Genomic DNA, 56,173 nt, shown 5'->3' on the forward strand with positions numbered 1-56,173 from the left:
CGAATTTTCATCGCTCTGAATATAAAAATGGAGAGGACAACGATTGTCCTCTCCAGATGTTAGCTTTTATTCAACCCACTACAGTTGACAAAGAGCCCTTTTTTCTGTGTTAGCCTTGTCTTTGAATATAGAACATTGATACTAAAGAAAGAAAAATAACTCCAAGACCGATAATTAAAAAGGAACCTAAATGAACACTTGGTAGAAAGGTCATTAACCCCTTCGCAATCGGCATAAAGAGAATGGCCAGTGTAAAAATGGTACTCAATACCCTCCCCAGATAGTCTCCGTCAACCTTGGTCTGTACTTGTGTAAAGAAGTGAATATTAAAAATTGTCATAAAGAGTTCACAAACTAGATTTCCTGAAAAAGTGAGAAAATTAGGTAGTGGCAATCCCATCATGAAAACTCCTACTCCTGTGAGGATTATTAAGAACAAAAGTGTATTCATACTGGATTTAAATTTATTTGCAATCAATGCTCCGATGATTGAGCCAATTGCACCCATGGTTAAGATAGTTGCATAGGCTCCTTCTACACCATAGAGTTTATTTGAAAAAGGGAGCAAAAACTCAAAAGCTGCAAAAAAGAAATTCACACTGGAAGCCACTAACAAGAGAAAGAAAATTTCTTTTTGATGCCAGATATAGTGCAAGCCATCTTTGATGTCCGCAAAAATATCTTTCCCTGTAAAACTCTTCTGCTCTTGAACCTTTGGTTCTTCTTTGGGAAGTAAAGCCACTAGGGCAAAAGCGATGAAAAAGGTCAAAGCATCTAGTAAGAGCGTCAGATGAAGACTTGCAAATTGTAAAACAAGGAAAGAAAGCACCGGAGAACTGACTCCTACAACCTGTAAAACTAACTCCAAGCGAGAGTTATAGGTCACTATCTCGTCCTTTGCTACCACCTCTGTGATAATAGCTTTATTGGCAGGCCGAGAAAAAGCAAAGGCAATGGCCTGGACAATATTAGCAAAGATCAAAGCTCCAATCATCCAGCTATCGTTCCTTATAAAAGAAATGGCCAGACAGAGAATCCCACAAACCAAGTCTGTTGTCATCAAAATCTTACGACGCGAAAAACGGTCTGAAATCACTCCACCAAAGGGATTGACTAGAATGGAGGTAACGAGTTCAGATATCTGATAAATCCCTAGCACGGTTTGCCCAATCGTTCCCATCGATGCCAACCAAACACTATTTCCATAATCATAGAGCATATTTCCTAGTTTGTTAATAGCTCCACGACTAATCAACTGTACTGCATATCGATTCATAAAAACTCCTCTCAAATTTTGAAACTATTGTATCAAAACTTGAAGGAGTTTCTTATTTTTCCCGTATTTGGGAAATTAATCTTTTACAAATTTATCATAATGTTCCTGATAGTAAGCTACTTGCTCCGGAAGACCTAGCACATCAAAAATATGCATGGCTTCCTGCATTTGTTTACAACCTTCTTCTTTTTGACCCTTCTGATAAAGAGCAAATCCTTTAAGAAAGTGGAAAACATTACGCTCATAGAGTTTGATGCTCTTACCTATAATCTTCTCTATATAAGCTTCAAAGTAGCTGGCATTTTCAAAAGCAAGATGTTCTAAACAATGCTGGTAACAATTAAGAGCTAAAATCAAGACCAGTTTTCGATGGCGACCAATTTCTTTGTAGAAATCTTCACGCTCCATCACTTCTCTACCAAGGCGAGCAACATAGTCCACATCATAAAAGCTATAGAGATTGCCAAAGAGAATCAACTCATACATGGTCCATTCGTCTGTTTGAAAAAGATAATCCGCCACCTTATCCAGATCTGCTTGCTTCATAGTGAAGCTAGCATCTCTTTGACAAATCAGACCTTGTAACAAAATCCAGTTCAGCTCAAAATAGAGGGGATTTGTTGAACTCTTAGCTTTTTCAAGTTGTTCTTCTTGAAGTTTTTGAAAACCTGCAATATCATTTGAGTAGTAAAGCGGAATAATCTGAGCCATCAAGCCGACATGCTCATGATGTTGAAAATTTCTAGTCTTATCCATAAAATTCTCAATCGTCACGTGAATATTATCTAATATTTCAAAGAAACGAGATGCAGCCAGATCCGACTCCCCCAATTCAAAGCGGGATAATTGGGAGGTCGAACAGGCCTCTCCTGCAGCTTCTTTTAGAGAGTAATTTTTACTGATTCGAAATTCACGAAAAACTTTTCCAAGATTTTCCATCTTACACCTGCTCCGATAATTCTTCCCACTCAAGCATAGCTTCTTCCTGGCACTGACTAATCTTATCTAGTTCTGCTTGTAATTGCATGAGTTCATCTGCATCATTGGTGGTATGCATTTGTTCAGAGATAACTTGGGCTTGAGTTTCCAGCTCTTCGATTTCTGTCTCAAGACTTTCGATTTGTCTCATCAATTTACGAAGTTCTTTTTGACTTTCCTTTTGAGCTTGGTAGTCATTAACTGGAGAAGCCTCTTTTTCTTGGCTAACAGCTGCAGCTTCTTCCTCTTGACTAGCTACTAGCTCTGATTTTTTATCAACATAATAGTCATAATCACCTAGATAAAGGGTTGATCCATTCTCAGATAATTCCAACACATGAGTGGCTACACGGTTGATGAAATAACGGTCGTGGCTGACAAAGAGAAGAGTTCCATCAAAGTCAATCAATGCATTTTCCAGAACTTCCTTGCTATCAATGTCCAAGTGGTTGGTCGGCTCATCCAGAATCAAAAAGTTGTTGTTTTCCATAGACAATTTTGCTAAAAGCAAACGAGCTTTCTCGCCACCTGAGAGCATTCCAACTGATTTTTTAACATCGTCACCAGAAAAAAGGAAGGCACCTAGGCGATTACGGATTTCAACTTCTGGCGTCAATTTAAAATCATTCCAGAGTTCGTCTAAGACTGTACTGCTCGGTGTTAACTTACTTTGAGTTTGGTCATAATAACCAACCTCAACATTAGCACCAAAGCGCTTTTCACCCTTGATAAAGGGAATCTGGTCCACAATAGACTTAATAAAGGTTGACTTACCAATGCCATTTGGACCAACAATGGCAATAGCGTTCATCTTACGAAGATCAAGGTTGATGGGTTCTGATAAAATTTCACCATCATAGCCAATGGCAGCATTCTCCACCGTCAAAACGACATTACCAGATACTCTATCAGAATGGAAGGTCATATTAGCTGACTTTTTACCAGCATCTGGCTTGCCCAAGCGCTCCATTTTCTCCAGTTGCTTGCGTCGAGATTGAGCACGTTTGGTTGTCGATGCTCGAACAAGATTTCGGTTAACAAAGTCTTCTAAGGCAGCAATTTCTTTCTGTTGTTTTTCGTAGTTTTTTGCCTCAGTTGCGAGCTTCTGCTCCTTCTGCTCCACAAAGCTCGAGTAGTTTCCTACATATCTGTCCAAAGAATGTTTTGTTAAGTCGAGTGTTATGGTCGCAACCTTATCGAGGAAATAACGGTCATGGCTGACGATAATCAAGGCACCACTGTAGTTGACCAAATAGTTTTCTAACCAGGCAATCGTTTCAATATCTAAGTGGTTAGTCGGCTCGTCCAAGACCAAGAGATTAGGCTTTTCAAGGAGCATTTTGGCTAGTGCTAGACGAGTATTTTGACCACCAGATAACTCTGCAATTTTCATCTGCCACATAGACTCGTCAAACTTGAAGCCATTTAAGATAGCACGAATATCGGCTTCATAGGTAAATCCTCCAGCCTGACGAAAATTTTCTGATAGGCGATCATAGTCAGACATGAGTTTATCTAGTTCTGCTCCAGTCTTTTCCCCCATCTCCAACTCCATCTGGCGAAGTTGTCTTTCAGTACGACGCAAGTCATCAAATACATGTAGCATTTCATCGTAAATGGTGTTCTCAGACTCAAAACGGCTATCCTGTGCTAGATATGAGAGAGAAATATCTTTTTTCTTATTGATTTCACCCGTGGTTGGCTCCTCTTCTCCAACCAATATCTTGAGCAAAGTAGACTTCCCAGCACCATTTTTTCCAACGAGGGCAATACGGTCTCTTTCATCTACTTGTAGGTTTATATTATCAAAAAGAACCTCTCCTGCAAAAGAACGTTCAATTTTATTAGCTTGTAAAATAATCATACAGTTAGTATAGCATGTTTCGGTAAGCCGTTCAAGACTTGTGGTTTAGGTACATTTCATAACTTTTTCAGAAACTCATGCTAACGTTTTACTAAAACTTCAAATCGTGATATAATGTAAGCGATTAGATTATATATTAAAGGAGATTTCCTATGGCTTACCAAGAAAACTACCAAAAATGGCTTGATTTCGCAGAACTTCCAGATTACCTTCGTCAAGATTTGGAAAACATGGACGAGAAAACTAAAGAAGACGCATTCTATACCAATCTTGAGTTTGGTACTGCAGGTATGCGTGGACTGATCGGTGCTGGTACTAACCGCATTAACATCTACGTTGTTCGTCAAGCAACTGAAGGTTTGGCTCGTTTGATTGAGTCAAAAGGTGGAAACGAAAAAGAACGTGGTGTAGCCATCGCTTATGATAGCCGTCACTTCTCTCCAGAATTTGCCTTTGAATCTGCAGCAGTTCTTGCTAAACACGGTATTAAATCTTATGTTTTTGAAAGTCTCCGTCCAACACCAGAACTTTCATTTGCCGTTCGTCACCTCAACTGCTTCGCAGGTATCATGATTACTGCTAGCCACAATCCTGCTCCATTCAATGGTTACAAGGTTTACGGAGAAGACGGTGGTCAAATGCCTCCACACGATGCTGATGCTTTGACAACTTACATCCGTGCTATCGAAAATCCATTTGCTGTTGAAGTTGCTGATGTAGAAGCTGAAAAAGCTTCTGGCTTGATTGAAGTTATCGGAGAAGCTGTCGACACTGAATACCTCAAAGAAGTTAAAGATGTGAACATCAACCCAGCTTTGATTGAAGAGTTTGGTAAAGACATGAAGATTGTCTACACTCCTCTTCACGGTACTGGTGAAATGTTGGCTCGTCGTGCTCTTGCTCAAGCAGGATTTGACTCTGTTCAAGTCGTTGAAGCTCAAGCAACTCCAGACCCAGACTTCTCAACTGTTAAATCTCCAAACCCAGAAAGTCAAGCAGCCTTTGCTCTTGCAGAAGAACTTGGTCGCCAAGTAGGAGCTGATGTTCTTGTTGCAACTGACCCTGACGCTGACCGTGTCGGTGTTGAAGTCCTTCAAAAAGACGGTAGCTACCTCAACCTTTCAGGAAACCAAATCGGTGCCATCATGGCTAAGTACATCTTGGAAGCTCACAAAAATGCTGGGACACTTCCAGAGAATGCAGCTCTTTGCAAATCTATCGTATCAACTGACTTGGTAACTAAGATTGCTGAAAGCTACGGCGCAACTATGTTCAACGTCTTGACTGGTTTCAAATTTATCGCTGAAAAAATCCAAGAATTCGAAGAAAAACACAATCACACTTACATGATGGGATTTGAAGAAAGCTTCGGTTACTTAATTAAACCATTCGTGCGTGATAAAGACGCTATCCAAGCTGTTCTTGTTGTTGCTGAACTTGCAGCTTACTATCGTTCACGTGGTTTGACTCTTGCCGATGGTATCGAAGAAATCTACAAAGAGTACGGCTACTATGCTGAAAAGACAATCTCTGTTACCCTCTCTGGTGTTGACGGTGCTGAACAAATCAAAGCAATTATGGCTAAATTCCGCAACAATGCACCAAAAGAATGGAATGCAACAACTATCACTGTCGTTGAAGACTTTAAAGCACAAACATCTACTGCCGCTGATGGAACAGTTACAGCTTTAACTACTCCTCCAAGTGATGTGTTGAAATACACACTTGCAGATGGATCATGGATTGCAGTTCGCCCTTCAGGTACTGAACCAAAAATCAAGTTCTACATTGCAGTTGTTGGTGAAAGTAACGAAGATTCACAAGCTAAGATTGCTAACATCGAAGCTGAAATCAATGCCTTTGTAAAATAAAAAACTATTTAAAGGTCGGGAAAAATCCTGACCTTTATTTTTGATGTTAAAGTAAAAGCTGAATGTAATTTATGTCTTCTTCTATCTCTTTTAACCTGAACTATAGTTTCTATATCTTTAAGGATACAAGAATATAGGACTAGAGAATCAGACTTAATCTACTGATTTCTGCACCACCATCTATTCGCGTATCAAAACTGAGCAATTTTAGAAACTTTATGGCATACTAGACATATCAATGAAAGCGAGGTAATCTCATGGAACAATTTTTAGAAAACATCAAAGATCTTGAAGTTACAACTGTTGCTCGTGCTCAAGAAGCGCTCGACAAGCAAGAAACAGCAACTTTCTTTATCGGACGCAAAACTTGTCCATATTGCCGTAAATTTGCTGGCACATTGGCTGGTGTTGTAGCTGAAACTAAAGCTCACATCTATTTCATTAATAGTGAAGAACCAAGCCAACTTGAAGCTTTGCAAGACTTCCGTTCACGCTACGAAATCCCTACTGTACCAGGCTTCGTTCATATTTCAAATGGTCAAATCAAGGTTCGTTGTGACTCTTCAATGTCTGCTCAAGAAATCAAGGATTTCGCTGGATTGTAAAAAACCACTCTTCGAGTGGTTTTTGTATGGCCAAAACTATTTTTTTCAAGTAAATCTTGTATCATCCTGTGCAGTTCTTCTATCTTTTCTGATTGTTTCTCTACTAATATTCTTTGAGTTATTAATTCGTCTTGGAGTTTATCAAGTTTTTTCTGCTCATCTGGATTATCCTTTACGAAAAAGTTTGTCAAGGCACTTGTTAACATTCCTATTGTTCCAATTCCAACTAGCATCAATAATACAGCTAGCCATTTCCCAAATAGGCTACTTGGAACAATATCCCCATATCCAACCGTTGTAACAGTAACAAGTGACCACCATACACTATCAGAAAATGTCTTCTCTTCAACAACTGATAAGATTGAACTACCAACTAGAACAATAAAAAAATTGACATACAGAATGTAAATTAATCCATTTGTTCTTAGAAAAATTTTTAGCTTTTTCTCTAATTTGCCAGTAAGACCTATAATTCTTAATAACCGACTTAGTTTTACTAACTTTGTTAAGCGTGCAAGACGGAAGATCCTCCCCAAACGAAAAACTGTAAAAATAGCATTCAAAGGCAGAATTGCAAGCAAGTCAAAAATGTTGTTTATAATAAATGACCATTTACTTTTGGAAATACTAAATCTCCAAATATAATCAACAAGAAATACAAGCCATAGGACTAAGTCTATAATACTGTATGGAGGATTCTCAAGATCAATTAAATCCGTAAAGCTAAATATTACTAAAACAACGGATATTAAAGCTAATATTATAATGCTAGTATCATAATACTCCTTCAACTTCCACTTATTCTGCAATTTGAAAACTCCTTATACTACCAAATAGTTCAATAGAAACTTTAATAAACATCTCTACGATGACCTACTTCCAGAGTAGAGACTATCAGTTCATCATCTACAATTTGCACAATAACTCGATAATTACCAATCCGGTACCTCCATTGACCACCTCGATTCCCCACCAAAGCTTTCCCATGCCGTCTTGGATCCTCTAAAACGTTATTTTCTAGATACTTTGTAATTAATATTTGGGTATAACGATCTAATTTCTTTAGTTGTTTAATAAATCGTCTTGTTGGAACTAGCTTATACAAGTTAATCTTCCTCCAGACCTAGATCATGCATCATTTCTTCCCAAGTAATGGGTTTAAGCCCTTTTTCCAAATCTTCTAGATACTCTTGATAAGCTAAATCTGCTACACGCGCATCATATTCATCCTCTAAAGCATCTAAAGTTTTTGTCCGTATCAACTCTGATAGAGAAACTCCTTCAAACTTAGCCATTGCTTTCATAAATGTTTTATCTGCTTCGGAAACTTTTAATGTAATAGTCGTCATGCTTCTTCTCCTATAACTATTGGTAATACCATTGTATTACTTTTTAAGAGCTCAGTCAAGATAAAAAGAACACCTCTCGGCGTTCCTTGCTATATCTCCGTCAATGGTGTTGCTGTGTCTGGTGAAGTATCGTAAACTTGAAAGTCTACTCCAACTCCAAGATCTGCTTGAGCTAACTGATTGACCATGGTCATGTGGGCCAGTTCCTTGATATTATTCTCCTTAGACAAATGGCCTAGGTAAATCTTCTTGGTACGATTACCTAGTGTGCGAATCATGGCGTCTGCTCCATCTTCATTTGAGAGGTGACCAAGGTCAGACAAGATACGCTGTTTAAGTCGCCAAGCATAAGATCCAGCTCGCAGGATTTCAACATCATGATTTGACTCAATCAGGTAGCCATCTGCATTCTCGACAATGCCAGCCATCCGGTCACTAACATAGCCTGTATCCGTCAGCATAACAAAGCTCTTGTCATCCTTCATAAAACGATAAAACTGTGGCGCGACTGCATCATGACTCACACCGAAACTCTCGATATCGATGTCACCAAAGGTTTTGGTTTTTCCCATCTCGAAAATATGCTTTTGAGATGAGTCAACCTTACCGAGATACTTACTATTTTCCATAGCCTGCCAAGTTTTCTCATTGGCATAAAGATCCATGCCGTACTTACGAGCCAGAACGCCCACACCGTGGATATGATCTGAATGCTCATGGGTTATCAAGATAGCGTCCAAATCCTCTGGTTTGCGATTGATTTCACTCAAGAGGCTTGTAATTTTTTTGCCTGATAGTCCTGCATCCACTAAAATTTTCTTTTTTGGTGTTTCCAAGTAAAATGAATTTCCACTGGAACCCGATGCTAAAATACTGTATTTAAAACCGATATCACTCATTCTAGTCTTCTAGTTCATCCTCCCAAATCTCTTCTTTCACGGCATCCTTATCGTATGGAAGTACGATAGTGAAGGTAGATCCCTTGCCATATTCACTCTTAGCCCAGATAAATCCATTATGTTGTTTGACGATTTCTTTAGCAATAGCAAGTCCTAGACCAGTACCACCTTGAGCACGACTTCTTGCCTTGTCAACACGATAAAAACGGTCAAAAATCTTTGGTAAATCTTCTTTAGGAATCCCAAGCCCTTGGTCCGAAATTGATAAAATCATCTGATCATCTGTAGTCTTCATGCTTACAGTGATTTTTCCACCATCTGGTGAATACTTGATAGCGTTATTCAGGATATTGTCAATCACCTGGGTCATCTTATCTGTATCAATCTCAATCCAAACAGAGTTAATCGGATAATCTCTCACCAACTCGTACTTCTTCTCCTCATCTTGACTTTTCATTTTATCAAAACGATTGAGAATAAAGGTGATAAATGCCGTAAAGTTAATCAACTCGACATCCAAGTGACTGGTCTCATTGTCAATCCGTGAGAGGTGCAAGAGGTCCGTCACCATCCGCATCATACGATTGGTTTCATCCAGAGAAACCTTGATAAAATCTGGAGCAACTGGTTCTGTTAGGGCTCCTTCGTCCAAGGCCTCAAGATAGGATTTTACACTGGTCAAAGGTGTACGCAACTCATGACTAACGTTCGAAACAAAAAGCCTTCTCTCTCGTTCTTCCTTCTCTTGTTCAGTCGTATCATGTAGAACTGCTACTAAACCAGAGATAAAGCCAGACTCTCTACGAATCAAGGCAAAACGCACGCGCAAGCTGATGTACTCCCCATTCACATTTTGCGAATAAATCATCAATTCAGGACTTTGGGTAATGAGATCTCTCAGCTCATACTCTTCTTCAATCTTGAGTAACTCTAAGATATTTTGATTAAGAGCATCATCCCTTTCAACTCCAAGTTGTCTCTTAGCCATATCATTAATCATGATAATCTGACCACGACGATTGGTCGCAAGTACTCCGTCTGTCATGTAGGACAAGATACTATGCAACCTTTTACTCTCTTGTTCCAGATTTTCTTGAGTCAAACGGATTACTTCTGACAAATCATTGAGATTGTTTGTGATATTGGTAATCTCTGAACTTCCCTGCATATCCAAAACCTGAGAATAATCACCAGCAATCAAATCCTTAACCTTCTGGTTTAATTGTCTAAGGCGAATATTATCGCGACGGCTCTCAAGCAGAAGAAAAGTCACCAGCAGAATAAAGCCAATTAGGATGAGGATATAGATAAAGTCACTCGTCAAAATTGTTTGTCTAATTACTTCAATCATTATTTCTCATATAATATCCTACTCCACGACGAGTTAGGATGTATTCAGGTCTACTTGGTGTGTCTTCAATCTTCTCGCGCAAACGTCTAATTGTTACATCAACTGTACGGACATCTCCAAAATAGTCATATCCCCAAACAGTTTCAAGAAGATGTTCTCGGGTAATAACTTGACCAAGATGAGAAGCTAAATGATGTAAGAGTTCGAATTCACGGTGGGTTAGGTCTAACTCTTCACCATATTTCTTAGCCACGTAGGCATCTGGTAAAATCTCCAAATCGCCAATCTGCAAACTTTGTAATTTCGTTTCAGGTTCTTGGTTATCAACTGAGACAATATCTGTACGACGGAGAAGAGCTTTAACACGGGCCTGTAGTTCACGATTTGAAAATGGCTTGGTTACATAGTCATCCGCTCCAAGTTCAAGCCCAATAACCTTATCAAACTCGCTGTCCTTTGCTGAAAGCATGATAATAGGAACACTACTTGTCTTACGAATAGTTTTTGCAACCTCAAGTCCATCAATCTCTGGAAGCATCAAATCCAAGATAATAATATCTGGTTGCTCAGCTTCAAATTGTTCAAGAGCTTCACGACCATTAAAAGCAGTTACAACTTCATAACCTTCCTTGGTCATATTAAATTTTATAATATCTGAAATGGGTTTTTCATCATCTACAATTAGTATTTTTTTCATTTAGTCACCTTTTTCCTTATCTCATTATACCAAAAAAATGTAAAGAAGACACGAAAGACCGATACTAGCAGCTTCTTTTCAAGTAGGCTTGCCAAATCTTTTGCTGAGGTTTAGCTAGGGGATAATTGATAAATTCTTCCGGACTTAACCAAAGGACTTCTCTATCTGCATATTCCTGTGTTTCAGTAACTCGGCCTGCAATTATCTGGATATGCCATTTACGATGGCTAAAAATGTGCTTGACCTCTTCAAATCGTAGATCTTGCCAATCAACTTCAAGATCATAGTCCTGTTCAAAACTCTCCTGTGGAGATGGTCCCAGTTCTAGAATTGGCTCCGCTACTTGACTAAAAAGGTCCAAGTCCTGAGTCTGGTCTGAGAATTCATCAACTTCAATCAAGGGAAAATGCCAAAATCCAGCCAAGAGTTTTTCACTCTCATTCTTCTCTAATAGAAACTGCCCCTGATTATTTTGCACTACAAGAGCCTTTAGATAAATAGGGATTGGCTTTTTCTTGGGAGCCTTAATGGGATAGCGATCCATGGTCCCATGTTGGTAAGCAGCACTGAACTCCTTAACAGGACTCTCCTCCGGTCTTGGATTAACAGGAGCCTCAATATCTGAACCTAAATCCATCAAAGCCTGATTGAAATCACCTGGACGATCAGGATCTATCAGAACTTCCATCATCGCTTGAAATATTTTTCGATTGCTAGGATTTCCAATATCATGATTGACTTCAAACAAACGTGCCAAAACACGCATGACATTGCCGTCTACTGCAGGTTGTGAAAGGTTAAAGGCAATACTAGAGATTGCACCAGCTGTATAAGGACCAATCCCTTTTAAGCTTGAAATGCCTTCATAAGTTGACGGAAATTCTCCTTGAAAGTCGGACATGATTTGTCGCGCAGCTGTTTGCATATTGCGAACACGAGAATAATAGCCAAGTCCTTCCCAGGCTTTTAATAAGCGCTCCTCAGGAGCATTTGATAAGCTTTCTACAGTCGGAAACCAGTCTAAAAAACGTTCATAATAGGGAATGACGGTATCAACTCGAGTCTGCTGCAACATAATTTCAGATACCCAGATATGATAAGGATCCTTACTCCGTCTCCAAGGTAAATCCCGCTTATTTTCGTCATACCAGGCTAATAGTTTTTGACGGAAAGAGAGAATCTTGTCCTCTTCCCACATGGTCACACCATATTTCTCCAAATCTAACATATTTCTAGTATAGCATAACCTTTTAGGATACTCAAAAAATCAAGACAGGGCTTGTTAAAACACTCTCTTAAACTCTATTAGAAAACTAGCAATTTAGTCTTTACAAACCAGCTGCTTCTATCATTTTCCCTACTTTTTTGATATAATAAATTTAATGATTCTTCAAAGGAGGCATCTATGCGTTTTAATCAATTCAGTTACTATCCTGTAAGCCAGCAAGAAGCTTTACAGGAATTATCCAGCCTTGGATTCAAGTTTGACCAATCAAATTCTACGAAAGAACTGTTTGAAGCTTTTGTTAGAACTTGTTTTTTCAATTACAAAAATACAGATTATCCCCTCTCAACTTTAGCGGTTGATAAAGAAACTGATCTGCTCACTTTCTTCAATTCTGATCGTGAATTAACTGCAGAAATTTTCTATACTGTTGCCTTTCAGTTGCTTGGTTTCAGTTACTTGACAGACTTTGAAAATGGTCTTGTTTTTCACAAAGAAGCGGCATTCCCTATTGTATACGGAGATTTGATTGACAATCTCTATCAACTCCTTAACACGCGCACTAAAAAGGGAAATACCTTGATCGATCAATTGGTTAGCGACGGTCTTATCCCTGAGAACAATGATTACCACTACTTCAATGGTAAGAGCTTGGCAACCTTCTCTGCAAACAATGCTATTCGGGAAGTTGTTTATGTAGAGAGTCGTATTGATTCTGATAATGATGGACTGCCAGATCTTATCAAGATAAATATTATCCGTCCATCTTATCATGGCAAAATTCCAGCTGTTATGACGGCAAGTCCTTACCATCAAGGAACCAATGATAAGGCAAGCGATAAAGCTCTTTACAAAATGGAAGCTAAGCTAGAAGTCAAGGAACCGCATGAAATTTCTCTAGAAAAACCAACATTAGACTTGGTTGAACCTGTTGGAGAAGCTGAATTCGTTCCAGAAGCTGAAGAAAAACTCACTCATATCAATAGCAGCTACACACTTAACGACTACTTCCTTCCAAGAGGATTTGCCAATATCTACGTATCTGGTCTTGGAACCAAGGATTCTCAAGGTCAAATGACCAACGGAGATTACCGACAAGTTGAAGCCTATAAAAATGTTATTGATTGGCTCAATGGTCGTTGTCGTGCCTTCACAGACCATAGTCGTAAACGTCAGGTCAAGGCTGACTGGTCAAATGGAAAAGTTGCCACTACTGGTCTTTCTTATCTAGGAACAATGTCTAATGGTCTTGCAACTACAGGAGTTGATGGTTTAGAAGTCATTATTGCTGAAGCCGGTATTTCTTCTTGGTACAACTATTACCGTGAAAATGGTCTTGTGACAAGCCCAGGTGGCTATCCAGGGGAGGACTTCGATTCATTAGATGAATTAACTTATTCTCGTAATCTCTTAGCTGGTGACTATATCCGTGGAAACGAGGCTCATAAAGATTCTATAGAAGAACTCAAGAAAAATCTAGACCGTAAAACTGGGGATTATAACCAATTTTGGCATGACAGAAACTACCTACTCAATGCTGAAAAAATTAAGGCTGAAGTTGTCTTTACCCACGGTTCACAAGACTGGAATGTAAAACCACTTCATGTCTATCAAATGTTCAATGCTCTTCCAAGCAATATTAAGAAACATCTCTTTTATCATAACGGTGCCCATGTTTATATGAACAACTGGCAGTCAATTGATTTCCGTGAATCCATGAATGCCCTTTTGACACAGAAATTATTGGGTCAAAACACTGACTACCAACTACCAAGAGTCGTTTGGCAAGACAATACTGCTCCTCAAACATGGCATAAACTTGATGACTTTGGAAATCAAACCAACCACAAAACTTTCACATTAGGTACTGAAGAAGCTGTCATTCAAAACCACTACCAAGATTCTGACTTCGAACGTTTTGGAAAAACCTACCAAACCTTTAATAATGAACTCTATCAAGGAAAAGTCAATCAGGTTACCATAGACCTGCAAGTGACAGAAGACCTTCATCTTAATGGGCGTGTTAAACTGAACCTTCGTCTCAAGTCAAGTACAAACAAAGGCTTACTTTCTGCTCAACTTCTCGAACTTGGTCAAAAGAAATACTTACAACCATATCCAGGAGTTTTGGCTGCTCGTACTATTGATAATGGTCGTTACCATATGCTGGAAAACCTTTGTGAACTACCATATTGTCCAAATGCCCAGCGTGTTATTACCAAAGGCTACCTCAATCTCCAAAATCGTCATGATTTATTGAAAATTGAAGAAGTTAAGCCAGATGAATGGATGGAATTCCAATTTGAACTCCAACCAACTATTTACAAACTAAAAGAAGGCGATACAGTACGTCTCGTTCTTTACACAACAGACTTTGAGATTACTGTACGTGACAATACAGACTATCACTTGACTGTCGACCTTGCACAGTCTAGTCTTGAGATTCCTTTTCAAAGGGAGGTAACTGTAGATGAACAAAGCCGAACAAAGACACCAGCTCATCCGAGCCCTAATCACTAAACAAAAAATTCATACCCAAACTGAATTACAAGAACTACTGATTGAAAACGGAGTACAGGTCACACAAGCAACACTTTCAAGAGACATTAACCTGATGAATCTTTCTAAGATTCGTGAAGGTGAACACTCCTATTATTCAATCAACACTGGCTCTACATCCAAGTGGGAAAAACGGCTAGAAGTTTATATGGAGGAAGCCCTCTACATGATGCAACCCGTCCAACACCAAGTTGTTATCAAAACCTATCCAGGTTTGGCACAATCCTTCGGATCTATCTTGGATGCCCTAAACTTCCCTGAAATAGTCGCTACTATCTGTGGAAATGATGTCTGTTTGGTTATCTGCGAGGATAAGGAGCAAGCTCAATCTTGCTTTGAACGCCTCAAACAATTTGCACCACCTCTATTTTTTGATCGGTAACAAAAACCCGTGATGGCTTTCATCACGGGTTAATTTTATGATTTGCTATTTTCAGCTTGCTTTTTAGTTCTTGCAAGTCTCAAAGCTCTATTTGGATTGAGACGATTAAACAGTTCTTCTAACTTCTTCTCATTCCAGACATCTGCTGCAGAAACAAAATTTCCATCAGCATCACGGAAAGATATCGGTTTATCTCCCATAGCTATCTCCTAGTCCACAAATTCAAACTCAAACTTACCGATACGAACCAAATCTCCATCCTTGGCGCCACGGGCACGGAGAGCTTCATCAACTCCCATACCTCGCAACTGACGAGCAAATTTCATGACAGACTCATCACGATCAAAGTTAGTCATGTTAAAGAGTTTAATGAGTTTTTCACCTGAAAGTACCCAAGTTGCATCATCATCACGACTAATTTCAAATGGTTTTTCTTCTTCGTCAAAGCCATAATAAACTTCTTCTTCCATTTCTGACTCGTCATAAAGAAGGAATTCTGGCGTCTTATCAAGCAGCTCTGCTGTTGCATCCAATAAAGGTGCCAAACCTTGTTTGGTCAAACCTGAAATTGGGAAGATGGCTGGAAGATCCTCAAATTCATCAAAGTTAGTTGCCAATTTTTTCTTGAATTCTTCAAGGTTTTCCTGACTCTCTGGCATATCCATCTTATTAGCAACAATAATTTGTGGACGCTCCATCAGACGAAGGTTGTAAGATTCCAACTCTTTGTTAATAGCTAGATAATCTTCGTAAGGATCGCGACCTTCACTGGCTGACATATCGATGATGTGAAGGATAACGCGAGTACGCTCAATATGGCGAAGGAACTGAGTTCCCAAGCCCACGCCTTGACTAGCACCTTCAATCAATCCAGGTAGGTCTGCCACTGCAAAGGACTCACCTGATTGAGTACGTACCATACCAAGATTAGGAACGATTGTTGTAAAGTGGTAGGCACCAATTTTAGGTTTTGCAGAGGTAATCACACTGAGTAGAGTTGATTTACCAACTGAAGGGAAGCCAACCAAACCAACATCCGCAAGGATTTTAAGTTCTAACTGTAACTCACGTTCCTGACCTGGTTCTCCATTTTCTGAGATTTCTGGCGCAGGATTTTTTGGTGTTGCAAAACGGATATTTCCACGGCCACCTCGACCACCGTGAGCAACGATAAACTCTTGGCCGTGCTCAATCAAGTCAGTGATAACTTTTCCAGTTTCTGCATCACGTACAGTTGTACCTTGAGGCACTCGAACAATCAAGTCTTCTGCTCCCCTACCATGCATTCCTTTGGTCATCCCTTTTTCACCCGATTGGGCTTTGAAATGACGATTGTAACGGAAGTCCATTAGGGTACGTAAACCTTCATCCACAACAAAGACAACGTTACCACCACGGCCTCCATCACCTCCCCATGGACCGCCATTAGGGACGTATTTTTCACGGCGAAAGGCAACCATCCCATCGCCACCATTTCCAGCCTTAACCTTGATCTTGGCTGTATCTAAAAACATACTCATATTCTTTTCTCACTCTAAAAAGGGCTGGGAAATCCCAGTCACCAACTATTACTACTTGCTAGAAAATCTAGCATTTTAAAATCTGCTAAATACACCGATAGCTGTAGCAAAGATACCTGCTAGGGTTACAAATAACATAATCAAAACGACAAACATTGTTAGTTTTTCAAAGAAAGTTTTTTTACGTTTCCCATTATCACCAAATGCCATTTTTTCTCCTTTACTATAATACTCTAATCTTAAAATTCATCTGATACAGGAGCGATTGCCCACAAAATCAAGTAAGCAATAAGTCCAGCACCATAACAGAAAGCTAGAACACCCCAAACCACACGTACAATTGTAGGGTCAATATCAAAATAATTAGCTAAACCAGCGCATACACCACCGATTTTTTGATCTCTACCACTTCTCATAAATTTCTTTTTCATATTTTTATTTCCTTTCTTTGATTCGATTAATCGTTCAAATATTTTCTTAAATGACTCAACTGTTTTCTAGAAGCTTTCAACATACGTCTTGAACCCTTGACCGGCATAGACACTGCTTGTTGCGGTATATAGAATACTGTCTTTAAAATGCGTTTCGTAACAGGTTCATCAGCAGTCAATTCTTTTTCAAAATTATTTGAAATAATAACATCTAGATAGAATTCATGCACTCTCTTAGCAAAATTCTCAGCTGAAATTTCATACAATTTATCAGCCAAAAGGTTTTCATCCATGTCAGGTGTAGCAATAAGAGCCTCTAAAATAGCACCTGATAGGTCACGCTCTTCATAATAAAGAGTACCAAACATCTTATCGCTAATCAAATTATCTAGATAAGGATTTCCATGAGCTATTACCGGAGTCTTACTTGCAAGACTTTCAAGATAGGTCAAGCCCTGAGTCTCACTTGTAGAAGCTGAAATAAAGAAATCAGCCGCCTTATAGTAAAGTGCTGTCTCACTTGGAGCGATCATACCTGTAAAGATAACAGAATCCTGAATCTGCAAATCTTCTGCTTGCTCCTTGAGATTTTCCAGATAAGGTCCAGCTCCAGCAACGACTAATTTAACATTTTGCTCTTCTTTTAGAACATCTGGAAATGCTGCCAAAACGGCCTGAATGTTCTTCTCGTAAGAAACACGCGAAAGGCTAAGAAGCATCTTTTCATCTTCCTTAATACCTAGTTTAACCCGTAAGTCTGCGATATGTTCTGGTCCAATCTCTGGTCGTTCAAACTTGGCTAGCTCAATCCCAGTGGGAATAACTCGTTTTTCAACTTTGACCTTATAGTCAGATAAAAGGTCTCGCACGATCTCACTTGGACAAATCACACCATCAACATCATGAAGGAAGCCTCTCACAAGGTACTTTACCATACCTGGACGAATCAACATCCCTTTAGCGATATAGTGGACATAATCTTCGTACTGGGTATGATAGGTATGAATAACAGGGATTTTCAACTCACGCGCTATCCAAATCCCTAATAAACCAAGAGAAAACTCAGTCTGCGTATGAATAATATCCAGCTTGTATTGTTTTGCTATCTCAAGAGCTTTCGTAAATCCACGATAGGCGAAACGACGATCTTTAAAGGCAAAGAAAGGAACACTAGGGATACGAATAATCTGCCAGTCTTCATAACGATTAACATCCTTGTCTGTTGTTGTAAAGATAAAGACGGCATGGCCTTGCTTTTCAAGTTCTGTTTTTAAGGTTCGAATACTGGTCGCAACACCCGAGACCTGCGGGAAATAAGTATCTGTAAATAATCCAATTCGCATATACTACCTCATTTTTTTCCTAAAGCTGCTTGCTCCCGATAGAATTTTAGCCAGATTTCAAGAAGATGCTCTTCTGAATATTCTCTTGAAATGGCCTTAGCCTTTTCTTTTAATTCTTTTAGTGCTTCTGGATGCTCACGATATTCCAAAATAGCTGATTTCATCTCTTCCACATCAGTGGTTGGTCTGTAATTTCCTTCTAGAATGACCTTGTAAAGATCTAGATCACGAAGCATAATGGGTGCTTCACAACTCGCAGCTTCTAGAATAGTCATTGGAAAGAGCTCGTTATAACTTGGAAGCAAGAAAAGATCAGCCATGGCATAGAGTTCTCTCATCCGTTCTGGATCAACAATCCCTGGGAAAATTAGATTTTCAGGAGGATTATCCATAATCTTTTTATAGCGCTCATAACCATCGGTTATTCCCCCAAAAGAGAATCCACCAGCCCAAATAAAAGTGATATCAGGTAATTCCTCAGCTAGAGTGATAAAGTCATCTATCCCTTTACGCTTCTGAACCTGACCTGCACCAACGACTACAAACTGATTCTCATCAATTCCCATATCTTTACGAAGTTGTTCAACTTGCTCTATAGGAAGTGGATGCCATTTTTCTTTGTTGACAAAGTTAGGGATATAGGTCACTTTTTCTCGTGGAATTCCAGCAGCAACCAAATCCTCAATGAAGGTAGGATTGACCACAACCAGATGCTCCATACGGTCATAAAAAGAAAATACATAGCGTTTGACAATCCCCTTTAAGAAGAATGGAATCTTCAAACTACCTTCCAAAGTATCTGGTAAGAAGTGAACATAGCCAATCTTACGTCCAGAACGTTTCTTCTGAAAGGTCGAGAGATAATAAGGGAAATCAATCGTATGAAAATGAGTAACGTCCGCTTCAATTGGAAGATTTTCGGTTACGATCAGTTGGTCTTTCGCATCTCGTTTTAAAAGCTGCACCAGTTCACGGTATGCACCAGACACACCTTGGCCCGCCACTTTTTCACTTGAACTTAGCATGTTGATGCGTAATTTGTCTTTTTCCATAGTAACCATTATACCATTTTCTTCAAATAAAATCAGCAAATAAAAAGAGAGATAGCATAAAAGCTGGGAATTCCTGGCGTCTACACTATTTCTCTTTTCATAATATACTTACTTGATACCTAAAGCGATACGAGCGTAACGGCTCATTTTTTCAACTGTCCAAGCTGGATACCATACTAATTTGACTTCAACGTTAGTAACTTCTGGAACATCTGTCATAGCATCATAGATTTGGTCAGTTAAAAGATCTGCCAAGGGACACCCCATGGTTGTCAAGGTCATATCAATTTCAGTCTCACCTGTATCGCCATCAAAACGAATCTCGTAGATCAAGCCTAGATTGACAATATCAATCCCCAATTCTGGGTCAATCACTTCTTCTAGTGCTGTCAAAATACGTGTTTTGATATTTTCGATTTGTTCTTCTGTATAAGCCATCTTCACTCTCCCTCAACTTAATCTTCAATGAAATCACGAAGTGGTTTGCTTCGACTTGGCTGGCGAAGTTTTCTCAAAGCTTTTGCCTCAATCTGACGGATACGCTCACGAGTCACGTTGAAGACTTTACCAACATCCTCCAAGGTACGCATTTTCCCATCATCAAGACCAAAACGAAGTCGAAGAACATTTTCTTCACGATCTGTAAGAGTATCCAAAACTTCATCCAATTGTTCGCGCAAAACGATACGAGTTGTATAGTCCACTGGATTTTCAATCACTTCATCCTCGATAAAGTCACCAAGATGGCTATCATCCTCTTCACCGATTGGTGTTTCAAGAGAAACCGGCTCTTGGGCAATCTTGAGGATTTCACGGACCTTGTCTGGTGTCATATCCATGCGTTCGGCGATTTGTTCAGGAGTTGGATCTTGTCCTAGCTCTTGAAGAAGATTACGTTGTTCACGAACAAGCTTGTTAATGGTTTCCACCATGTGAACTGGGATACGGATGGTACGAGCTTGATCAGCAATGGCACGAGTAATGGCTTGACGAATCCACCAAGTCGCATAAGTTGAGAATTTGAACCCTTTAGAGTAGTCAAATTTATCTACGGCCTTCATCAAGCCCATGTTTCCTTCTTGGATCAAGTCAAGGAACTGCATTCCACGTCCAACATAACGTTTAGCGATAGATACTACCAAACGAAGATTAGCTTCTGCAAGGCGTTGTTTAGCTTCGATATCACCCGCTTCAACAGCAAGAGCTAATTCTTTTTCCTCTTCATTTGTAAGAAGAGGTACAACCCCGATTTCTTTCAAATACATACGGACTGGGTCATTGACCTTAGCTGAGGTTGAACCAATCAAATCTTCATCAGTCAACTCTGGTTCTTCCTCAGTGCTCAAAACACGCGCACTTGGATTTCCTTCGTTGTCCGTAATTGAGATACCAGCATCTTGAATGCGTTGCAAAAGATTCTCAATACCTTCCACATCTAAAGTGAAGGGAATTACGAGGGCGTTATTGATTTCATCATCTGTAGCCGTACCAGTTTTTTTATGATTGCGAATAAATTCCGCTACTTGGACGTCAAAGGTTGTTACTTCTTTTTGTTTTGTTGCCATTCTTACTCCATTCTTCTTTTTTGGGCAATTAAGCGTTCTAGCTCTTCTAATGCGGTGTCTGTATCACCGACATGGCTAGCTTCCTGAACTTTCTTTTTAATTTGCAGATTTTCCTGATTCAAGAGAGCTCTTTTTCGAGACTCTTCCACTTCAGCTAACTCGTGAGGGGACATCTCAGGTGGCAAATCTAAGGCTAGGACTTGATACCAAGCACTCTCCACTTCTCTAGTCTGATGAGCCAAATCCTCAGACGAGATACTTCCATTATCAATCAAGAGTCCATACAAGGTCTGAAACTCTGGAGTTTCAAAGATAAAGTCATCTCTTAAGCGGTAGTCATTGAGCACCAAGGGATGTTCCATCATTCGGTAGAGAATATGGGCCTCCGCTCTCATCACTGCTGTCAGTTGCTTGGTGACAGACATAGTGATAGGACTAGGACTATAGGTCTCCTTGACCTTCTCCTTTCTCTGTCTAACACGACTTTCATTGACAATATGTTCGACTTGCTGATAGTCAAAAGATGGCAAGTGATCCGTCAAAATGTGAATGTAGGAATTCTGAGCTGTGATAGAGGGTTCCTTGGCGATTAAGGGAGCAATTTTCTCTATGAATTCAATTTGAGCTTGTAGATTTTCACTGTTTTCCGGTCTGAAATGATGGATGTAAAACTCAACAGGACTAATGCGTGTATTGGTTAAGAGATAAGCCAAGTCTTGAGGAGAGTTTTTCTGCAAATATTCATCCGGATCCATCGCGTCAGGAATCTGGACTACTTGGACAGGTATATCTTTAAGCTCGTCCAAGGCTTTAGCCGTCGCAGCTTGCCCAGCCTTATCTCCGTCATAGGTGACGATCACTTTTTTGGTAAAGCGTTTCAGATGCTCCACATGTTCACTCGTCAGTGCGGTACCCATAGAAGCGACTGCATTTTCAATACCAGCACGATAAGCCGCAATGACATCCATAAATCCTTCCATTAGATAGATTTCAGGTGCCTTACCCGATCCTTTTTTTACCCTCTCCAAATGATATAATTCGTAACTTTTGTTAAAAATTGCCGTCGCTCGACTATTTTTATACTTTCCAGTTTGAGAATCAGTCTCTTGCCATACACGACCAGAAAAGGCAATCACCTTTCCTTGATCATTTGAAAGAGGAAACATAATGCGATTATGAAAGGTATCAAAGAATTGGTTACTCTCAGATAGATAAAACAAACCCGAATCCAGCAAGTCCTTCTCACTATAATCATCTGCTAAACGCTGATATAGATAAGAGCGTTCTGCTGGAGCTAAACCAATCATAAAATGCTTGAGAACATCATCTGTTAAGCCACGTTTATAGAGATAGTTTCTCGCCTCTTCACCCATCTTAGTCGTCATGAGAATAGCATGATAAAAACGAGCGGCTTTCTCATGCATATCGTAGAGATTTTGATGGGGCGACCTAGGCTGTACAGAACCTTGAACAGGCGCTGCCATCTGAATCCCAAGTCTCTCAGCTAATATCCCCACTGCATCCGCAAAGGTTACCTGCTGATACTCCTCAATAAACTTAAAAACATCTCCAGAACGACCACATCCAAAGCAGTGGTAAAACTGCTTATCTTCGACCACGTTAAAGGAAGGGGTCTTTTCACCATGAAAAGGACAGAGCCCTAAAAAGTTCCGTCCAGATTTTTGTAAAGAAATCACTTCTCCTATGATTTCGACAATATTGGTATTGTTTTTGATCTCTTCGATGAGTCTCTTGTCAACCATAGACAATACCTCCATTTTATCACAGTTTACTCTAACTAGTATAGCTTATTTCTGAAAAAAAGTAAACCATTTCATACACTTTACATGAGACTATTTCATAAGTTTCCAGCTATCATGAAAAACTTAATCTTCTGAGCAAATCATTCTAATATTTGAAAGAAAAACAAAAGAAATAAAATCCTATTTCACTTGATCTTCGAGATTATTTTTCAATATTCTGCTAATATACTGACCATCTTTTCTACTGATACAAGCTGTTGCATAAGTCAATGGTGCTTTGTATACCACTCCTCTATAGGATGGATCAGTCAATACAGGCATAGAATAATAGGCGTTCTTTTTATTTTTAAGGTCAATAAACCATTTTCCTCCTAGGTGTTTGCGAAAGGTTTCACCGATATAAACGGTCAAATAATCCAACATCTTGCGGTCTGCTATCAAAGCATGGTGGTCTTCGTAGTGAGCCAAGATCCAAGCCTCCAAATCATCCAAAGACTGCATGCTATAGTCTAAATTTAGCCCTTCTTTCTCCGCAAACTCCCTTGTAAAATAATCCATCTTAAATCCAATCTGAAAAATCCATTCCTGAAAATCTTCTTGTGTGTATGCCATGTTTTTATCTCCTTACTATTATCAAAGTTTAAGATTCTTAGATTGATTCTATTATAAAGGAAAACAGACGAAAATAGAAATATAAATAATATTTAAAAACAACTAAAAAACTTAGAAGCAAAAGCCTACTTCTAAGTTTTTTATCTCAATTATTTAAAATCATCTACTCAAAAAGTTGATAGTAATCGGAAATTTTCATCTTGGCTTTTTCATCCTTATTCAAATCTTGGATGATTCGCCCTTCTTTCATGACAATGAGGCGATTTCCATACTTGAGAGCATCTTCCATATGGTGGGTAATCATCAGAGCAGTCAGATGGTCCTTGCTGACAAAGTCATCAGTTAACTCCATTAAGGCGACACTTGTTTTAGGGTCAAGAGCAGCTGTGTGTTCATCCAGTAAAAGGAGCTCTGGACGTTTCAAGGTTGCCATCAAGAGGCTCAAGGCCTGTCTTTGTCCACCTGACAAGAATTCAATCGGTGTATCCAAGTGTTTCTCGAGCCCATTGCCAACCTTCTCAATGGTTGCTTGAAATTCTTTCTTGTAAGCTGAGAGTCTTCTTGGAAAAAGACCACGTTTTTCTCCACGGAACTTAGCAATCAAAAGATTTTCTGCAACTGTCATACGAGGGGCAGTTCCCATCTTAGGATCTTGGAAAACACGAGAGAGATACTTAGCACGTTTTTCAGGGCTGAAATGAGTCACATCCTCGCCCATGATGCGAATGCTACCACTGGTTAAAGGTAAAGTTCCCGCAATGCTATTAAAGAGGGTTGATTTCCCTGCACCATTTCCACCCAAAATTGTGATAAAGTCGTGTTCATAAATATCAAGCGAAACATCATTTAGGATAATCTTTTCTTCGTCAAAGCCATTTGTCACAATTTTTGTGGCATTTCTTAATTCTACAATTGCTGTCATTTGCTTAACTTGACTCCTTTCAAGTATTTATCCTTAAGAGTTGGAATGACTAGACAAGTTGCTAGGATAAGGGCACTGTATAGACGGAGGTAGCTAGTATTAAAGCCGAGAGCAATGACTCCCCATACCAAGAATTGATAGCTGATGGAACCAACTACAATAGTAACCAAGCGTTCTGCTAAGGTAAGACTCTTAAAGAGAACCTCACCGATAATCAAGCTGGCAAGACCAACAACGATAACACCGATACCACGAGAGACATCCGCATAACCTTCTTGTTGAGCGATAAGTGCGCCAGCAAGTGCGATTACACCATTTGACAAGACCAAGCCCATAAGCTCCATACGTCCTGTATTGATACCAAAACTACGAGCCATATCTGGATTATCCCCTGTAGCGATATAGGCCTGTCCAAGTTTGGTATCTAGGAAGAAAAGCATGAGAAGAATAACCAAAGTCACAAAAATTAAACCTGTCAGTAATTGATTAACCTCTGATGAAAATGGAAGAACATCTTGGATTTGCTTGGTATTTAAAAGCCCAAGGTTTGCTCGTCCCATAATCATGAGCATGATAGAATGACAAGAAGTCATGACTAAAATTCCTGATAAAAGAGTTGGAATTTTCCCTTTGGTATATAATAACCCCGCTGCTAAACCAGCAAGACAACCTACTCCTACAGCCGCTAAAGTCGCAAGAAAAGGATTAACTCCTTGCGTAATCAGAGTCACTGCTACAGCTCCTCCCAAGGGGAAAGAGCCCTCAGTTGTCATATCTGGAAAGTTCAGGATACGAAAGGTCATAAAGATTCCTAAACCTAGGATAGCCCAGACCAATCCCTGTGAAATAATAGATATTAGCATGTTTGATTCATTTCCTTTATTTTAAAAATTGGAGGAGATGTCTCCAACTCCTCCTTCATTCTTATTCGATTACTTGACCTGCTTCTTTGAGAACTGATTCAGGAATAGTGATTCCAAGTTCTTGAGCAACTTTTTTGTTGATCACTGATTTACCAGTTGAGAAGACATTAACTGGTGTATCTGCAGGTTTTTCACCCTTCAAGACTTTAGCAATCATTTTACCAGTAGCAACACCAAGATCGTGTTGGTCCACAACGACTGATGCCAAACCTCCAGCTTCTACCATGGCAGTCGCACTTGGGTAGATTGGTTTTTTAGCTGTTTGGTTACTTGATACTACAGTTGAGAATGCAGATGCGATTGTGTTATCGATTGGAACCCAGATTGCATCTACTTTACCAGTCATAACGTTCACTGTTGAAGCAATTTCGTTCGTTGAAGGAACTGCGAATGTTTCGACTTTCAAACCAGCTTTTTCAGCGTAAGTTTTAAATTCTTCAACTTGTGATTTTGAGTTATCTTCACTACTTGAGTAAAGAGCTCCAACCGTCTTGACATCAGGTGTCAAAGTTTTGATCAATTCAACCTGTTGTTCAGCAGGGTTGTGGTCAGATACCCCTGTGATGTTCCCACCTGGTTTTTCCAAGTTTTGTACAAGGTTAGCACCAATTGGGTCTGTGATAGCTGCCATGATAACAGGAAGGTCTTTTGTTGCACTTGCAAGACCTTGAGCTGCTGGTGTTGCAATACCGACAACGACATCATTTCCATTTGCCACCAATTGCTTACTCATTGTGGCAACCTTACTTTGGTCACCTTCTGAGTTCATAAAGTCGATTTTGACTTGGTCACCTTTATAACCTTCTTCAGCAAGTCCATCTTGGATACCTTGGTAAATCAAGTCGAGTGATGGGTGGCTTACAAACTGAAGAACACCAACCTTAGCTGTTTTATTAGCTGTCTCAGTTTTAGTTTCTTGTTTCGTTAAGCTAGAATATACCAAGCTTCCTCCAACTACAAGTGCTAATGCTACGATAATACCGAGTAGACGTTTGTTTTTCATAATTTTCTCCTTATTTCTTCTTAACTTATTATTTTTTATTCAATCACTTATTCAAGCGACGCCATCGTTTGATTTCCATAATTTTTTCCTTCCCATAGAAAAAGTCCTCACACAAAAAACTTGTGTGAGGACGTCGATGCGCGGTGCCACCTCAATTATAGGAACTAGTCCTATCGCTCTTACTCGCTAAAACGAGTTGCACTGTAAGGTGTGCTCACCGAATTCTTATGATTTCAAATTCTTAATAACATTCAGCCCAATTTTCATCACTTCCACCTATCTGTTTCCACCAACCACAGACTCTCTAAAAAATTTCAATGATTACTTTCTGAATGCTTAAATTATATCATTTTACTAAAACTTGTCAAGGGTTTTCATAAAATATTTTAAATATTAACAAAAATTCCTACGTTTTTTTATAAAATCTAACTTGTATCAGCCTGAATTACGTAATCCTGTAGCAATTCCGTTGATAGTTGTATGGATCAATCGTTCTTCATCTGAAGATAGCTCACCTCGACGTTGACGCTTAATTAATTCCAACTGAATATAGTTAAGGATATTGAAATAAGGCATGCGGTAGTTGAGACTGTCTTTCAAATAAGTATTTTCTGCCAAGAGCTCCTCATGGCCTTCAATAGCCAAGATAACGTCCTTAGTTAACTGCCATTCATCCAAGATAGTATAGTAGATTGCTTGTACTTCTTCACTTTCACACAGTTTAGCGTACTCAAAGGCGATATTCATATTTGATTTAGATAATACCATGTCTACGTTAGATAGGAGTGACTGGAAGAATGGCCAATTTTGATACATATCACGAAGATATTCGATATTTTTTGGATCTTGATCGATGAATTCTTTGAAGCTTGAACCCACTCCATACCAACCTGGGAACATAACACGACTTTGTGACCATGAGAATACCCAAGGAATCGCACGTAGACCACCAATTTCAGTGATTGTTTTACGAGCCGCTGGACGAGAACCAATATTGAAACTTGAGATCGCCTTAATTGGACTAGATTCAAAGAAATAATCATAGAAATGGTCATTTCCAAATACAAGTTCACGGTAGATATCGTAACTACGTTCTACTACTTGGTCCATGATGGCTTCATAGCGATTTGACGTATTGGTATCACTCTTCTTCTTGGTAATCATACGGTTGATAGCTGCTGAAACCAACATTTCAAGGTTATAGTAAGCTGCATCCTTGTTTCCATATTTGTTTCCGATAACTTCCCCTTGCTCTGTCAATCGAATACGATCCTTGATGGACTTGAGTGGTTGAGAAGCAATGGCATCATAAGTAGGGCCACCACCACGGCCAACGGTACCACCACGACCATGGAAGAAGGTTACTTTGACTCCAAATTCATCACCAATAGCAGTCAATTGTTGTTGGGCCTTATAAAGTGTCCAACAAGATGATAGATAACCGCCATCCTTATTACTATCAGAGTAGCCAAGCATGATTTCTTGGTAATTGTTTTTAGAAGCAATCCATTTCTTAGCAAGTGGTAGAGAGAAATACTTTCTCATTGTTTCTTCTGAATGATCCAAGTCTTCAATCGTCTCAAAGAGTGGTACAATCTGAACACGCGCTTTTTCGGCATCAACTAGTCCTACTTCTTTTAGCATGATAGCCAATTCCAGCATATCTGACACGCTGGTTGCATGAGAGATAATCGTTTGACGAATGACATCTTCTCCTAAACGGTCTTTTAATTCACGTGCTGTTTGGAAAATAGCTAATTCTTTTTCGAGAAGTTCAGACTTCTCAGCATGAGTTGCAGACAAGATTCGAGGATCTTCTAGTAATTCATGCAATAGCAAGTCACATTTTTCATCTTCTGATAAATCACTATAGTGGTCATTGATTCCAGCAGATGCCAACAATTCTGCTACACAGGCTTCGTGGACGCTTGAATCTTGCCGCATGTCGATGGAAGCCAAGAAGAAACCAAAGACTTCTACAGCTTCTAAGAGTTCTGCAAATTCACCTGTAAGCAAGGACTCTGCCCTGTTTTCAAGTAATGAATCCTTAATAGTATATAGATCTTTTTTGAACTCTTCGACTGTTTCGTAAAATGGTGGACGATCTTCAGCCAGTTCTTGAATAGCTCCTGAAAGTCGATTGCTAATATAGTCTGTAATCACTCCTTGTTGATGTCCTTGAGTACCTAGAAGACGTTCAACAGGATGACGTTCATCAGCTGACGAGCCAACAACAGACCATTCTTTTAAATTCAAGAGTGTTTGAATCAATTTGGATTGAATCAAATGAAAGGCGCGACGATAGGGTTCTTTCTCACGAAAGACTGATGTATCTCCAGATTGAGCAGCCATTTCTTCAACAGCTTTACTAGTTTTTGATAAATTAGTCGAGAGAGAGAAGGTACGATAGAGACTAGAAATCTTGCTAATATAGTAGTTCAAGATCACTTCACTTTGGATAGTAGCAGAACGCAGAAGCGTCTCAGCAGTTACAAATGGATTTCCATCACGGTCTCCACCAATCCACATTCCCATAGTAATTGGTTTGGCTTGTTTAAGATCAATTCCTTGCTCTTTTGCTAGACGTTTGTACTCTAGCATCAAGTTAGGGACAGCCTGTAGGAAGGAACTATTGTAGTACTCCATCACATTGGTGATTTCGTTGGTTACTTTTAGTTTCTTCTCACGAATCATATCTGTCTGCATGATGATTTCAATATAGCGACGAAGATCATTATGCCATTTTTCCTTGTTAATGAGCCCCATTCTCACGTCACGGTATTTACGCAAAAGGGTATGGATATGAGTGGTCAAATCCAACATACTCTTACGTTGAACCTGAGTTGGGTGGGCGGTCAAAACTGGTACCACGTTCAAGTGTTCAAGAATCTCAGCAGCGTTTTCTTTTTCAGCCACCATTTTGATCGTTGTTGACAATTTACCCAGATAGTCTTGATCGACATTATTTAGATGGTTAATCTCATAAGCCAAGTCAACATCTTCTGAGATGTTAATTAAAAGAGGCAAAATAGAGAAGTATCTAGAAATGTAGACCATCTCATCATTTGAAAGACCTGTTACTACTTTATCTAGCCCTTGATAGTCTGCTGCAGTCGAAAGTTCTTTTAACTGCATGATTTTATCAAAGGTCTCTGGTGCAAGCAGGTTTCTTGTAATATCTTCGAGCATTTCTGTCAAGATTTGCACTTCTTCTTGTACGACAGCTTTGTTACTAAAATTTTCTAACTTTTGAAGAGACATTTTTTTCTCCTTGTCATATTATGTCTTAGAGTTGCGCTTCTAATTCGCGATAGAGTTTGGCACGTTTTTCGCTGGCATCAATATTCAACACAAAGGCGATGGCTACTGATAGGACCAAAAGACTGTTTCCTCCTTGCGATAGGAAGGGGAAGGTTACCCCTGTTGAAGGGATCAAGCCTGATATACCGCCAATATTAACGAATACCTGTATCAGAATCATTCCACCAATACCGATTGCCACCATTGAGTTAAAAGGATCTCTCGCTCTAATACCGACTAAAATAATACGAAGAATCAAGAAAAATAGAAGAGCCAAAATAAGACTAGCTCCTACAAATCCAAACTCCTCTATCACAATCGAAAAGACAAAGTCTGTATGAGCTTCTGGTAGATAACCTCGTTTTTCAATGGAATTTCCTAATCCAAGACCAAACCAGCCACCGTTAACCATTGCATAGTAAGAATTAGCCAACTGATGCCCAGATCCTGCTAGGTCATTAAAGGGGTTGAAAAAAGCACTGAACCGCTTGGCAACATAACCAAATACAGGAATTTTTGAGAATTTTTCAACACCGATAAACCGAATGGCAGTCAAGGAAAAAATGGATGTTCCAGCCAGCAGTCCCAGAATAGTTGTGAACCACCGATAAGCTATTCCACTGATGGTATACATGAGCAAGGATACTAAAATCAAGATGGTTGCATTTCCAAGGTCAGGGAAAATTGCCAAACTTCCAATCATGACCAAGAGGACAAAACGCCAATCATTAAAGGCTCTTGGCAACCACTGATTAAGGGTTAAAACTTGGAAGTCATAAACCGCAATCTCATCTTGTTGTTTTGAAAAACGTTGAGCCAAGTACCAAATGATAATAATCTTTAGATACTCTGCTGGTTGAATTGTGACCGGGCCAACCTTGATCCAGCCATAGGCTCCATTGATGGGAGTACCGATTAAACGTGCTAGAGCTAGAAGAATCAGCTCGACAAACATAACAATAAAGAGCAAGCGCTCATTACGGAGAAATCCTAATTTTAATTTATAAATTAAGGCTATTAAGAATAAACTGGCTATCCAGAAAATTCCCTGATTTCGCACTAGTTGTAATGCACTCTTTCCTTCCTGGATGAGGGACGCACTAGTTGTCGAATAAACTACAATCAATCCTAAAACGGATAAAAGTAGATAAGGAATCAAAATTGAATAATTCAGCAGGTGCCTTTTACTTATTTTCATATGTCACCTATCTTTCGGAAAAATATTTTTATTTTCCCTTATTATTTCTAGTTTTACATGCTATTATACCATTTTTTAGGCTAGAAAAAAACTCTTACAGTGAAAACATTCGAATTTTACTCAAATATAGCATAAAAAGGGCAGTAACGCCCTTTCTATTTTATCTATATTTTCGTTTTCCTGCTAAAGCAAGTAGTCCAAGACTTGCTCCGAGAAATGCTAGGAGACTCGATTCTTTCGTTCCAGTATTTGGAAGTTGTTTCTTAGGTTCTGATTTTTCATTTATAGCTTGTGCAGGAGCTTGATATGTTTTATCGTCTTTAGTTCCTACAGTCACTTTCTCTGCTTTGTAATCAACCACATTCCCTTTACCGTCTACAACTGGTACTGGTTGGTAGCCTGCTTTTTCAAGCTCTTTACGTTTAGCATCTGCAAGTTCAGCCAAGCGTTTTGCTTCGGATTCTTCAAACTTCGCTTTGCCAGTTTCATAAGCAATCTTAGCTTGGTCTGCTGCAAGGCTCTTAGCTTCGTAATCTAGTTTAGCTTCGTTTTGTACTTTGTAAGCATCTTTAAGCTCAGTTTCCGCTTTTTCAAGCTCTGCTTTCACTTCTTTCAAACGAGTATGTGCACTTTTAAGGTCTGCAAGTTCTTTTTCAGCTTGTTTAACTTCGTTTTCAGCATCTTGAAGTGCTTTCTTAGCAAGAGATACCACTTGGGCTTTGCTTGTAGCAACTGCTTCAAGCTCTTTCATCTTATCTTCTTCTGCTTTAAGAGCTTCTTGTGCAGTTTTAAGAACTTGTTCAGCGTCTTTCAATTTCGCTTGTGCATCTTTAAGAGCTTCTTCTTTAACAGACTGTGTAGTAGTCAAAGTGTTGACAAGAGCGTTAGCATTAGAAAGAGTAACTACTGCCTTATCATGACGGTCTTTTGCTTCATCAAAAGCTTTTTGAGCGTTAGCAAGTGGACTTTCACCGTTCTTCAAGGCAGTCAGATTAGCTTCTGCGTTTGTAAGTGCAAGTTTAGCATCTGATTCTGCTTTTGTTATTGCTTCAAGTTTGGCTTGTGCATTGTCGCGAGCAGTCATAGCATCAGCAAGTGATTGACGAGCTTCGCTCAATTTACGCTCAATAACTTCATCACTTAGTGGGTTAGCAATAGGCGTTTTATCCCATTTAGAACCATTTACATACTCACTACGAATAGCAGTCAAGAAGTGAGTAGTATAGAAATCATCTGTCTTACTTTGTGCCACACCACCGAAGTAGATAGTTTCATCTGCGTGAGCAAACTGAAGGATACCCTCAGTGTGAGCATAGTCACCTTTAGTTGACACAAGCATCACAAGGTCATCATACAACTTAGCTTTCATTTCACCAAGAGTTTTACGGTAAACCCCATCAGCATCATCAAAGTTATGGAAGCTATAAGTTGTTACAGTATTTTCATAATACTGTTCACCCTTGCTTTCTTCCTCTTTGTCTGTCGTAGGCAAACCATATTCTTTAGCAACCTTGTTAATACCGATAGCGTAGTGTCCGACACCTCCTTTAGCACGGTAGTCATCTTTCATAGCTTTAGAGAAGTTTGCTTTCAAGTATTCTTTAGCAACCTTATCCGCAAATTCAAGAGAAGTTTTTGAAAGAACAACATCTGAAAGTCCAAGTTGGCGACGCATTTGGTTGATAAGGTCAACCACATAGTAGTTCAACTCGTCTTTAATCTCTTGTGGGAGATTGTTAATGTCGTAGCGAGTTTTATCAGCTTGATCGGCTTTGGTTGGAACGTATTTGTTAAGAATTTTGTGTTCTACTTGTGAACCAACGATACGGTCATAAATATCATCGCTCTTAGCGTTACGTTCTTCCTCAGTCATTTCGACACCTTCATCAATCTGACGAAGGAACGCAATTTTATCTTTCACGGCTTGAATGAAAGCTGGAGAAAGAGTGATGGTTTGTTTCTTAGAGCTATCTTGAAGAGCATCAAGAGTAGATACCGCTTGGTTGTAAGTAGCAAGAGCGTTATCACGATTAGTTTTTGCAGTTTTAGCTTCTGCTTCTTTCGCTTCTACATCTTGTGTAGCAGTTTTAACAGTTGCTTCTGCTTGGTTTAGTTGTTCAGCAAGCTCACCATCCAACTTCTTAGCAGCATCAAGAGCTTCTTGTGCATCAGCTTGAGCTTGTTTGCTTGTAGCTTCTTCTTTAATCGCTGCGTCTTGTTTCTCTTTAGCGTCAGCAAGACCAACACCATTCAAAGCGTCCTCTGCAGTTTTCACTTCTGCTTTAGCATCAGTAACTCCGTTTTGCGCTTGAGTCACTTCTGCTTGCTTAGTACCAACAGTTTTACCTTGAATAGCGACATTGCGGTCTGCATCTTCTTTTTCAGCTTTGGCAGTTGATACCCCTTGTTCAGCAGTTGGAACTTTTGCTTTAGCAGTTTCCACTTTCTTTTCTGCGTTTTGAATCGCTTCTGGTGTTGCTTTGTCAGCAATCTTTTGAGCATCGTCTTTAACTTGTTTCAAGTCAGCGACTTTCTTTTCTGCCTTATCAGAAGCTTCATTCGCTTGATCCAAGACTTCTTTTGCTTTATCTGCATCTTCTTGAGTTTGTTTAGCAGTAGCACCAAGTTCAGCAACGTCTTCCTTAGTAGGAGTTTTCACTTCTACTGGTTTTGGCGCTTCTTTCTCAACCAAAGCTGGTTCAGTTTGAGCAGTTGTAGGCAATGGAAGCTCTACCGTATCTGCGTGAGCCGTTCCGATTGTGCCGACAAGACCAGTGGCTGCGATGGCAGTCAAAGTAATCAATTCTTTTTTCATAGGTTTCCCCTTTTTATTTTTTTATACCTCCATTATACCACAATGTACAACTTTTTAAAGTTATTTTATTAAAATGTAACTATTTAAAGTCTAAAAAATGCAGTCGTTTGACTGTATCATGTAAGTAGTGAGGTACTACATGGTCAAAAATAAAAGTAATTTGCAAGACTACATTTCTAAACGCATCCGTTTACTCAGAATAGAAAGAGGATATACCCAAGAACAATTAGAGGAAATGGCTGACTTAGGAACAAATTATGTTTACAAATTAGAAAATCTATCAACAAACTTAAAGATTCAAACTCTAGAAAAAGTCATGGAAGCATTAGAAGTAGATTTAGACACTTTCTTTGATATCCAACTGAAAGAAGAAGACCCCAAAATATCACGTCTGATTGACGAATTGAAACTTCTTCCTACAGAACAAAGATCTCGTGTACTAGATGCACTACTGCTAATTCTGAAAGAAGTCCAATAAAAAAACTATCTACTTTCTAAAAAAGAAAGATAGATAGTTTTTTTATTAGTTTGAGGCGCTACTGCTGCTATCAGAAGTTGTTTCGCCTTTAATGTATTGTGTAAAGATATTTTGGAAGGCCTGATCTTTAACTTTAATGTTGGCATCTTGCAATTCTTTACTAATAACACCTTGAACAAAGGTTGCATCATTTTGTTTTTGAGTCAAAATGATTGTTTTAAGTTTTTCTTTATAATCATCCAAGTTAGAAGATTTTTCTGATTTCTTGGTCAACTTAACAATGTAGAAACTACTTGTATAAGCTTGAGTTCCTGGAGCAGTGATAACATCAGAAATTCCGTTGACATCAAGCGCAAAAGCTGCTTTCTTAACTACGTCTGGCAATTCTGTTGATGCAGAGTCAAAAGTAATTTCTCCACCATTTTCTTTTGTCTTTTCGTCTGTAGAATTGTCTTTTGCAAGTTGTGCAAAGTCAGCTCCAGACTCTTTTGCTTTGGCAAGAACTTCCTTAGCCTTATCTTCACTGTCAAGTTTAATAATTTGAGCCGTTACTTCTGGAGTATACTCTTCAAATGCTTTTTTATAGTTTTCGTCTGTTAATTCAGCTTCAGCGGCTTTCTTAACAGCATACTCAACTAATTTACTTGTACGAATTTGAGCTTTACGGCTTTCTGCAGTCATACCTGAACGGGCGAGAATCGTTTGATAGCTATCACCGTATTTCTTTTGTTCTTCTGCAACTGCATCATCTACTTCTTTATCACTTACTTCTGAACCATATTGTTTTTCAAAAACTTTTTGAATGGTCATATTCAGCAAGACTTGTTGAGCAGTCGCGTTATTTTTGACTTCTTCAAAGAATTGATGCTCAGTGATAACATCGCCTTTCATGCTAATCAAGTCAGTTCCTTCAGAACTGTTTGAACAAGCAGCCAAAGTAGCTACTGACAACAATGTGATGGCTCCCGCCATTAGTTTTTTCTTCATGTTTACTCCTTTTGTATACTAAATAAAGGTTTACCTTATCTATTTTACCAAATTGTCTTAAAAATATCTGAAATCAATCAATATCAGGCAGTTCTACTTCTGCTTGATTTTTTCTTAGCATGAGAATCCCATCTCCAAGTGGAACCAAGCTAGCGGTTAAGCCAGTATTGTCTAAGGTTGCATCAAATAGTCTTTGCAAGCCACGATAAATCGTCCGTTGTCCACGTCGGACTTCCATAATATCCCTCGCAATATCTCCTCCTTGGAAAATATCATCCAAGACAACGACTCCACCTACTTCGAGGTGTTTGAGGATTTCTGGTAGAAAGACGATATATTTGGACTTAGCAGAATCCATAAATACAAAATCATAGGTCTCAGTCAACGTTGACAGGACATCTACCGCATCACCTTCTAAGAGAGTGATTTGTTTGCGGCTATCAAATTTTGCAAAATTTTCTTTGGCAAAACCAATCATCTCAGGATTTCGGTCAATAGTTGTAATTTTTGACTTAGGTGAATGCTCTGCCATTAAAAGTGCTGAAAATCCAATAGCCGTCCCGATTTCCAAAATGTTTTTTGGTTGAATGGTTTCCATAAGGAAACGAAAATAAGCGACGGTTTCATGAGGAATGATGGGAATATTTTCCTTGCGAGCGAACTTCTCTAATTCCTTGAGTGAGCCAGTCACTTGTTTTTGTCTATGGCGCATGAACTCAACAATCTCATGCTTGACAACAGGACGTCTCATGTTATGATTGGCATTTTTACTATAAGACTTTACCATATGCCTTATGCCAATCCTAATTTTTCAACAAGGGCTTCAAACTCATCCAAACGGCGTTCAAAGACTGCAAAGGCATCGTTGAGGTAATCTTCTTTTTCCATATCAACACCAGCTTTTCGCATGATATTGAGTGGATAGTCTGACTTCCCTGCTTTGAGGTAGTCGATATAGCGATCACGATCATCTTGGCTACCATGAACAATCTTTTCAGCCAAAGCTGAAGCTGCTGCAAAGCCTGTTGAATATTGATAGACATAGTAGTTATAGTAGAAATGCGGGATTCGGGCCCACTCATACTGGATTTGAGGATTGTCTTCCTTGCTCAAACCATAATATTCTTGGTTCAAGTCAGCATAGAGATTGTTTAGGAACTCGCTTGTCAAAACTTCACCATTTTGATCAGCTTGGTGAATAGCATGTTCAAATTCAGCAAATTGAGTTTGGCGGAATACTGTTCCACGGAAACCATCCAGGAAGTTGTTTAGAATGGCAAAGCGTGTTGCATCGTCTTGAACTTCTTGCAATAATTTTTCTGTTAGGATGTTTTCATTAGTAGTTGAAGCAATTTCTGCCAAGAAGATTGAGTAATCTCCGTATACATAAGGTTGTGTTTCACGCGTATAGCTTGAATGCATACTGTGACCTGTCTCATGTACGAGAGTGAAGAGATTATCTAAGTTATCCTGCCAGTTAAGGAGCATGAAGGCATTTGTATCGTATGATCCACCTGAATATGCACCTGAACGCTTGCCTTGATTTTCATAAACATCAATCCAACGTTCGCTGAAGGCACGTTTAACTCGGCTTAAGTAATCCTCACCAAGAACTGACAAAGCTTCTTCTGCTTTCTTCAAGGCTTCCTCATAAGTAAAGCTGTATTCCACTGAAGACAATGGTGTATAGACATCGTACATCTTGAGGTCAGGAATACCCAAGATTTTTGAGCGAAGAGCCAGATAACGATGCAAGAGTGGCAGGTGCTTACGAACAGCAGATACTAGATTGTCATAAACACTTTCTGGCACAAAGTTTGCTGCAAGAGCTGCTTCACGCGCACTCTTATAGTTTCGAACTTTTGCACGGTAGTTTTGCACTTTAACATTGGTCTGCAAGGTTTTAGCATAAGTGTGCTGGTATTGTTCATAGGTAGAGTAAAGGGCTTCATAAGCTCCACGACGAACCTCACGGTTCTTAGATTCTACCAAGCGCATATAAACGCCGTGTGACAATTGTACTTCATTTCCATCTTCATCTTTAACAAATGGAAAGACGATATCTGCATTATCTAAAATAGCAAAGGTTTCACTAGCAGCACCGAAGATTTCACCAGCACCTGCAAGCAACTCTTCTTCACGTTGTGAAAGGACATGGTCCTTATTTTGCAATAGTTTATCAAAGAAGTGTTTATAAGGCTGGAGTTTTGGTTCTTCTTCCAAAAAGTTTTTGTACTGCTCTTCGGTGATAGCCATAAATTCTGGTTCATAGAAAGAGAAGAATTGATCAAGTTGACTATAAAGAGTCATGGCTTTTGCATAGTATTCTTGATACTTAGCCACTCGTGTGTCTTGGTCGTTTTTCATATGTGCATAAACATAAAGTTTTTCAAGACGACGACTCAAGTCCAGATAACGCTCTGTAATGTCAAGAAGATTCTCTGCACTATCCAAGAGATGTCCCTCAAGACTAGCTGCTTGCTTTGTATCTTCCGTTAAAAGGGCAAGTTCTTCTTCCCATTTTTGGTCTGTTTCAAAGATCGTTGATAGATCCCATGTATCTTTTTCATTGATTTCATTTCGTTGTAATACCATAAGTTTCCTCCATCCTTTCTATTTTACCATATTTTTTAAGAAATATTGCTGATAAAAGGCAGGTGGATAGAGCTTTTGTAACTCTGTTTGAGGATTTTTTTGATAATAAATTCGAAAGTTGCGATAATAATCACTAATATCCTGTTTTATTTGACAAAAAGAATCATTTTCTATCGGCCTTACTTGAGGATACCAGTCCTGATTCTTCAGATTCAAAAGGTTCTCCCCTCTCAAGTAGGCCTGGGCTTGTTGCTTCATCCAATAGGGATTTTGATAGTAGAGTTGTTTTTGAATGTAACGACAAATGTTCTTATCTTGTTCGACCGAAAAAGTGATAATATTTTGTTGCTGATAAGGAGTCCGTAATATTTCTAGAAGATTTCCTTTATCATAAGAAAATTCCTTGACTTGATAATGGAGTTTCCCTTTCATATCTTGATGAAGGAGGTACTTGAGTCTCAAAACCTGTTTTTTATGGTCTAACTCCCAAATATGAAAGCCCATGTTATTACTAAAGTAAAGAAAATCTCTCTGAAGTTGAGTTAGTCGCTCTTTTATCCAGAGCTTTTCCCCTAGTAGCCAAAGAACTTGAATTCCCAACCTTCGATAACCATTACTTCTCTCCCTTAAAAGTTCACAAGAAATGGGACTACACTGAATTTCTAGAGCTAGTTGCTTGTTGATAAAGATATCAGCAATCTGCTTCAGTTCAGGTATGGGATATTCCATTTCAACCTCATCATTCTCCTTAGCCCAATAAAACAGTCTTTTCTTATTTTCCAGATGCTCTGGTCCTTCATTTTTATGGAAAAAATCACATTTTTTGAGACTTTCATGAGCAAAATGCCTTCTCACATTTTTTCCTTTTCTCATGCGGACACTTGTTCCACAAGCTGGACAATAATAAGCTTGTTTGACTAGTTCATCCTCCAAGGCATTGACTAGGATCCCTTTTTCATCTCTAGCTAAAAACATAAAACCTCCTTTTCTACTTTATTCGAAAAGGATAAGAAAAAGGCTGAGAAAACCAGCCTTTCTATTATATTTTTAGGATAATCCTTTAATCCAGCTCATATTTTATGCTTCTTGATCTGTTTTTGTAACATGGGAATCAAATTTGAAATTTGATCTTGTTTAATCACCAACACACCGTACTCTTGACAACGATGGTTATATACGGGATTGATTTTTCCAGAGCAAACAATTAATTTCAAACAAGTTTCACCAGCAAAATGATTAGCATATACCTCCAGTTCATTAATAGCTTCTACAGACAAGTCTGTCATTTTACAAGATATAAAAATAATGGATTGACCTTTACGGAGGACAACATCAATTTCATTTTGTACATTATCAACTTCAGGGAAAATACCGTTCCAGTCAATTTCTGCCCCTATCATACATTCATCAAAGTACTCTGACTCTATCGCTAAAAGATAGAGATATAATTCTAAAATGTGACCTTTTGTGCGACAGAGTAATTGTGCCTCGGGGCTAGAAAAAGTGTAACTAATATGATCGGAACTTTCCTCATCAATATGAATCAAGTTTGCTTCTGTTAGTAGTGGAATCATAGATTCTGGATAAGGGTACCTTTTCCCGTTACTTTCCAAAACTTTTGCTGTTTCAGCGTGAAAATCAGCTGTTTTTGCTAATGCAAAGAATTGAGTGATCTGATACCATTCTTCTGGGTTTAAAATTGCATAGTTTGCTAGTTTTTTGATGGTAGTAATTTGTTTCGGACTGTATTTAGGTTGTTTCGATTTGATGAGTTTACCACCCCGTAAGGCCATCAACTGTTCAATGGTCAGACTAGGAATCACTAACTCTTCCTTCTCCACTTTACCCATTTTCCATTTGAATTGTTTTCCTTGATCAATATCTATTGCAACAATCGGTAATTGCTTTTCCAAACCATACTGATAAAGGAAAATAGCTAATAACGAATCTCCTCCAAAAACATCTAAGGTCACTGAATCATAGTTAGTCAAGAAAAGATTCAAATCATCCGTAATCTTATCTAGACTTATTTGCCGAAAATGCACTTGCTTTACATGGGAAACTTGATCCAGCAAAAAATGTTTCAAGGCCAATCTTTCATCTTCTTCAATTTTTTTCAGGGAGAGAAATAAAACCTCATCACAATCACAAATAAAAGTCTGATAAACATTTTTCTCGATAGTGTGATGATCAAAAAGTTCGACTAAAAGACTAGGCATATCGCTACCTCCCTATTAAAAATTTGCTAGATGTATGGAAAATTTAAAATTACTTAGAATAAACTTCATAGAAATATGAGTTAAGAGATTGTCTTTAGCATTTTCTACACATCTAGTATAGCATAATTCAGTTGATTGGCCCTCAAGTCTTTATATAAAAAAACGAATAGAAATGGATAGCTATTCGTTTTAAGATTTTTATTTTACTTTTTTAGCCAACATTGTTGCAAAGCGTAGTTGGATACGATTGCCATTTTCATCACGACGGTGGAGATGACCAGGATTTTCATTGTACTTCACTAACTCCCAATCCTTGTAGTAATTGGCCAATTCTCTCTCTTTAAAGGTGAATGGGAAGTTCACTGAGCAAGGATAATCCTCCGTATCCATAGCACAAACGATCAAATTATAGCCACCGATAGAGGTTTGTTCTTGCATATTTTGAATGATAGCAGGAATACGTTCTGCTTGTAAAAACATGAGCACAACCGTTGATACGATAAAATCGTAAGTTTGGCCTATGCTAGCTGAATTAATGTCGTAGAGACCAACAGGCATTTCTAAATCTTCTTGCTCTACGATACTTTGCAACATTTCAAGGGATAGCTCATTTTGGTCCACTGCTGTGACATCAAATCCATGTTGAGCGAGAAACAGGGCGTTTCTTCCTTGACCACATCCTAGGTCCAGTGCCTTACATGGTTTGACCGTCTGCATAGCTTCTAAGACTTCCGAATGAACTGGATTGGTATTGTATTTCTTAGGGAAATAATCTTCTGGTTTACAATAAAATTCTAAGTACCATTCCACATCATCTGTGGCAGCTTCCACTCTGTGCCAAGCTTGCGGTTGCGCCATCGGATTATCAGCACCCACTTCAAAGAGGTACTCAGCTATAACTTCTCCCTCCTCAGTCAATTCAATAAACTTAAGAGCCCCTTTTAATACGGTAATCTTGCCCCAGGTTCCGACCTTGGTATTGTGTTTTCTTTGAACAGCTTCAGGCATGGTGTCTTTATTCCATACTGGCATTCGTTTATAGGCAACTAGTTTTTCCATTTCCTTCACTCTTTCTATCGATGGTTAACTGCTTTCATAACACGCGCAATGTCTCGGTCTTGCTCACGACGTTTAATCGACTCACGTTTATCGTAGTCATGTTTTCCTTTAGCAAGTCCTAAAAGAAGCTTGGCATAGCCGTCTTTGATGTAGACTTTAAGTGGAACCAGAGTCATCCCTGTCCCTTTTGTTTCCTGCTCCAGTTTCTGGATTTGTTTTTTATGAAGGAGAAGTTTACGACGACGTTCTGGTTCCTGATTCCAGATATTCCCTTCTTCATAAGGAGCGATATGAACATTGCTCAACCAAACTTCTCCATTTTTCACTTGGGCAAATCCGTCTTTTAAATTGATACGAGCTGCTCGAACGCTCTTGATTTCTGTACCAGTTAGAACCATTCCTGCTTCTAGCGTATCTACAATAGTATAGTCGTGGTGGGCTTTTTTATTTTGCGCGACGACCTTTCCCTCGCCCTTTGCCATGCTTAGCTCCTTTCTTTGCTACTTCTTTATAAAAAGGTTTCTTACTTTTTTTCTTCTTGTCCTTTGAAGAATGCTTACGCTTATCATTTGAGCGACTAGCTTTTCTCTTGTCTTCTTTCTTATCCGAACGACGACCTCTATCCTTACGGCCAGACGGTTTCAACCCCTTCTCAATGACATCAAATTCACTTGGAATAAAGGAGAAATCAATCTCACCAGTCATCTTATCGGCTCTTTCGACGCGGATGCGAATCTGTTGACCAACACGGAAGGTTATACCTGATTTCTCTCCACGAAGAGTCAAATCACGTTCATTGAAATGGTAAAACTCAGGTAGATTTGTAATGTGAATCAAGCCTTCAACTGTATTTGGCAATTCAACAAAAAGACCAAATTTGACGATACTTGAAACGACCGCATCATACTCTTCGCCCACAAATGCTTCCATATACTCAGCTTTTTTCATAGCTTCAACTTCACGCTCTGCCTCGATAGCTCTGCGCTCACGATTTGAAGACTGGGTCGCAATCTCTGGAATGACCTGTTCAAAATGCTCTGCAACTTCTTTAGAACGTCCATAGTCACGAATCATACGGTGAACCAAGAGGTCCGGATAACGGCGGATTGGACTAGTAAAGTGAGTGTAATAGTCCGCTGCCAGACCATAGTGCCCATGGTTATGCTCAGAATAACGAGCCTGTTGCATAGAACGCAGAAGCATCATAGAGAGAACATCCGCGTAAGGTTCTCCCTCAACAGCACGCATGATGTCTTGGAGGGCTTCTTGACTAATTTCACTGGCAGTCCCATAGATTCGCAAGCCAAAACTAGAGGCGTAATCAATAAACTTCTGAACTTTTTCAGCTTTAGGTTCCTCATGGATACGATAGATGAAAGGTAAATCAAGCTTGCTAAAATGCTCTGCAACTGTTTCGTTTGCCATCAACATAAAGGACTCAATCATACGTTCTGCAGTACCGCGATGACGAAGAACAATATCTACTGGTTTCCCTTGCTTGTCAACCAAGATTTTAGCTTCATTGGTATCAAAATTGAGAGCTCCACGCTTAATCCGCATACCTTCAAGAATTTCATGGAGCTTAGCCATGAGTTCAATGCTAGGAACAATTTTCTTATACTCTTGTCTCTTCTCCTCATCACCTGCTAGGATATCATTCACATCACTATAAGTCATACGGAAACTTGTCTTGATAACTGTCTGCGTAATGGTGTAATTACGAACCCGACCATATTTATCAATTTCCATGATAGCTGATTGGGTCAAACGATCTACTTGAGGATTGAGGGAACAAATACCATTTGAAAGGCGTTCTGGTAGCATTGGAACTACACGGTCTGTCACATAGACAGAGGTCGCACGATTGAGGGCTTCTTTATCAAGAGCAGACCCCTCTGTCACATAGTAAGAGACATCAGCGATATGAACTCCAAGTTCAAAATTTCCATTCTTCAAAGGCTTGATGTGAACTGCGTCGTCCAAGTCCTTAGCATCTGCTCCATCTATGGTAAATGTAATTTCATCTCTCAGGTCCAGACGTCCTTCTATATCCTTCTCTGATGGAGCATCAGGTACACTTTCAGCTTCGTTGAGAACTGCCTCTGGAAACTCTGAGACAATATCCATAGACTCTAGGACTTCAAGAACGTCAATTCCTGCATCTGTTGAATGTCCAACCACATCTAGGACACTCGCCACAAAGAAGTCGTGTTTCTTACTTGGGTACTTGTCAATAAAAACCTTGAGAACTTCTGTCCCTTCTAGCTTGAGAGATGGCTTTTTTACATAAATCGGTTGACTAATCTTTTGATTTTTAGAACGAATATAACCCGCATACTTTGGTTTCTCTTCATCAAGAATAATTTGCCCGACAACTGTCGTGAGACTGTGTTCTAAAATATCGATAATCTTTGCTTCTGCTGCGGTTCCTTTGTTACGGTCAGCAACTTTCTTGATGACAACTTCAACAGTATCACCATCAATGGCATAGTTAACATCACTTTTTCCAACAAAAAGATCGTCTTCTTCGCCTTCAAGACTTACAAAACCGAACCCATTTTTATGGGCATGGAAAATTCCTTTTAGGGTAATCTCATGTTTTTTCTTCTGTTCTAGGGTTAAACTACCATCTTCTTCAAAGCGAATCTGATGCTTACGTTCCATCAAGGAAAGAGTTTTGATTAACTCACGGAAGTCCTTTGAACCATCCTTCCCGAGAGCACTGGCCAAGTGATTGACTGTGACTCGTCCCTTTTCTTGTATATATTCTTTTATTCTATCTTTCATGTTTACTTTCTAGATTTATAATATTTTCTTTTTGGTGTAAAACCTTATTTCTTTTAAAAATAAAAATAGGCAAAGACCTAGTCCCGCCCATTATTTTCTTATCTACTTGATAATACCGTCAATGCTAAGGCAATGGCTAGCCAGAAAAAGACTAAAATTCCTGTCAAACGTTGCATCACAGCTTCAAAACCGCGCGCTTTGCTACGTTCAAACAAATCACCTGCACTGGCATCAAATACATTGCTAGATTGATTTTTAGTTGGTTGCATGAAAATTGCAATCACAATCACAACAGATAATACTAATAAAATGGTTAATAATAGGTTATACATATCAAACTCCTTAAAATCCCTATTATTCTACCATAATTTCTACTTAGATTCAAGATGTAGAGTCACTTTTCTTTCTTTAGGGCAATACTTTAAGACCTCAATCTTGTCTGGATGGGTTTTGGAGTTCTTACTGGTTAGATAATTGATGCTGCCACAAGAGGAGCATTTGAGATTGATTTTTACTCGCACTAGATTTCCTTCACTTTTAATAATGTTCTAAACTGGATAAGGTTAAATAAACAACTGAGAGCTACACAAAGAGCTGTTGCATAAAAGACTGCATGGTAGCCAAATTGTCCCGCTACTGCTGATCCTGCTAAGGGACCTATCACTCCTCCTAGATAAAAGAATACTTGATTAAAGGCAAATACCCTTGAAATGCCTGATTTGGGGGTCATCTTGCTAAGGAGTGCATTTACACCGGGGATCAGAGCTCCTGTTCCCAGACCAAAGAGAAAGCGATAAATCCCTAATTCTAGAGGTGTGGATGCATTGGCACACAAAAGATAAATGAGAGCTGAATAAGCTTGCGCTACAATTAATAAACGATGATTACCAACTTTATCTCCCAAACGCCCCATCACACCTGAACTCATCATACTTGATAAGCCCATACTGGAAACTATTAAGCCTGATACAAAGAGGAGATTTTCCTTCTGACCTAAGTCACGGATATAGAGAGCAAGAATGGGACCGACTGATTGTGCAGCAACTTGAATGACAAAACTTGTTGCAAATAAATTAAACAAGAGATATGGATACTTAACAGAAGTAAAGAGCTCTTTTGTAGGGAGTTCTTTTTCTTTTGACACTGGTTGAAAGTTTTCTTTTATAAAAAGAATGGTTAAGATAGCTGCCAAGAACAGGAAACTACCGACCAATAAAAAGACATTTCGAATTCCAAAAATTTCGGCAATGAAACCACCTACAAATGGACCGGTCAAAGTTCCAGCGACAACACCAGTTGATAAAGTCCCTAGAGCGTATCCCGACCTATCTTTGGGGACTTGACTAGCAATTAAAGCTGTCGCATTAGGTACAAATCCTGTAAAAACTCCATTAAGAAAGCGTAAGAACAAGAGCCAGAAAACATTTGGAACGAATGCCAGACCACCCATAGTAATAGTCATGGCTAGCCCTGCACGAATCATCATGGGTTTTCGACCATACTTGTCTGCTAATATTCCCCAAATTGGTGATACAACGGCTGCAGAAATGGCAGAAACAGATATAGCTAACCCTGAATAAAAGGCAACTTGATCCCCTTCAATTCCTAACTGTTCGACAAAAATAGGCATGAAAGGAACAACGAGAGAAATGCTGGCTCCTGTTAAAAAGCAACCAAACCAAGCAATACGAAGATTATCCTTCCAACTAATCTTTTGCATGGGCATCGCCTCCTTCAAGTAAGGTCACTACTTGACTCAAAAGCTGCTCTCGACTGCCATTATTGTCTAATATATAAGTAGCAAATTTCTTCTTTTCTTCTAAAGGACACTGTGAAGCTAAACGAGTTTCAGCTGACTCTTGGGATAACTGATCACGGTTCATTAAGCGATCCAGCTGGGTATCTCGGCTTACATAAACTAGCCAAGTTTCATCGAACCATGAAGCATAGTCTTGTTCAAAAAGCAATGGAATATCCATGAAAAATACATCCTCAGTTTGAGCTAACTTGTCTCTCAAAGCCCTCAATTCGTCACGGATGATTTTTCCTTGAGTTTCTTTAGACCATTCTCTTTCCTCAGAGTTAGAAAAGATCAGACTGGCAAGTAATGGTCGATTCAGTTCCCCATTTTCAAGAAGAATTTTCTCACCGAAGTGCTCTACTAAAATCTGATAAAGGCGACCACCAGGTTTTTGAAGTTGGTGAACAAGCGCATCCGCATCTACCACTTCAAACCCTTTTTGTCTTAAAAAATTTGTGACGGTGGACTTCCCGGATGCAATACCACCAGTGATTCCAATAATTTTTCCCATCACTTTCTCCTTTGACATTTTGGGCAAAAATGGGTTCCACGACCACCGAGTTGAATTTTTTCGATGATGGATCCACAACGTGAACAAGCTTGTCCAGCTTTATCATAGACTTGGTGAAACTCTTGCATGGTCCCATCTTCGCCAAATGCATTGGTATAGGTGCGAATGGTTGAACCGCCTTTCTCAACAGCCTGCCCCAAAACTTCAATGGTTTGATCATGGACTTTTCTAGCCTCTTGGGCGCTTAAACTTTTAGAAGTTCTAGAAGGATGAACTTTCGCTCTCCAGAGAACTTCATCCACATAGATATTTCCCAATCCAGCAACCAAAGTCTGATCGAGAAGATGCGATTTGATCGTGTTTTTAGATTTCTTCAAGGCACCTATAAAAATCTCTAAGTCAAAATCCTGTTCAGTAGGTTCTGGTCCAAGATTTTTAGAAATAAAGTAGGCTTCCAAAAGGTCAAGAGCAAGCAATTCCATAGTCCCAAACTTACGGACATCCTCATAAACAAGAGTTCCACCATCTTCAAAATGAATCAAAACATGGGCATGCTTACGTTCAGGAACCTGGTCTGGATAGTAAAAATACTTGCCTTCCATCCTTAGATGAGAAATCAAGACCTTGTCTGTCAGGTAGAAAAGTAAATACTTGCCACGGCGCCCCATCGATTGAATTTCTTGACCAGGCACTTCCTTTTGAAATTGATCCAAATCTGTCTTAATCATCTTAGGATAACGAATATCAAGACTAGCAATCTTCTTCCCTAGAATCAGTTTTTCAAGACCTCGTCGAACCGTTTCGACTTCAGGTAATTCAGGCATAACTCCTCCTTCTCTAAAAACAAGAAGCAGGCTACTGCCCACCTCTTCTTAATATTCTTTTTCGTTATAGCCAAAGTCAGCCAAATCTAGCTTCTTATCTCGCCAGTTTTTCTTAACCTTGACCCAAGTTTCTAGGAAGACCTTGTCTCCTAGCATGAGCTCGATATCACGACGGGCCATAGTCCCAATTTTCTTGAGCATGGCACCACCTTTACCGATGACAATCCCTTTTTGGCTGTCACGTTCAACCATAATGGTTGCTCGGATATGAACCTTGTCTGTATCCTCGTCTCGTTTCATAGAGTCCACGACTACTGCAACTGAGTGTGGAATTTCTTCACGAGTTAAGTGTAAAACCTTTTCACGAATCATCTCAGAAACCAAGAAACGTTCTGGGTGATCGGTAATTTGATCCGCAGGGAAATATTGGAAACCTTCTTCAAGGTTTTCACTGAGAATGTCGATTAGACGAGAAACGTTATTTCCTTGAAGAGCTGAAATTGGCACAATTTCTTTAAAGTCCATCTGATCACGGAAATCATCGATTTGAGCTAAGAGTTGGTCTGGGTGTACCTTGTCAATTTTGTTGACCACAAGAATAACCGGAACCTTAGCAGCCTTGAGTCGTTCGATAATCATGTCATCACCCTTACCACGTGGCTCGTCTGCAGGAACCATGAAAAGTACGGTGTCCACTTCACGAAGGGTGCTATAGGCAGACTCTACCATAAAATCTCCGAGCGCTGTCTTAGGCTTGTGAATACCTGGTGTATCGATAAAGACAATTTGCTCCTTATCAGTGGTGTAAATCCCCATGATTTTATTGCGCGTTGTCTGCGCCTTATCACTCATGATGGCGATTTTTTGCCCCATGACATGATTCAAAAAAGTTGACTTCCCTACATTTGGACGTCCTAAAATGGCTACAAAGCCTGATTTAAATGTCATAATTTCCTCTTACTGTTTAAAATAATAAATCCCAAATCCGTGGGAGAAAGATAAGTGCACCTGTCAAAGCGGCAAAAAGAGAGACCACAAGCACGGCACCAGCTGCCATGTCTTTAGCTTTTTTTGCCAACATAGAAAAGTGATAGTGACTAGCCAAATCTACTACATTTTCAATAGCTGAATTAATAATCTCAAAAGCTACTACCATGAAAATGCTCAAAAGCAGAAATAACCATTCGATTCGTGACACCTGAAAAACAAAACCTGCAAGTACCACTACAAGAGCCGTCACTGCATGCTTTCTCATGTTACGTTCTTCCTTAATCGCAGTAAAAATCCCTGTAATTGCAAATTCTAAACTGGAGATTAGGTCACGATTTTTCCATTTTCGTTTATTGTCTTGTGAGTCCATAGGCTGTCAAAATTTCTTCTTGTAAACCGAACATCTCCGCTTCTTCCTCGGGAGTGTAGTGATCATAGCCGTTAATGTGTAAAAAGCCGTGCACTGCCAAGAAGCCCATCTCACGCTCAAAACTATGACCGTACTCCTCAGCTTGCTCATGAGCCTTATCAATGGAAATGAAAAGTTCACCGATATAAGCATCAAATTCTGACATCATATCTGCCAAGTCGGGATCATTTTCCAGATCTTCCTCATCAAAGGCAATCTCTAACTCCGGCTTATATTCAAGACTGATGACATCTGTTGGACGATCGGTATCACGAAACTCTAGATTAAGTTCATGGCTTCGTTCGTTGGTCACAAAAGTGACTGCCATCTCCTTGTCTTCTTTTCCTAACTTTTTAGCAGCAAACTCTAAAATTTCTTGAGTTTGTTGTAGAATTTCCTTTGAAACTTGACCCGTTTCATCTACCATTTCAATATACATGTATTTCTCGATTCTCTTTACTTGGCTTTATTATATCACATTTCTATGATTTTATTCTACCTTTTTGATATAATACTATGGAATACATTCACGAGGAGAGAACCATGTCATTTGATGGATTTTTTTTACACCACATGGTTGAGGAATTGCGAACTGAGTTACTAAATGGGCGCATTCAAAAAATTAATCAACCCTTTGAACAAGAGTTAGTCTTGCAAATCCGTAGCAATCGTAAAAGTCATCGTTTGCTCCTGTCTGCCCATCCAGTTTTTGGACGCATCCAGTTAACAGAGTCCACCTTTGAAAACCCTGCTCAACCATCTACTTTTATTATGGTATTGAGAAAGTACCTTCAAGGAGCAGTTATTGAGTCAATCGAGCAGATCGAAAATGATCGTATCGTGGAAATAACGGTTTCCAATAAAAACGAGATTGGGGACCATATCCAGGCCACACTCATCATCGAGATTATGGGGAAACACAGTAATATTCTACTTGTAGATAAGTCTAGTCACAAAATCCTTGAAGTTATCAAGCATATCGGTTTCTCTCAAAATAGCTACCGTACCTTATTACCTGGTGCTGCTTATATTGCTCCTCCAAATACAGAGGCTCTCAATCCTTTTACCATCAAGGATGAAAAATTGTTTGAAATCCTACAAACTCAAGAATTGACAGCTAAAAACCTTCAAAACCTCTTTCAAGGTTTGGGAAGAGATACAGCAACCGAGTTAGAAAAACAACTGCTTAATGATAAACTAGCCACTTTCTGGAACTTCTTTAGACAAGAAACCAAACCTTGCCTAACAGATAAATCCTTTTCTTGTGTGCCTTTGTCAACTAAAATTGAAGGACATTTTTCAAGCTTATCTCAACTTCTTGATGTCTATTACAAAGATAAGGCTGAACGCGACCGTGTCAAACAACAGGCTAGCGAACTCATTCGACGTGTTGAAAACGAACTACAAAAAAATCGGCAAAAACTAAAGAAACAAGAAAAAGAACTTCTGGCTACTGAAAACGCAGAAGAATTTCGGCAAAAAGGAGAGTTACTAACCACTTTCCTTCATCAAGTTCCCAATGACCAAGATCAGGTCATTTTGGAAAACTACTACACCAACCAGCCTATCACGATTGCACTTGATAAGGCACTAACGCCAAACCAAAATGCTCAACGCTACTTCAAACGCTATCAGAAATTAAAAGAAGCTGTTAAATACTTGACTGACCTGATTGAAGAAACTAAGGCAACCATTCTCTATCTGGAAAGTGTAGAGACAGTTCTCAATCAAGCCGGACTCGATGAAATTGCTGAAATTCGTGAAGAATTGATTCAAACAGGATTTATCCGCAGAAGACAAAGGGAAAAAATCCAGAAACGACAGAAACCTGAGCAGTATCTAGCTAGTGATGGAAAAACAATCATCTATGTGGGGCGCAATAACTTACAAAACGAGGAATTGACCTTTAAAATGGCCCGTAAAGAAGAACTCTGGTTTCACGCTAAGGATATTCCTGGAAGTCACGTTGTTATTTCAGGCAATCTCAATCCTACTGATGAGGTTAAAACAGACGCTGCAGAACTTGCAGCCTACTTCTCTAAGGGACGTCTCTCCAACCTCGTTCAGGTGGATATGATTGAAGTTAAAAAACTCAACAAACCAACTGGTGGAAAACCTGGTTTTGTCACCTATACTGGGCAAAAGACCCTCCGTGTTACACCCGACCCTGAAAAAATTCAGTCCATGAAAATCAAATAAGTCTTGTATACTGGTGGACTGTTACTGCTATAGACTCAATTAAAAATGGGAGGTGCGTTCAATGCTACGGCATATCAAATCTATTTTAACCATTATATTCGGAGCTGCCATTTATGCCTTCGGACTCACGTATTTTGTTGTGCCCCACCACTTATTCGAGGGTGGAGCAACGGGAATCACCTTGATTACCTATTATCTCTTTAACATCCCTATCTCCGTGATGAACCTCATCATCAATATCCCATTATTCATTTTAGCCTGGAAAATATTTGGTGCAAAGACCCTATACAGCAGCCTGCTTGGTACTATTTCCTTATCCATTTGGCTAGCAATCTTTGAAAAGATTCCTCTCAGCTTTAATCTTGAGGGAGATCTAGTTATCGTTGCCTTGGTTGCGGGTGTTCTTTTGGGACTTGGTCTAGGCGTTATCTTCAATGCTGGTGGTACGACTGGTGGAACAGATATCGTGGCTCGAATCCTAAACAAGTACACCAATATCTCCGTTGGAAAATTACTCTTTGCACTAGACTTTCTTATCCTAATGCTTATTTTAATTATCTTCCAAGACCTTCGTCTCGTAACCTATACACTTTTATTTGACTTCATTGTCTCTAGAGTTATTGACTTGATTGGTGAAGGCGGATATGCTGGCAAAGGTTTTATGATTATCACTCAAAAGCCTATGGAAGTGGCAGATAAAATCAATGAAGAGTTAGGTCGAGGTGTCACCTTCATATCAGGGCAAGGTTACTACAGTCAAAAAGATTTAAAAATTATCTACTGTATCGTAGCAAGAAATGAAATGATTAAGATGAAAGAACTGATTCATACGATCGATCCTAGAGCCTTTATTACCATCACTGAAGCTCACGAAATTCTAGGAGAAGGCTTCACCTTTGTAAAAGAAGAAAATTCCTAACACATAGACAACAAAAATAGTAACTTCGAATTTGAAGTTACTATTTTTTGATGATAAAAACGGAAGAAGCAAATCTTCCGTTTTACAAATCATTATTTTTCAGCTGTAAGTGCAGCCATTGTGATGTAATTGTATGGTTTGTTGAAGTGTGGCAAGAAGAATAGGTCTGTCAAAGCCAATTTTTCAATTGTAACATGTTCTTGGATAGCCAATGAGAACATGTGAATTCCCATGCTGATTGCTGAATCACGAGATACCATTTGAGCACCAAGGATTTCACGGCTGTCTTTATCAAAGACAATCTTGATTGCTACTTCATAGTTGTCATGTTTCATAAATTCTGGTTTTTGAAGATCGTTGAAGCCTGTTTCAACAGCATTGTATCCTGCTGCTTTAGCTTTTTCAAGAGTCAAACCAGTTGAAACCATGTGAAGACCATAGATAGAGATACCGTTTGATCCTTGAACACCGATTCCTTCAAGTTCATGTCCACAAGCATTGTAAGCACCTACGATACCAGTACGTACAGCATTTGATGCAAGAGCGATGTAGCTAGTGTCTTTACGAGCGTTGTCATAAACAGTCGCACAGTCACCCACAGCGAATACTCCTGGAAGTGATGTTTCTTGTTTCTTGTCTACAAGGAAGGCACCGTTGCGGAAAAGTTCAATCTTGCCATCAGCAAGAGCTGTGTTAGGACGGAAACCAACTGCAAGAACAACCATGTCAACATCGAATGTTTCTTTGTCAGTGATCAAGCGTTCAACTTTACCGTCACCTTCGATAGCTTTAACAGTTTGTCCAAGTGCCAAACGGATGTTGTGGTCTTCCAAGTTCTTAGCCATCAATTGAGTGAAGTCTTTATCATAGTAACCGTTCAAGACTGTGTCTACGATGTCAACAAGGACAACTTCTTTTCCAAGACGTTCGAATGCTTCAGCAAGCTCAACACCGATGTATCCACCACCGACAACAGCGATACGCTCAAGGTGTTTGCTCTTGTCAGCAAGTTTGTTGATAACTTCTTCTGCGTTTTGGTACAATTTAACGAATTGTACATTTTCAAGAGTTGCTTTGAATTCGCGGTTACCTTTAACAATTTCAACACCTTCGATTGGTGGTAAAATTGGAGTTGAACCAGTCGCAAAGATCAATTTTTCGTATGATTCTTTGTGTTCTTTTCCATCAACTTCAGCAGTAACAACTTTATTATCATAGTCAATTGAAAGAACTGGTGAGTTCATATAAACTTTAGCACCTTTTGCTTCCAATTTTTCTTTATCTGAGTAGAAGAGACCTTCTGGACCATCGATTTGCTCACCAATCCAAAGAGCCATTCCACATCCTAGGAATGAAATGTTTGAGTTTTGGTCAAAGACAACGATTTCATTTTCACTTCCAAAATTGTCCAACATAGTGTTGATACAAGCAGTTCCAGCGTGGTTAGCACCCACGACTACAATTTTACTCATAAGATAATTCCTACCTTTAATTTTTTATTTACCTTTCTAGTATATCATTATCTGTGAGCGTTTACAAGTTTTTTGACTAGTTTACTGTTTTTTTGAAATTTTTTTGAAATATATATCAATTTATTTTCAATCTTTTCAAAGTTTTTTGCACATTTTTTATTTATTCAAGCATATTTCTTGACTTTTTGTAAAAAATAATTTGTGAAAACGCTGACTTTATGATATTCTATTTATATGGAAATGAAATATAAATCTTCAGATTGCTTTCATATCTGGATTTACAATATTTCCAATTGATTTGAAGGGAGTTGATTTTTTGCCTCTCAGTTCATTATCTGAACGGTTAATGGGAACTACGATTACTATTTCCTTGGTACATGAACAAGCGGATAATCTTCTCCGTCAAGCTTTTGATTTGCTCAAGGAACTTGAATTTCGATTTAATGCGAATAGCACCGAATCGGAATTGATGGAAATTAACTATCAGGCGGGAATTGCCCCAGTTAAGGTCCATCCTGATTTGTTTGAACTGATTTCTTTAGGATTAGAACACAGTCTAGCTCCTGGAAGTCATCTCAACATTAGTATTGGTCCCTTGGTACAAACCTGGCGTATTGGTTTTTCCGATGCAAAGGTTGCAAGCCCTGAAGAAATCGCTTCAGTCTTACCACTAATAGACCCTCATTTTATTAAACTCGATTCAGTAAATTCTACGGTTTTCCTAGAAAAAATGGGAATGAAAATTGACTTAGGGTGTTTAGCAAAGGGGTACAGTGCAGATAAGGTTGCAGCTTTCTTAAAAGAAAACGGCGTCACTTCTGCTCTTATCAATCTTGGAGGAAACATCCTCACAATTGGAAACAACCAATCAAAAGATGGACGTCCGTGGCAAATCGGCATTCAAGATCCAAGTAATCCACGTGGTAATCACCTGATGACCTTATCCATTACTGGAAAATCAGTGGTTACATCTGGGATTTATGAACGGCATCTTGAAATCAATGGCAAGGATTATCACCACATTTTCGATAGTGAAACAGGCTATCCTATTGAAACGGATTTAGCTAGTTTAACCATTATATCTGACCGCTCTGTTGACGGTGAGATATGGACCACACGATTATTTGGCGAACGTAGCGCGTCTATTATGTGGCAAGTCGAAAATATTGATGGTATCGAAGCCATCCTCATTGACAAAGATGGACGCTTAGCTTGTTCATCTGGTATCCAACGGTAATTAATTAATAACGCAAAAGAGAAAGGAAAGCCCATGCTTAAACTTATTGCTATTGTAGGAACTAACTCAAAACGTTCCACAAACCGTCAACTGCTTCAATATATGCAGAAACACTTTGCTGATAAAGCAGAAATCGAATTGGTAGAAATTAAAGATCTACCTGTATTTAACAAACCAGCCGACAAACAAATTCCAGCTGAAGCTATGGAAATCGTAGCTAAAATCGAAGCAGCTGATGGTGTTATCATCGGTACTCCAGAATACGACCACTCAATTCCAGCTGTTCTTATGAGCGCCCTTGCTTGGATTTCTTACGGAGTATTTCCACTTTTGAACAAACCAATTATGATTACTGGTGCTTCATACGGTACACTCGGTTCTTCACGTGCTCAATTGCAACTTCGTCAAATTTTGAATGCTCCTGAGATTAAAGCAACAGTTCTTCCTGATGAATTCTTACTTTCTCACTCTCTTCAAGCTTTCGATAAGAATGGTGACTTGGTAGATCTTGACGTCATTAATAAATTGGATGCCATCTTTGATGACTTCCGTATCTTTGTCAAGATTACTGAAAAATTGCGTAGCGCACAAGAATTGCTTCGTAAAGATGCAGAAGAATTTGACTGGGAAAATTTGTAAGATAGGAGACAAAATAGAATGAAATTTGTTGGACTTGTTGGATCAAACTACGATCAATCATATAACCGCAAACTCTTGGAATTCATCCGCCGTCAGTTTAAAATTAAATTTGAACTAGAGGTTTTGGAAATCGATGAAGTTCCAATGTTTAACCAAGACGAAAAATGGGACGACAGCTTCCAGTTGCGCCTACTTTACAATAAAATTACTCGTGCAGATGGTGTCATTATTGCAACTCCTGAGCACAACCACACTATTTCTGCTTCACTTAAGTCTGTACTTGAATGGCTTTCATACGAAGTGCATCCGTTTGAAAACAAACCAGTCATGATTGTGGGTGCTTCATACTATGATCAAGGAACTTCTCGTGCTCAAGTTCACCTTCGTAAGATTCTTGATGCACCAGGAGTGAATGCTTACACATTACCAGGTAATGAATTCCTCCTTGGAAAAGCTAAAGAAGCTTTTGATGCAAATGGAGATATTATTAACGAAGGAACTGTTAAATTCCTTGAAACTTGCTTAGATAACTTTGTCAAATACGTAGGAGTCGTTTCTAAATTGAAAAAACCAAAACCAATTGAACCAGAAGACTTGGATTGTGGAAAACCAATCGCTACAACGATTACAGAAGTTGACCCTGATGATCCAGAATGGGTAGAAAAAGTTGCAGAAATTACAGGCGCTGTATCCGGTGATACGTACGTTAAGCTTGACCATGGTATCCTTACAGTTAACCAAATTGATATGTTTTTGAAAGCTATGCCTTTTGAATTGACATACGCTGACGATAACAACCAATTCCTCTACTACAACAACGCTCACCAAGACCCTGATACAATGTTTGCAAAACGTGTACCATCTCAATCTGGTAGCCGTATGTCAACCATTCACGATTCACTTCCACCAGCACGTATGAAAAACGTTGAGTGGGTTATTGGAACACTTCGTAATGGTAATCAAGATTACGTACGTACAATTGTTCCAGGTTCACCTGCTGGTGTTATCAACACTCATAACTACCAAGCAATGTACTATCCTGACGGATCATATGCTGGTATCAATGAAATTGTATTTAACTTCCAACCATGGCTTGACTGGTACTTGAAAGAAACTGGTCAACGTTTGGTAGGTGGTAGCGGACCTTTTGCTCCTGCTGCTGGAGGCCACGGTGACGCAGATGCTACTTCTGGGGCTTCTGACTCAGCTGATGGCGGCCATGGAGACGCGGATGCTACTTCAGGTGCAAGTAACTAATACTCAATGAAAATCAAAGAGCAAACTAGGAAGCTATCCACAGGTTGCTCAAAGTACTGCTTTGAGGTTGTAGATAGAACTGACGAAGTCAGTAACATATATACGGCAAGGTGAAGCTGACGTGGTTTGAAGAGATTTTCGAAGAGTATAAAATTTAATACTAAAGGAACCTCTCTAGGTTCCTTTTTTTATAGTTACTTAGTTTATAAAATACATGTTATAATAAAGCTATGGCATATAGTACAGATTTTAAACAACGAGCATTAAATTACATCAAAGAGGGACAC

General features: G+C 39.1%; 53 protein-coding genes. 10 read left to right on the plus strand and 43 right to left on the minus strand.

The window, feature by feature from the left end; genetic code table 11:
• Positions 1-109: 109 nt before the first annotated feature.
• The 3 genes from E7C97_RS01040 to E7C97_RS01050 all read right to left on the minus strand — a co-directional run bounded on the left by E7C97_RS01040 (position 110) and on the right by E7C97_RS01050 (position 4,118).
• Positions 110-1,276 (minus strand): MFS transporter, encoded by a 1,167-nt coding sequence (locus tag E7C97_RS01040; protein WP_316107730.1) that lies wholly within the window; start codon positions 1,274-1,276, stop codon positions 110-112.
• A gap of 75 nt (positions 1,277-1,351) precedes the next feature.
• The gene (locus E7C97_RS01045; RefSeq protein WP_316107732.1) at positions 1,352-2,215 is read right to left on the minus strand and encodes an XRE/MutR family transcriptional regulator; all 864 of its coding nucleotides are present in this window, start codon (positions 2,213-2,215) and stop codon (positions 1,352-1,354) included.
• Between the two features lies 1 nt (position 2,216).
• Complete coding sequence (locus E7C97_RS01050) at positions 2,217-4,118, minus strand: ABC-F family ATP-binding cassette domain-containing protein (RefSeq protein WP_316107734.1); 1,902 nt, start codon at positions 4,116-4,118, stop codon at positions 2,217-2,219.
• A gap of 152 nt (positions 4,119-4,270) precedes the next feature.
• On the opposite strand from E7C97_RS01050, the gene E7C97_RS01055 reads away from it, so the two are divergent.
• Together E7C97_RS01055 and E7C97_RS01060 are read left to right on the plus strand one after the other, a co-directional pair.
• Positions 4,271-5,989 (plus strand): phospho-sugar mutase, encoded by a 1,719-nt coding sequence (locus tag E7C97_RS01055; RefSeq protein ID WP_126419843.1) that lies wholly within the window; start codon positions 4,271-4,273, stop codon positions 5,987-5,989.
• A gap of 257 nt (positions 5,990-6,246) precedes the next feature.
• Positions 6,247-6,594, plus strand: coding sequence for a thioredoxin (locus tag E7C97_RS01060; RefSeq protein ID WP_316107736.1), 348 nt, complete (start codon positions 6,247-6,249; stop codon positions 6,592-6,594).
• Here the strand turns inward: E7C97_RS01060 and E7C97_RS01065 are convergent.
• From E7C97_RS01065 to mutY, 7 genes are all read right to left on the minus strand, one after another.
• Positions 6,564-7,403, minus strand: coding sequence for an ion channel (locus E7C97_RS01065; RefSeq protein WP_316107737.1), 840 nt, complete (start codon positions 7,401-7,403; stop codon positions 6,564-6,566). The two genes, E7C97_RS01060 and E7C97_RS01065, sit on opposite strands and share 31 nt — an antisense overlap.
• A 41-nt stretch (positions 7,404-7,444) precedes the next feature.
• Positions 7,445-7,699, minus strand: a complete 255-nt coding sequence (locus tag E7C97_RS01070) for a type II toxin-antitoxin system RelE/ParE family toxin (protein ID WP_316107739.1) — start codon at positions 7,697-7,699, stop codon at positions 7,445-7,447.
• Position 7,700: 1 nt separating this feature from the next.
• On the minus strand, positions 7,701-7,943 hold the full coding sequence (gene relB / locus E7C97_RS01075) for a type II toxin-antitoxin system RelB family antitoxin (RefSeq protein WP_316107740.1): 243 nt from the start codon (positions 7,941-7,943) through the stop codon (positions 7,701-7,703).
• Positions 7,944-8,032: 89 nt separating this feature from the next.
• Entirely contained in the window at positions 8,033-8,842 is an 810-nt protein-coding gene (locus E7C97_RS01080; protein ID WP_045763287.1) for an MBL fold metallo-hydrolase, read from the minus strand.
• Between the two features lies 1 nt (position 8,843).
• Positions 8,844-10,193, minus strand: coding sequence for a cell wall metabolism sensor histidine kinase VicK (gene vicK / locus E7C97_RS01085; protein WP_316107744.1), 1,350 nt, complete (start codon positions 10,191-10,193; stop codon positions 8,844-8,846).
• Positions 10,186-10,890, minus strand: coding sequence for a response regulator YycF (yycF, locus tag E7C97_RS01090; RefSeq protein WP_000722070.1), 705 nt, complete (start codon positions 10,888-10,890; stop codon positions 10,186-10,188). The genes vicK and yycF overlap by 8 nt, the downstream gene beginning before the upstream one ends.
• A 64-nt stretch (positions 10,891-10,954) precedes the next feature.
• Positions 10,955-12,118: an A/G-specific adenine glycosylase gene (gene mutY, locus E7C97_RS01095; RefSeq protein WP_316107745.1), complete on the minus strand. Its 1,164-nt coding sequence runs from the start codon at positions 12,116-12,118 to the stop codon at positions 10,955-10,957.
• Positions 12,119-12,295: 177 nt separating this feature from the next.
• On the opposite strand from mutY, the gene E7C97_RS01100 reads away from it, so the two are divergent.
• Together E7C97_RS01100 and E7C97_RS01105 are read left to right on the plus strand one after the other, a co-directional pair.
• Entirely contained in the window at positions 12,296-14,635 is a 2,340-nt protein-coding gene (locus tag E7C97_RS01100) for a Xaa-Pro dipeptidyl-peptidase (RefSeq protein WP_316107746.1), read from the plus strand.
• Positions 14,586-15,056 (plus strand): arginine repressor, encoded by a 471-nt coding sequence (locus E7C97_RS01105; RefSeq protein WP_001030117.1) that lies wholly within the window; start codon positions 14,586-14,588, stop codon positions 15,054-15,056. The genes E7C97_RS01100 and E7C97_RS01105 overlap by 50 nt, the downstream gene beginning before the upstream one ends.
• Before the next feature lie 35 nt (positions 15,057-15,091).
• On the opposite strand, the gene E7C97_RS01110 is transcribed toward E7C97_RS01105, so the two are convergent.
• The 16 genes from E7C97_RS01110 to E7C97_RS01185 form a co-directional block, all read right to left on the minus strand.
• On the minus strand, positions 15,092-15,256 hold the full coding sequence (locus tag E7C97_RS01110) for a hypothetical protein (RefSeq protein WP_000502583.1): 165 nt from the start codon (positions 15,254-15,256) through the stop codon (positions 15,092-15,094).
• Between the two features lie 9 nt (positions 15,257-15,265).
• Positions 15,266-16,576, minus strand: coding sequence for a GTPase ObgE (gene obgE / locus E7C97_RS01115; protein WP_316107749.1), 1,311 nt, complete (start codon positions 16,574-16,576; stop codon positions 15,266-15,268).
• A 75-nt stretch (positions 16,577-16,651) separates the two neighbouring features.
• A complete protein-coding gene (locus E7C97_RS01120) occupies positions 16,652-16,786 on the minus strand; it encodes a DUF4044 domain-containing protein (RefSeq protein ID WP_000863850.1) in 135 nt (44 codons plus the stop codon).
• Positions 16,787-16,815: 29 nt separating this feature from the next.
• A complete protein-coding gene (locus E7C97_RS01125; RefSeq protein WP_301559964.1) occupies positions 16,816-17,007 on the minus strand; it encodes a PspC domain-containing protein in 192 nt (63 codons plus the stop codon).
• A 26-nt stretch (positions 17,008-17,033) separates the two neighbouring features.
• Positions 17,034-18,350 carry a glycosyltransferase family 4 protein gene (locus E7C97_RS01130; protein WP_316107751.1) on the minus strand — a complete coding sequence of 439 codons (1,317 nt, stop codon included), beginning with the start codon at positions 18,348-18,350 and terminating at the stop codon, positions 17,034-17,036.
• Between the two features lie 8 nt (positions 18,351-18,358).
• Positions 18,359-19,411, minus strand: a complete 1,053-nt coding sequence (locus E7C97_RS01135; RefSeq protein WP_316107753.1) for a glycosyltransferase family 4 protein — start codon at positions 19,409-19,411, stop codon at positions 18,359-18,361.
• A gap of 99 nt (positions 19,412-19,510) precedes the next feature.
• Positions 19,511-19,840 (minus strand): metal-sulfur cluster assembly factor, encoded by a 330-nt coding sequence (locus E7C97_RS01140; RefSeq protein WP_000331926.1) that lies wholly within the window; start codon positions 19,838-19,840, stop codon positions 19,511-19,513.
• Positions 19,841-19,857: 17 nt separating this feature from the next.
• Positions 19,858-20,967, minus strand: coding sequence for an RNA polymerase sigma factor RpoD (rpoD, locus tag E7C97_RS01145; RefSeq protein ID WP_000201894.1), 1,110 nt, complete (start codon positions 20,965-20,967; stop codon positions 19,858-19,860).
• A 2-nt stretch (positions 20,968-20,969) separates the two neighbouring features.
• Positions 20,970-22,730, minus strand: a complete 1,761-nt coding sequence (dnaG, locus tag E7C97_RS01150; protein WP_045763295.1) for a DNA primase — start codon at positions 22,728-22,730, stop codon at positions 20,970-20,972.
• Between the two features lie 180 nt (positions 22,731-22,910).
• Positions 22,911-23,342, minus strand: coding sequence for a hypothetical protein (locus E7C97_RS01155; RefSeq protein WP_045763296.1), 432 nt, complete (start codon positions 23,340-23,342; stop codon positions 22,911-22,913).
• 163 nt (positions 23,343-23,505) lie between these two features.
• Positions 23,506-24,264, minus strand: coding sequence for an ABC transporter ATP-binding protein (locus E7C97_RS01160; RefSeq protein WP_045763297.1), 759 nt, complete (start codon positions 24,262-24,264; stop codon positions 23,506-23,508).
• Positions 24,261-25,127: an ABC transporter permease gene (locus E7C97_RS01165; protein ID WP_045763298.1), complete on the minus strand. Its 867-nt coding sequence runs from the start codon at positions 25,125-25,127 to the stop codon at positions 24,261-24,263. The genes E7C97_RS01160 and E7C97_RS01165 overlap by 4 nt, the downstream gene beginning before the upstream one ends.
• Positions 25,128-25,188: 61 nt before the next feature.
• Positions 25,189-26,190, minus strand: a complete 1,002-nt coding sequence (gene trpX / locus E7C97_RS01170; RefSeq protein WP_075228342.1) for a tryptophan ABC transporter substrate-binding protein — start codon at positions 26,188-26,190, stop codon at positions 25,189-25,191.
• A gap of 435 nt (positions 26,191-26,625) precedes the next feature.
• Positions 26,626-29,451, minus strand: coding sequence for a phosphoenolpyruvate carboxylase (ppc, locus tag E7C97_RS01175; protein WP_316107757.1), 2,826 nt, complete (start codon positions 29,449-29,451; stop codon positions 26,626-26,628).
• A 25-nt stretch (positions 29,452-29,476) separates the two neighbouring features.
• Positions 29,477-30,688: a cell division peptidoglycan polymerase FtsW gene (gene ftsW / locus E7C97_RS01180; RefSeq protein ID WP_316107760.1), complete on the minus strand. Its 1,212-nt coding sequence runs from the start codon at positions 30,686-30,688 to the stop codon at positions 29,477-29,479.
• Positions 30,689-30,848: 160 nt separating this feature from the next.
• Entirely contained in the window at positions 30,849-33,503 is a 2,655-nt protein-coding gene (locus E7C97_RS01185; RefSeq protein ID WP_316107762.1) for an SEC10/PgrA surface exclusion domain-containing protein, read from the minus strand.
• A gap of 139 nt (positions 33,504-33,642) precedes the next feature.
• Between E7C97_RS01185 and E7C97_RS01190 the strand changes: the two genes are divergently transcribed.
• The gene (locus E7C97_RS01190; protein ID WP_153224722.1) at positions 33,643-33,981 is read left to right on the plus strand and encodes a helix-turn-helix domain-containing protein; all 339 of its coding nucleotides are present in this window, start codon (positions 33,643-33,645) and stop codon (positions 33,979-33,981) included.
• A gap of 45 nt (positions 33,982-34,026) precedes the next feature.
• Here the strand turns inward: E7C97_RS01190 and prsA are convergent, their stop codons facing one another.
• The 16 genes from prsA to ybeY form a co-directional block, all read right to left on the minus strand.
• Positions 34,027-34,968: a peptidylprolyl isomerase PrsA gene (prsA, locus tag E7C97_RS01195; RefSeq protein WP_000728085.1), complete on the minus strand. Its 942-nt coding sequence runs from the start codon at positions 34,966-34,968 to the stop codon at positions 34,027-34,029.
• A 73-nt stretch (positions 34,969-35,041) separates the two neighbouring features.
• Positions 35,042-35,755, minus strand: a complete 714-nt coding sequence (locus E7C97_RS01200; RefSeq protein WP_316107766.1) for an O-methyltransferase — start codon at positions 35,753-35,755, stop codon at positions 35,042-35,044.
• A gap of 5 nt (positions 35,756-35,760) precedes the next feature.
• Entirely contained in the window at positions 35,761-37,563 is a 1,803-nt protein-coding gene (gene pepF, locus E7C97_RS01205) for an oligoendopeptidase F (protein WP_316107768.1), read from the minus strand.
• Between the two features lie 18 nt (positions 37,564-37,581).
• Entirely contained in the window at positions 37,582-38,538 is a 957-nt protein-coding gene (locus E7C97_RS01210) for a competence protein CoiA family protein (protein ID WP_316107769.1), read from the minus strand.
• Between the two features lie 95 nt (positions 38,539-38,633).
• Positions 38,634-39,782, minus strand: a complete 1,149-nt coding sequence (locus tag E7C97_RS01215; RefSeq protein WP_316107772.1) for a hypothetical protein — start codon at positions 39,780-39,782, stop codon at positions 38,634-38,636.
• Between the two features lie 198 nt (positions 39,783-39,980).
• The gene (tehB, locus tag E7C97_RS01220) at positions 39,981-40,841 is read right to left on the minus strand and encodes an SAM-dependent methyltransferase TehB (protein ID WP_316107774.1); all 861 of its coding nucleotides are present in this window, start codon (positions 40,839-40,841) and stop codon (positions 39,981-39,983) included.
• Positions 40,842-40,855: 14 nt separating this feature from the next.
• Entirely contained in the window at positions 40,856-41,323 is a 468-nt protein-coding gene (smpB, locus tag E7C97_RS01225) for an SsrA-binding protein SmpB (protein ID WP_001051741.1), read from the minus strand.
• On the minus strand, positions 41,286-43,628 hold the full coding sequence (rnr, locus tag E7C97_RS01230; protein ID WP_316107778.1) for a ribonuclease R: 2,343 nt from the start codon (positions 43,626-43,628) through the stop codon (positions 41,286-41,288). Before rnr ends, smpB begins: the two co-directional genes overlap by 38 nt.
• Before the next feature lie 98 nt (positions 43,629-43,726).
• A complete protein-coding gene (gene secG / locus E7C97_RS01235; protein ID WP_000282514.1) occupies positions 43,727-43,960 on the minus strand; it encodes a preprotein translocase subunit SecG in 234 nt (77 codons plus the stop codon).
• A 39-nt stretch (positions 43,961-43,999) separates the two neighbouring features.
• A complete protein-coding gene (gene rpmG / locus E7C97_RS01240) occupies positions 44,000-44,149 on the minus strand; it encodes a 50S ribosomal protein L33 (RefSeq protein WP_001809104.1) in 150 nt (49 codons plus the stop codon).
• Positions 44,149-45,348 (minus strand): multidrug efflux MFS transporter, encoded by a 1,200-nt coding sequence (locus E7C97_RS01245; protein ID WP_316107780.1) that lies wholly within the window; start codon positions 45,346-45,348, stop codon positions 44,149-44,151. The genes rpmG and E7C97_RS01245 overlap by 1 nt, the downstream gene beginning before the upstream one ends.
• A complete protein-coding gene (gene coaE, locus E7C97_RS01250; RefSeq protein ID WP_316107782.1) occupies positions 45,335-45,940 on the minus strand; it encodes a dephospho-CoA kinase in 606 nt (201 codons plus the stop codon). The genes E7C97_RS01245 and coaE overlap by 14 nt, the downstream gene beginning before the upstream one ends.
• Positions 45,940-46,764 carry a DNA-formamidopyrimidine glycosylase gene (gene mutM, locus E7C97_RS01255; RefSeq protein WP_316107783.1) on the minus strand — a complete coding sequence of 275 codons (825 nt, stop codon included), beginning with the start codon at positions 46,762-46,764 and terminating at the stop codon, positions 45,940-45,942. The genes coaE and mutM overlap by 1 nt, the downstream gene beginning before the upstream one ends.
• A 48-nt stretch (positions 46,765-46,812) precedes the next feature.
• Positions 46,813-47,712 (minus strand): GTPase Era, encoded by a 900-nt coding sequence (gene era, locus E7C97_RS01260; RefSeq protein ID WP_316107784.1) that lies wholly within the window; start codon positions 47,710-47,712, stop codon positions 46,813-46,815.
• A 16-nt stretch (positions 47,713-47,728) separates the two neighbouring features.
• Positions 47,729-48,124: a diacylglycerol kinase gene (locus E7C97_RS01265; RefSeq protein WP_316107785.1), complete on the minus strand. Its 396-nt coding sequence runs from the start codon at positions 48,122-48,124 to the stop codon at positions 47,729-47,731.
• Positions 48,105-48,602, minus strand: coding sequence for an rRNA maturation RNase YbeY (gene ybeY, locus E7C97_RS01270; RefSeq protein WP_316107787.1), 498 nt, complete (start codon positions 48,600-48,602; stop codon positions 48,105-48,107). The genes E7C97_RS01265 and ybeY overlap by 20 nt, the downstream gene beginning before the upstream one ends.
• Positions 48,603-48,706: 104 nt before the next feature.
• On the opposite strand from ybeY, the gene E7C97_RS01275 reads away from it, so the two are divergent.
• Positions 48,707-50,362, plus strand: a complete 1,656-nt coding sequence (locus tag E7C97_RS01275) for an NFACT RNA binding domain-containing protein (RefSeq protein WP_316107789.1) — start codon at positions 48,707-48,709, stop codon at positions 50,360-50,362.
• Between the two features lie 61 nt (positions 50,363-50,423).
• Positions 50,424-51,281 carry a YitT family protein gene (locus E7C97_RS01280; RefSeq protein WP_060955626.1) on the plus strand — a complete coding sequence of 286 codons (858 nt, stop codon included), beginning with the start codon at positions 50,424-50,426 and terminating at the stop codon, positions 51,279-51,281.
• A gap of 92 nt (positions 51,282-51,373) precedes the next feature.
• On the opposite strand, the gene nox is transcribed toward E7C97_RS01280, so the two are convergent.
• Positions 51,374-52,753 carry a H2O-forming NADH oxidase gene (nox, locus tag E7C97_RS01285; RefSeq protein ID WP_049525814.1) on the minus strand — a complete coding sequence of 460 codons (1,380 nt, stop codon included), beginning with the start codon at positions 52,751-52,753 and terminating at the stop codon, positions 51,374-51,376.
• A gap of 316 nt (positions 52,754-53,069) precedes the next feature.
• Between nox and E7C97_RS01290 the strand changes: the two genes are divergently transcribed.
• From E7C97_RS01290 to E7C97_RS01300, 3 genes are read left to right on the plus strand one after another with little or no spacing between them, the layout of a single operon-like run.
• On the plus strand, positions 53,070-53,990 hold the full coding sequence (locus tag E7C97_RS01290) for an FAD:protein FMN transferase (protein ID WP_316107791.1): 921 nt from the start codon (positions 53,070-53,072) through the stop codon (positions 53,988-53,990).
• Positions 53,991-54,023: 33 nt separating this feature from the next.
• Positions 54,024-54,629: an NADPH-dependent FMN reductase gene (locus E7C97_RS01295; RefSeq protein ID WP_006153967.1), complete on the plus strand. Its 606-nt coding sequence runs from the start codon at positions 54,024-54,026 to the stop codon at positions 54,627-54,629.
• Between the two features lie 18 nt (positions 54,630-54,647).
• On the plus strand, positions 54,648-55,886 hold the full coding sequence (locus E7C97_RS01300) for an NAD(P)H-dependent oxidoreductase (protein ID WP_316107793.1): 1,239 nt from the start codon (positions 54,648-54,650) through the stop codon (positions 55,884-55,886).
• The last annotated feature ends 287 nt before the right edge of the window (positions 55,887-56,173 follow it).

It is taken from the genome of Streptococcus sp., assembly GCF_032481935.1.
Classification (GTDB): domain Bacteria; phylum Bacillota; class Bacilli; order Lactobacillales; family Streptococcaceae; genus Streptococcus.

Coding starts and splice junctions, on each gene's coding strand:
- E7C97_RS01165 (WP_045763298.1), bottom strand. CDS start 25,127: ATGCTAATATCTATTATTTCACAGGGATTGGTCTGGGCTATCCTAGGT.
- E7C97_RS01160 (WP_045763297.1), bottom strand. CDS start 24,264: ATGACAGCAATTGTAGAATTAAGAAATGCCACAAAAATTGTGACAAAT.
- E7C97_RS01300 (WP_316107793.1), top strand. CDS start 54,648: ATGAAATTTGTTGGACTTGTTGGATCAAACTACGATCAATCATATAAC.
- E7C97_RS01155 (WP_045763296.1), bottom strand. CDS start 23,342: ATGGCATACACACAAGAAGATTTTCAGGAATGGATTTTTCAGATTGGA.
- E7C97_RS01265 (WP_316107785.1), bottom strand. CDS start 48,124: ATGGACTCACAAGACAATAAACGAAAATGGAAAAATCGTGACCTAATC.
- E7C97_RS01040 (WP_316107730.1), bottom strand. CDS start 1,276: ATGAATCGATATGCAGTACAGTTGATTAGTCGTGGAGCTATTAACAAA.
- dnaG (WP_045763295.1), bottom strand. CDS start 22,730: ATGGTTGACAAGAGACTCATCGAAGAGATCAAAAACAATACCAATATT.
- trpX (WP_075228342.1), bottom strand. CDS start 26,190: ATGAAAAACAAACGTCTACTCGGTATTATCGTAGCATTAGCACTTGTA.
- E7C97_RS01275 (WP_316107789.1), top strand. CDS start 48,707: ATGTCATTTGATGGATTTTTTTTACACCACATGGTTGAGGAATTGCGA.
- E7C97_RS01060 (WP_316107736.1), top strand. CDS start 6,247: ATGGAACAATTTTTAGAAAACATCAAAGATCTTGAAGTTACAACTGTT.
- E7C97_RS01110 (WP_000502583.1), bottom strand. CDS start 15,256: ATGGGAGATAAACCGATATCTTTCCGTGATGCTGATGGAAATTTTGTT.
- E7C97_RS01105 (WP_001030117.1), top strand. CDS start 14,586: ATGAACAAAGCCGAACAAAGACACCAGCTCATCCGAGCCCTAATCACT.
- E7C97_RS01295 (WP_006153967.1), top strand. CDS start 54,024: ATGCTTAAACTTATTGCTATTGTAGGAACTAACTCAAAACGTTCCACA.
- E7C97_RS01045 (WP_316107732.1), bottom strand. CDS start 2,215: ATGGAAAATCTTGGAAAAGTTTTTCGTGAATTTCGAATCAGTAAAAAT.
- E7C97_RS01050 (WP_316107734.1), bottom strand. CDS start 4,118: ATGATTATTTTACAAGCTAATAAAATTGAACGTTCTTTTGCAGGAGAG.
- relB (WP_316107740.1), bottom strand. CDS start 7,943: ATGACGACTATTACATTAAAAGTTTCCGAAGCAGATAAAACATTTATG.
- E7C97_RS01190 (WP_153224722.1), top strand. CDS start 33,643: ATGGTCAAAAATAAAAGTAATTTGCAAGACTACATTTCTAAACGCATC.
- coaE (WP_316107782.1), bottom strand. CDS start 45,940: ATGGGAAAAATTATTGGAATCACTGGTGGTATTGCATCCGGGAAGTCC.
- E7C97_RS01140 (WP_000331926.1), bottom strand. CDS start 19,840: ATGGCTTATACAGAAGAACAAATCGAAAATATCAAAACACGTATTTTG.
- E7C97_RS01080 (WP_045763287.1), bottom strand. CDS start 8,842: ATGAGTGATATCGGTTTTAAATACAGTATTTTAGCATCGGGTTCCAGT.
- E7C97_RS01280 (WP_060955626.1), top strand. CDS start 50,424: ATGCTACGGCATATCAAATCTATTTTAACCATTATATTCGGAGCTGCC.
- obgE (WP_316107749.1), bottom strand. CDS start 16,576: ATGAGTATGTTTTTAGATACAGCCAAGATCAAGGTTAAGGCTGGAAAT.
- tehB (WP_316107774.1), bottom strand. CDS start 40,841: ATGGAAAAACTAGTTGCCTATAAACGAATGCCAGTATGGAATAAAGAC.
- yycF (WP_000722070.1), bottom strand. CDS start 10,890: ATGAAAAAAATACTAATTGTAGATGATGAAAAACCCATTTCAGATATT.
- era (WP_316107784.1), bottom strand. CDS start 47,712: ATGACATTTAAATCAGGCTTTGTAGCCATTTTAGGACGTCCAAATGTA.
- rpoD (WP_000201894.1), bottom strand. CDS start 20,967: ATGGCAACAAAACAAAAAGAAGTAACAACCTTTGACGTCCAAGTAGCG.
- E7C97_RS01245 (WP_316107780.1), bottom strand. CDS start 45,348: ATGCAAAAGATTAGTTGGAAGGATAATCTTCGTATTGCTTGGTTTGGT.
- mutM (WP_316107783.1), bottom strand. CDS start 46,764: ATGCCTGAATTACCTGAAGTCGAAACGGTTCGACGAGGTCTTGAAAAA.
- nox (WP_049525814.1), bottom strand. CDS start 52,753: ATGAGTAAAATTGTAGTCGTGGGTGCTAACCACGCTGGAACTGCTTGT.
- E7C97_RS01120 (WP_000863850.1), bottom strand. CDS start 16,786: ATGGCATTTGGTGATAATGGGAAACGTAAAAAAACTTTCTTTGAAAAA.
- E7C97_RS01135 (WP_316107753.1), bottom strand. CDS start 19,411: ATGGTTACTATGGAAAAAGACAAATTACGCATCAACATGCTAAGTTCA.
- E7C97_RS01055 (WP_126419843.1), top strand. CDS start 4,271: ATGGCTTACCAAGAAAACTACCAAAAATGGCTTGATTTCGCAGAACTT.
- rnr (WP_316107778.1), bottom strand. CDS start 43,628: ATGAAAGATAGAATAAAAGAATATATACAAGAAAAGGGACGAGTCACA.
- smpB (WP_001051741.1), bottom strand. CDS start 41,323: ATGGCAAAGGGCGAGGGAAAGGTCGTCGCGCAAAATAAAAAAGCCCAC.
- pepF (WP_316107768.1), bottom strand. CDS start 37,563: ATGGTATTACAACGAAATGAAATCAATGAAAAAGATACATGGGATCTA.
- E7C97_RS01100 (WP_316107746.1), top strand. CDS start 12,296: ATGCGTTTTAATCAATTCAGTTACTATCCTGTAAGCCAGCAAGAAGCT.
- mutY (WP_316107745.1), bottom strand. CDS start 12,118: ATGTTAGATTTGGAGAAATATGGTGTGACCATGTGGGAAGAGGACAAG.
- E7C97_RS01210 (WP_316107769.1), bottom strand. CDS start 38,538: ATGTTTTTAGCTAGAGATGAAAAAGGGATCCTAGTCAATGCCTTGGAG.
- E7C97_RS01185 (WP_316107762.1), bottom strand. CDS start 33,503: ATGAAAAAAGAATTGATTACTTTGACTGCCATCGCAGCCACTGGTCTT.
- secG (WP_000282514.1), bottom strand. CDS start 43,960: ATGTATAACCTATTATTAACCATTTTATTAGTATTATCTGTTGTGATT.
- E7C97_RS01215 (WP_316107772.1), bottom strand. CDS start 39,782: ATGCCTAGTCTTTTAGTCGAACTTTTTGATCATCACACTATCGAGAAA.
- ppc (WP_316107757.1), bottom strand. CDS start 29,451: ATGTCTCTTCAAAAGTTAGAAAATTTTAGTAACAAAGCTGTCGTACAA.
- vicK (WP_316107744.1), bottom strand. CDS start 10,193: ATGATTGAAGTAATTAGACAAACAATTTTGACGAGTGACTTTATCTAT.
- E7C97_RS01125 (WP_301559964.1), bottom strand. CDS start 17,007: ATGAAAAAGAAATTTATGAGAAGTGGTAGAGATCAAAAAATCGGTGGT.
- ftsW (WP_316107760.1), bottom strand. CDS start 30,688: ATGAAAATAAGTAAAAGGCACCTGCTGAATTATTCAATTTTGATTCCT.
- E7C97_RS01200 (WP_316107766.1), bottom strand. CDS start 35,755: ATGGTAAAGTCTTATAGTAAAAATGCCAATCATAACATGAGACGTCCT.
- E7C97_RS01130 (WP_316107751.1), bottom strand. CDS start 18,350: ATGCGAATTGGATTATTTACAGATACTTATTTCCCGCAGGTCTCGGGT.
- prsA (WP_000728085.1), bottom strand. CDS start 34,968: ATGAAGAAAAAACTAATGGCGGGAGCCATCACATTGTTGTCAGTAGCT.
- ybeY (WP_316107787.1), bottom strand. CDS start 48,602: ATGTATATTGAAATGGTAGATGAAACGGGTCAAGTTTCAAAGGAAATT.